Source organism: Sphingobium scionense, assembly GCF_014197035.1.
GTDB classification, from domain to species: domain Bacteria; phylum Pseudomonadota; class Alphaproteobacteria; order Sphingomonadales; family Sphingomonadaceae; genus Sphingobium; species Sphingobium scionense.
On record NZ_JACIEU010000019.1, the window covers coordinates 1 to 57,671 of the forward strand.

Annotated in this window: 47 protein-coding genes and 1 tRNA gene (1 of these 48 running past the window's edge); 22 read left to right on the top strand and 26 right to left on the bottom strand. The window is 64.4% G+C overall.

The features are described 5' to 3' along the window. The first annotated feature begins 116 nt into the window (after positions 1–116). Positions 117–572 carry a beta/alpha barrel domain-containing protein gene (locus tag GGQ90_RS20025; RefSeq protein WP_343053938.1) on the top strand — a complete coding sequence of 152 codons (456 nt, stop codon included), beginning with the start codon at positions 117–119 and terminating at the stop codon, positions 570–572. A 242-nt stretch (positions 573–814) separates the two neighbouring features. Here the strand turns inward: GGQ90_RS20025 and GGQ90_RS20030 are convergent, their stop codons facing one another. From GGQ90_RS20030 to GGQ90_RS20045, 4 genes are read right to left on the bottom strand one after another with little or no spacing between them, the layout of a single operon-like run. Further along, positions 815–1,408, bottom strand: a complete 594-nt coding sequence (locus tag GGQ90_RS20030; RefSeq protein WP_188083668.1) for a GlcG/HbpS family heme-binding protein — start codon at positions 1,406–1,408, stop codon at positions 815–817. A 5-nt stretch (positions 1,409–1,413) separates the two neighbouring features. Further along, complete coding sequence (locus GGQ90_RS20035) at positions 1,414–3,612, bottom strand: carboxylesterase family protein (RefSeq protein WP_188083669.1); 2,199 nt, start codon at positions 3,610–3,612, stop codon at positions 1,414–1,416. A gap of 10 nt (positions 3,613–3,622) precedes the next feature. Further along, positions 3,623–4,996, bottom strand: a complete 1,374-nt coding sequence (locus GGQ90_RS20040) for an alpha/beta hydrolase (RefSeq protein ID WP_223178366.1) — start codon at positions 4,994–4,996, stop codon at positions 3,623–3,625. A gap of 7 nt (positions 4,997–5,003) precedes the next feature. Then, positions 5,004–7,856 (bottom strand): TonB-dependent receptor plug domain-containing protein, encoded by a 2,853-nt coding sequence (locus GGQ90_RS20045; protein WP_188083670.1) that lies wholly within the window; start codon positions 7,854–7,856, stop codon positions 5,004–5,006. Between the two features lie 254 nt (positions 7,857–8,110). On the opposite strand from GGQ90_RS20045, the gene GGQ90_RS20050 reads away from it, so the two are divergent. Then, on the top strand, positions 8,111–9,253 hold the full coding sequence (locus GGQ90_RS20050; protein WP_188083671.1) for a lactonase family protein: 1,143 nt from the start codon (positions 8,111–8,113) through the stop codon (positions 9,251–9,253). Between the two features lie 72 nt (positions 9,254–9,325). Here the strand turns inward: GGQ90_RS20050 and GGQ90_RS20055 are convergent, their stop codons facing one another. Continuing rightward, positions 9,326–11,650: a TonB-dependent receptor gene (locus tag GGQ90_RS20055; protein WP_188083672.1), complete on the bottom strand. Its 2,325-nt coding sequence runs from the start codon at positions 11,648–11,650 to the stop codon at positions 9,326–9,328. Positions 11,651–11,937: 287 nt separating this feature from the next. Here GGQ90_RS20055 and GGQ90_RS20060 point away from each other — a divergent pair, with 287 nt between their 5' ends. After that, positions 11,938–13,788, top strand: a complete 1,851-nt coding sequence (locus tag GGQ90_RS20060) for a PD40 domain-containing protein (protein ID WP_188083673.1) — start codon at positions 11,938–11,940, stop codon at positions 13,786–13,788. 59 nt (positions 13,789–13,847) lie between these two features. On the opposite strand, the gene GGQ90_RS20065 is transcribed toward GGQ90_RS20060, so the two are convergent. Both GGQ90_RS20065 and GGQ90_RS20070 read right to left on the bottom strand, forming a co-directional pair. Beyond that, on the bottom strand, positions 13,848–14,603 hold the full coding sequence (locus tag GGQ90_RS20065; RefSeq protein ID WP_188083674.1) for a dienelactone hydrolase family protein: 756 nt from the start codon (positions 14,601–14,603) through the stop codon (positions 13,848–13,850). Between the two features lie 94 nt (positions 14,604–14,697). Further along, a complete protein-coding gene (locus tag GGQ90_RS20070) occupies positions 14,698–15,930 on the bottom strand; it encodes a LysR family transcriptional regulator (protein ID WP_188083675.1) in 1,233 nt (410 codons plus the stop codon). Positions 15,931–16,408: 478 nt separating this feature from the next. On the opposite strand from GGQ90_RS20070, the gene GGQ90_RS20075 reads away from it, so the two are divergent. The 9 genes from GGQ90_RS20075 to GGQ90_RS20115 all read left to right on the top strand — a co-directional run bounded on the left by GGQ90_RS20075 (position 16,409) and on the right by GGQ90_RS20115 (position 26,447). After that, the gene (locus GGQ90_RS20075) at positions 16,409–17,401 is read left to right on the top strand and encodes a PhnD/SsuA/transferrin family substrate-binding protein (RefSeq protein ID WP_188083676.1); all 993 of its coding nucleotides are present in this window, start codon (positions 16,409–16,411) and stop codon (positions 17,399–17,401) included. Between the two features lie 25 nt (positions 17,402–17,426). Beyond that, positions 17,427–18,452 (top strand): amidohydrolase family protein, encoded by a 1,026-nt coding sequence (locus GGQ90_RS20080; protein ID WP_188083677.1) that lies wholly within the window; start codon positions 17,427–17,429, stop codon positions 18,450–18,452. Between the two features lie 132 nt (positions 18,453–18,584). Continuing rightward, entirely contained in the window at positions 18,585–19,439 is an 855-nt protein-coding gene (locus GGQ90_RS20085) for an amidohydrolase family protein (protein WP_188083728.1), read from the top strand. 33 nt (positions 19,440–19,472) lie between these two features. After that, a complete protein-coding gene (locus GGQ90_RS20090) occupies positions 19,473–20,780 on the top strand; it encodes an MFS transporter (protein WP_188083678.1) in 1,308 nt (435 codons plus the stop codon). A gap of 67 nt (positions 20,781–20,847) precedes the next feature. Next, entirely contained in the window at positions 20,848–21,840 is a 993-nt protein-coding gene (locus GGQ90_RS20095) for a DODA-type extradiol aromatic ring-opening family dioxygenase (protein WP_188083679.1), read from the top strand. 75 nt (positions 21,841–21,915) lie between these two features. After that, positions 21,916–22,773, top strand: coding sequence for an HpcH/HpaI aldolase family protein (locus GGQ90_RS20100; protein ID WP_188083680.1), 858 nt, complete (start codon positions 21,916–21,918; stop codon positions 22,771–22,773). A 375-nt stretch (positions 22,774–23,148) separates the two neighbouring features. Next, the gene (locus GGQ90_RS20105) at positions 23,149–24,696 is read left to right on the top strand and encodes an acetolactate synthase large subunit (protein WP_188083681.1); all 1,548 of its coding nucleotides are present in this window, start codon (positions 23,149–23,151) and stop codon (positions 24,694–24,696) included. Positions 24,697–24,706: 10 nt separating this feature from the next. Further along, on the top strand, positions 24,707–25,600 hold the full coding sequence (locus GGQ90_RS20110; protein ID WP_188083682.1) for a substrate-binding domain-containing protein: 894 nt from the start codon (positions 24,707–24,709) through the stop codon (positions 25,598–25,600). A gap of 10 nt (positions 25,601–25,610) precedes the next feature. Next, complete coding sequence (locus GGQ90_RS20115) at positions 25,611–26,447, top strand: oxidoreductase (RefSeq protein WP_188083683.1); 837 nt, start codon at positions 25,611–25,613, stop codon at positions 26,445–26,447. Positions 26,448–26,983: 536 nt separating this feature from the next. Here GGQ90_RS20115 and GGQ90_RS20120 read toward each other — a convergent pair. From GGQ90_RS20120 to GGQ90_RS20135, 4 genes are all read right to left on the bottom strand, one after another. Beyond that, positions 26,984–28,675, bottom strand: coding sequence for a thiamine pyrophosphate-dependent enzyme (locus tag GGQ90_RS20120; RefSeq protein ID WP_188083684.1), 1,692 nt, complete (start codon positions 28,673–28,675; stop codon positions 26,984–26,986). A gap of 93 nt (positions 28,676–28,768) precedes the next feature. Further along, positions 28,769–30,010, bottom strand: a complete 1,242-nt coding sequence (locus GGQ90_RS20125) for an MFS transporter (RefSeq protein ID WP_188083685.1) — start codon at positions 30,008–30,010, stop codon at positions 28,769–28,771. A 3-nt stretch (positions 30,011–30,013) separates the two neighbouring features. Beyond that, positions 30,014–31,099: an autotransporter domain-containing protein gene (locus GGQ90_RS20130; RefSeq protein ID WP_223178367.1), complete on the bottom strand. Its 1,086-nt coding sequence runs from the start codon at positions 31,097–31,099 to the stop codon at positions 30,014–30,016. Positions 31,100–31,610: 511 nt separating this feature from the next. After that, positions 31,611–31,684, bottom strand: a tRNA-Cys gene (locus tag GGQ90_RS20135). Between the two features lie 190 nt (positions 31,685–31,874). On the opposite strand from GGQ90_RS20135, the gene GGQ90_RS20140 reads away from it, so the two are divergent. From GGQ90_RS20140 to GGQ90_RS20175, 8 genes are all read left to right on the top strand, one after another. Continuing rightward, positions 31,875–32,507, top strand: coding sequence for a protein-L-isoaspartate O-methyltransferase (locus GGQ90_RS20140; protein WP_188083687.1), 633 nt, complete (start codon positions 31,875–31,877; stop codon positions 32,505–32,507). Positions 32,508–32,517: 10 nt separating this feature from the next. Next, the gene (locus GGQ90_RS20145; protein WP_188083688.1) at positions 32,518–33,960 is read left to right on the top strand and encodes a TolC family outer membrane protein; all 1,443 of its coding nucleotides are present in this window, start codon (positions 32,518–32,520) and stop codon (positions 33,958–33,960) included. 69 nt (positions 33,961–34,029) lie between these two features. Next, the gene (locus GGQ90_RS20150; protein WP_188083689.1) at positions 34,030–34,518 is read left to right on the top strand and encodes a DUF2497 domain-containing protein; all 489 of its coding nucleotides are present in this window, start codon (positions 34,030–34,032) and stop codon (positions 34,516–34,518) included. Positions 34,519–34,659: 141 nt separating this feature from the next. Then, positions 34,660–36,732 (top strand): alpha/beta hydrolase family protein, encoded by a 2,073-nt coding sequence (locus GGQ90_RS20155; protein WP_188083690.1) that lies wholly within the window; start codon positions 34,660–34,662, stop codon positions 36,730–36,732. A 51-nt stretch (positions 36,733–36,783) separates the two neighbouring features. Next, on the top strand, positions 36,784–36,987 hold the full coding sequence (locus GGQ90_RS20160) for a hypothetical protein (RefSeq protein ID WP_188083691.1): 204 nt from the start codon (positions 36,784–36,786) through the stop codon (positions 36,985–36,987). Continuing rightward, positions 36,941–37,594 (top strand): ATPase, encoded by a 654-nt coding sequence (locus tag GGQ90_RS20165; protein WP_246428337.1) that lies wholly within the window; start codon positions 36,941–36,943, stop codon positions 37,592–37,594. Before GGQ90_RS20160 ends, GGQ90_RS20165 begins: the two co-directional genes overlap by 47 nt. Before the next feature lie 44 nt (positions 37,595–37,638). Beyond that, a complete protein-coding gene (locus tag GGQ90_RS20170; protein WP_188083692.1) occupies positions 37,639–40,338 on the top strand; it encodes a valine--tRNA ligase in 2,700 nt (899 codons plus the stop codon). A 44-nt stretch (positions 40,339–40,382) separates the two neighbouring features. Continuing rightward, positions 40,383–41,834: an MATE family efflux transporter gene (locus GGQ90_RS20175; RefSeq protein ID WP_188083693.1), complete on the top strand. Its 1,452-nt coding sequence runs from the start codon at positions 40,383–40,385 to the stop codon at positions 41,832–41,834. Between the two features lie 14 nt (positions 41,835–41,848). Here GGQ90_RS20175 and GGQ90_RS20180 read toward each other — a convergent pair whose 3' ends face one another. Further along, positions 41,849–43,513 carry an ATP-binding protein gene (locus tag GGQ90_RS20180; protein WP_188083694.1) on the bottom strand — a complete coding sequence of 555 codons (1,665 nt, stop codon included), beginning with the start codon at positions 43,511–43,513 and terminating at the stop codon, positions 41,849–41,851. A 184-nt stretch (positions 43,514–43,697) separates the two neighbouring features. Between GGQ90_RS20180 and GGQ90_RS20185 the strand changes: the two genes are divergently transcribed. Next, a complete protein-coding gene (locus tag GGQ90_RS20185; RefSeq protein WP_188083695.1) occupies positions 43,698–44,780 on the top strand; it encodes an acyltransferase family protein in 1,083 nt (360 codons plus the stop codon). A 4-nt stretch (positions 44,781–44,784) separates the two neighbouring features. On the opposite strand, the gene GGQ90_RS20190 is transcribed toward GGQ90_RS20185, so the two are convergent. The 11 genes from GGQ90_RS20190 to GGQ90_RS20240 all read right to left on the bottom strand — a co-directional run bounded on the left by GGQ90_RS20190 (position 44,785) and on the right by GGQ90_RS20240 (position 55,184). After that, complete coding sequence (locus GGQ90_RS20190; protein ID WP_188083730.1) at positions 44,785–45,789, bottom strand: LLM class flavin-dependent oxidoreductase; 1,005 nt, start codon at positions 45,787–45,789, stop codon at positions 44,785–44,787. Between the two features lie 45 nt (positions 45,790–45,834). Beyond that, positions 45,835–46,266, bottom strand: a complete 432-nt coding sequence (locus GGQ90_RS20195; RefSeq protein WP_004210730.1) for an Hpt domain-containing protein — start codon at positions 46,264–46,266, stop codon at positions 45,835–45,837. A gap of 55 nt (positions 46,267–46,321) precedes the next feature. Continuing rightward, positions 46,322–46,558 (bottom strand): sulfurtransferase TusA family protein, encoded by a 237-nt coding sequence (locus GGQ90_RS20200; protein ID WP_188083696.1) that lies wholly within the window; start codon positions 46,556–46,558, stop codon positions 46,322–46,324. Next, complete coding sequence (gene der / locus GGQ90_RS20205) at positions 46,548–47,912, bottom strand: ribosome biogenesis GTPase Der (RefSeq protein ID WP_188083697.1); 1,365 nt, start codon at positions 47,910–47,912, stop codon at positions 46,548–46,550. Before der ends, GGQ90_RS20200 begins: the two co-directional genes overlap by 11 nt. Before the next feature lie 32 nt (positions 47,913–47,944). Next, complete coding sequence (locus GGQ90_RS20210) at positions 47,945–49,294, bottom strand: PQQ-binding-like beta-propeller repeat protein (protein ID WP_188083698.1); 1,350 nt, start codon at positions 49,292–49,294, stop codon at positions 47,945–47,947. An 8-nt stretch (positions 49,295–49,302) separates the two neighbouring features. Further along, a complete protein-coding gene (locus tag GGQ90_RS20215) occupies positions 49,303–50,001 on the bottom strand; it encodes a tetratricopeptide repeat protein (RefSeq protein WP_188083699.1) in 699 nt (232 codons plus the stop codon). Between the two features lie 74 nt (positions 50,002–50,075). Continuing rightward, complete coding sequence (gene panB, locus GGQ90_RS20220; RefSeq protein WP_004210735.1) at positions 50,076–50,948, bottom strand: 3-methyl-2-oxobutanoate hydroxymethyltransferase; 873 nt, start codon at positions 50,946–50,948, stop codon at positions 50,076–50,078. Between the two features lie 101 nt (positions 50,949–51,049). Further along, complete coding sequence (locus GGQ90_RS20225; RefSeq protein WP_188083700.1) at positions 51,050–53,509, bottom strand: TonB-dependent receptor; 2,460 nt, start codon at positions 53,507–53,509, stop codon at positions 51,050–51,052. A 169-nt stretch (positions 53,510–53,678) separates the two neighbouring features. Continuing rightward, positions 53,679–53,867 (bottom strand): YezD family protein, encoded by a 189-nt coding sequence (locus tag GGQ90_RS20230; protein ID WP_188083701.1) that lies wholly within the window; start codon positions 53,865–53,867, stop codon positions 53,679–53,681. Positions 53,868–53,978: 111 nt separating this feature from the next. Then, positions 53,979–54,647, bottom strand: coding sequence for an RBBP9/YdeN family alpha/beta hydrolase (locus GGQ90_RS20235; protein ID WP_188083702.1), 669 nt, complete (start codon positions 54,645–54,647; stop codon positions 53,979–53,981). Positions 54,648–54,818: 171 nt separating this feature from the next. Next, entirely contained in the window at positions 54,819–55,184 is a 366-nt protein-coding gene (locus GGQ90_RS20240; RefSeq protein WP_188083703.1) for a PRC-barrel domain-containing protein, read from the bottom strand. Positions 55,185–55,270: 86 nt separating this feature from the next. Here GGQ90_RS20240 and GGQ90_RS20245 point away from each other — a divergent pair, with 86 nt between their 5' ends. Then, entirely contained in the window at positions 55,271–55,702 is a 432-nt protein-coding gene (locus tag GGQ90_RS20245) for an OsmC family protein (protein ID WP_010338567.1), read from the top strand. Here the strand turns inward: GGQ90_RS20245 and GGQ90_RS20250 are convergent. The 3 genes from GGQ90_RS20250 to GGQ90_RS20260 all read right to left on the bottom strand — a co-directional run. Further along, positions 55,699–56,604, bottom strand: a complete 906-nt coding sequence (locus GGQ90_RS20250) for an EamA family transporter (RefSeq protein WP_188083704.1) — start codon at positions 56,602–56,604, stop codon at positions 55,699–55,701. The genes GGQ90_RS20245 and GGQ90_RS20250 overlap by 4 nt on opposite strands. A 53-nt stretch (positions 56,605–56,657) precedes the next feature. Next, on the bottom strand, positions 56,658–57,464 hold the full coding sequence (locus GGQ90_RS20255; protein ID WP_188083705.1) for a class I SAM-dependent methyltransferase: 807 nt from the start codon (positions 57,462–57,464) through the stop codon (positions 56,658–56,660). An 87-nt stretch (positions 57,465–57,551) separates the two neighbouring features. Further along, a protein-coding gene (locus GGQ90_RS20260; RefSeq protein ID WP_188083706.1) for an anti-sigma factor family protein crosses the window boundary here: on the bottom strand, positions 57,552–57,671 show its final stretch. It continues 606 nt past the right edge of the window; the window shows 120 of its 726 coding nt (coding positions 607–726); its start codon lies off the right edge, out of view — the gene reads right to left on this strand; its stop codon occupies positions 57,552–57,554.

The window sequence follows — 57,671 nt, forward strand, 5'->3', positions numbered from 1 at the left end:
AAAATCCAGCCGGCTGCTTAAACCATCGAAATGAGGGGTCCCTTTTAGACGCCGATCACCCCGCTAACGGGGTTCTTTTTGCACGCCGATCCACAACGCTGGAGGAGATCCGCAAGGTGTGGCCGGAGCATCTACCGCTGACTGCGCGCTTCGGCGTCATCGAGTTCGACGGCGGCGATGAGGAGTCGCTGGTGGAATCGATCGCGCTGGTGAACGAATTCAAGGCCCGCGGGCTCGACATGCTTAACGTCAGCATCGGCTGCTCGACGATCGAGGGCAAGACGCCATGGGCAGAAGGCTTCATGGCGCCCTATGCCGGCCGCCTGCGGCAGGAAACCGGCCTGCCGGTCGCAACCGCCTGGTGCATCGACGGGCCCGAGGTCGCCAATGCGGCGGTCGAAAAGGGCGAACTCGATCTCGTCATGATCGCGCGTGCGCACTTGGCCGATCCGCATTATCCCTATGTCGCTGCGCAGGCACTTGGCGACAAGAAGCCGGCCTGGGTGCTTCCCGCACCTTATGCCCACTGGCTGTCGCGCTATCGCGGCATTGGCAAGGCGGCTGCGCAATAATCTGACCGCCGGGGAGGTCGAGGTTCGCGCGGATCGCAGCGACTGCGCGCCAAGTCTCCCCTTGCGGACAATGTCCGACAGTTTCGAGCGCGGTGAGCCACCTCGGGTTACAGAGCGTGCATAGGGATGTATTTGCCCTAAACCGAGATATTGCTCCCGTTACACATGGACATGCCGCTTCGGATCATCTGCGACGCCTTTTTGACGCACGTCACTATCAGGCGCGCGCGCCTCGTATCTACTCAGCGCCGCAGCAGTCGGGTCACTGCGGTCTGAGCGCATGCTTCGTCCAAACCCTGGACGCCGCTCAGGGCGCCGCCGGACACCGCGACGATGGCCAGGATCTTGCCGTCCCGCGACACGGGAAAGCCGCCGCCGCGCAAGACGCCGATCTCCGGGTCTGCTGCCGCTTCCGCTATCAACTGCGGATTGCTCTTCGATTGCCTTTCCACCTCACCCGAGGCCATCGCGTAGCGGGCGACGATCCGCGCCTTGGTGCGCGCGATCAGTTGCGATCTTACGCCTGCGCCATCGCCCGATAACAGGACCACAGGCGCACCAACGTTATCGGCGATCAGCACGCTGACAGGGACATGCCGGGCAGCACAGTCTTGTTGCGCCGCTTGCGCCGCGGCAAGTGCCTCGTCGAGGGATGGCCCCGGTGCGCGCGGCAGATTTTTCGGCATGGCGGCGATTGTCGCGGCGAGCGAAGGTGCAGTCTGGACCGGGGCACCGTGCTCCTGTGCCGATATATGACCGGCGAGGCTGACAGTTGCGGCCAGCAGCAAGAGGCCGTTGCGATATGCATGGGTCATGATGGGGGCTTTCTTCGCCATTGCGATCACCAGGCTGGCTGGGTCGCGTAGAAGCGCTGCCAGAAGGCGATCTTGTCCGGTGATGCGACCGGGATGGCGCCGAAATGATCCCCCAGTTCCATCACCTGCGCACGGTGCGGGTCATAGGCCGGCCAGGTCGGCAGGCCCGGTCCATTGGGATTGCCGGTCTGGATGATGTTCGCCCAATAGCTGGACATGATGTCCGCGATGCGATGATCCTCCGCCGTCCACGGCACATCGGGCATCGCGTCGAGGCTGTTGAAGGCATAGGGGATTTCCGAGCCATGAAAGGCGCCGCGCAGGTCGTGCTGCGGGCCGGGCATAGCATGGGTCCAGAAATAGGTGTGGAGCGGCTGCTGGTTGCCCTTGCGCCACAGCGTGCCCCACAGCCAAGTCGAGATGCGGCTATTGTCGCGCGCCGATGCATTATTCTGCAGCGCAGCTTCATCGTCGGTCCGGGCGGGGTAGAGCTTCAGGAAATCATCCGCCAATCCGCCGAACTTGCGCCGGGCCGCCGCCTGGAACTGGGCGACGGTGACGCTGGTCTGCGGCATGCCGGCGCGGGGCGGCGTGGTGCTGGCGCGCAACGTGGCAAAGGCGGTTTCGGGCACCGCGCCGGTCTCGTCCTTGTTGTTGCCCGCGACATAGGCGACCGGCTGCTGGCTGCCGGCCTGATAGCTGTCCCAATAATTGCGGGGCAGCACCCAGCCATCCACCACCGGGCGGAACAGCGGCGGCTTGCCGTCGCTGCCGGTCTCGACGCTGGCGTCGATCGTCGCGCTGCCTTCGATCAGCTTCTGCCAGGGCATGGCGCGCAGATCCGCGAGGCTGGTCGCGCCATGCGCCTGCGCATAATCCTGTCCCGCCGCCTCCGCGCTCTTGAGCGGCCGCCAGGAAACGGAGAGATAGCGCAGTTCCGTGTCGCGCGGATAACGGGCATGGCTCTGGGCTATGCCCGCGCGGAACAGCCCCTTGGCGAGCGGCGACAAAGTGAGGAAACCGACCGAGCCGGCCCCGGCCGACTGGCCGCCGATCGTCACCTTGCTCGGATCGCCGCCAAAGGCCGCGATATTCCGCTGCACCCATTGCAGCGCGGCGATATCGTCGAGCAGGCCATAATTGCCCGATGCGTCATGGCCCGATTCCCTGCTAAGTTCTGGCGTGGCGAGGAAGCCCAGCACGCCGACGCGATAGTTGAAGGTGACGACGACCACGCCCTTGCGCGCCAGCGCTTCGCCATCGAATTGCGGGCTGGCGCCGGTGCCGCCGATGAAGCCGCCGCCATAGATCCAGACATAGACCGGGCGTTTTTCGCCGTCGCCCGGCTTGGCGCCGGTCCAGATGTTGAGGCTCAAACAATCCTCGCTCTGCTCCAGCCCCTTGGCCATTTCGCCGCCCGGTTGCGGGCAAGCGGGGCCGAAGCGATCGGCATTGCGCACGCCGTTCCAGGCAAGGGGCGCGGCGGGCGCGCGCCAGCGCAGCGGGCCGACCGGCGGGGCGGCATAGGGAATGCCCCTGAACACCGAAATCGACGGATCGCGGCCGACCGCGCCGGTCAGCAGGCCGGTCTCGACCCTGATCGGTCCCGGTGCGGACGCCGGTTTGCGACTGTAGCCGACCAGATCGCCCGACGCGAGGACATGGCCCTGCATGGCCTGTTTGAGCGCGTCGAAGCTGGGCGGGATATCGAAGGTCAGAACGGTGTCCAGCGCGAAGACCTGCACATGATAGGCGTGCCGATCGGTGTCATGGGCGTGGGGGCCGGCATAGGGCGCGGCGGCGCCATGGACATTGGGCCCATAATGGCTGCCCGCCGGCGGCGCGGCCATGGCTTGCGGCAATGATAGGGTGTTTGCCGGGACATTGTAGAGCGTCAGTTGGATGCTGGTGCCGGCCTGCGGATCGGCCGGGTTCAACTGGCCCTGCATGACGATGGCATAGCTGCGCGTCCCCCTTGGACCGGCGCTCCATATCAGGCCCGGAAAGCGATTGTCGCCATATTGGGTGTTGGCGATCGGTATGCCGCTTCCGGTGGTGAAGGACGGGCTGGTCACCTGCAAATGCTGGCCCGCGCCGATCGCCGCAATCAGCAATTGCCGGTCATGGCCGATGCTGGTGGGCATCGGCTGGGCCGTGGCGGCCACGATGCTCAGCGTCATCGCGGCTAGGCTCACCAGTGCGATGCGAGAATGTGCCAATGTCATGCCGTTTCCCTCACTGCGCCGTCGGCGCAAAGCGGCCGGGCTTGGCCAGCCAGCCGTCAATATGGTCATAGGTGGTCTTGAGCGTGTCGCCATAGGCGCCCGGCACCGGCTCGCACTTGGTGCAGGTCGTATACATGTGGGTCGCCCCCTCGACGAAGGCGATCGACTTGTCCTTGCTGCGGGCGAGATTGTAGATCGTCTCGGCCGCCAGATATTCCCAATGGCCGGTCATGCCCATCACCAGCAGCGGCGCGCCGATGCCCTGCACATTGCCCGGCGGGCTGGCATAGGTCGACGTCCATTCCACGCCATGCACGCCGGTCGCGTCATAGCCAAAATCCGGGCCGGTGCGGATCGCATAATTGTTGAGATAGTTGCGCACCGTGGTCTTGAGCGCCCCGCGCATCAGCGATGGCGTCATGCTGCGGATATTTTCCGGCACGCGCACGGTCGGGACGACGCCCGTCGTCACCCGGCCATCGGCGTGGAGCAGGGGCCAGACCTGCCGCGTATGCGCCATCAGCCGGACATCCTGTGAGAAGAGCTTGTTGTTGCTGCCCAGCAGGATCGCGCCGGGCACCACATAGGGGGCATCGTCGGCGAAGGGGCCTTTGCCCGCCTCAATATCGGCCAGCATCGCCTGCGCGCGGGCGAGCAGCGCGTTGTTGCGGCGCCCCTCTGCCTGGAGGAAGGCGCGGGTGAAGGCCGCCGAATAGGCGGAGCCGGTCGGCCGGAAGCCATTGGCAGGATCATACATGTCGAGTGCAGGATCGATCGCCATGCCGCCGGCCTCGTCCCGCACGGCGGGATCGATGCTGAACAAGGTCATCGCGGCCAGGCCCCAGTTGGAATCGACCAGCATCAGCCCGTCCGCCGCCGGCAGGCCGGCCAGCGTGTCGGGGCATTTCCAGATCCGGTCGGCCGACTGGCAGGCCTTCACGCCCTGTTCGGCGATCATCTGATAGGCGCTCATGATCGTGCCGCCGCCGCTATGGCCCAGCAGCACGACTTGCTCGACGCCGGGCTGCTGGCGTAGCCAGGCGACCCCGGCCTTGATCTCCAGCACTATCTGGTCGAGCACGCCATCATTGGAGACGCCCGACTTGCTGGTGGAATTATTGGCGCACAGCACCCGATAGCCACGCTGCGCCAGTTCGGTGCAGCCTGAAAAGCTCAGATAATCGGCGGAGGAGTGCATGATGAGCACGGCCGTACCGGCCTTGGCGCTGGGCGCGGTCGGTTCATAATAGGCACCCGGCACGCCCGGTGCCAGATGGACGAAGCTGGTGCGGATGGCCGGGGCCTGCTGCGCCTGTGCCGGCTGGCCCCCGGTAAGGGCCAGCGCGGACAGCAGGGCAAGGGCGGTTGCCTTGATCGGGCGCATGGTCGGATCAGCCCTTGATGCGGAAGCCGATCATGAAGGCACGGCCGGTCGGGTCATCGGAAAATTCATAGGAGGCTCCGGCCGATGTCGTGCCGCTATAATAGCCGCTCAGCGGTGGCTTGGCGTCGAACAGGTTGGTGACGCTGAAATAGAGCGCGCTGTCCGCCATCTTCCAGCTCGCCCCGGTGTTGAGCGTGACCGTCAGGTTGGTGGTGGCGAAATCCTTCACATATTCCTGGCCGTCGGCGAAGACATGGGACGCGACGCCGCTGCGGCGGAATTTGTTGCGATAGCGCTCGAACAGATCGATCGAGACAGTGTCGTTCGGCTTGAAGTTGATGAAGCCGGCCAGCGTCACGCTGGGGCTGGGCATCAGACCGTTGAGGCCCCAGCCGGCACCGCCCTGGTCGATGGTCGGGATGCCGGGCTGCTCATAATAGATATGCGGCTGATAATTGACCATCAGGCGCAGGTTGAGCGGATGGCTGCCGATATGAGTGGCATAGTCGGCCTCGCCGTCGATGCCCCAGGTCTTCACCTTCGCGATATTATAGGGCTGGATATAATAGGCCGTCGCATTGCCCGATGCATCGCGCTGGATCAGCGAGCAGTAGATCGACGATCCGCCGCTGTCGACGCAGCCCTTCTGCACGGCCGCGTTGAAGCCCTGGATCACCGAAATCGCGTTGCTGACGACGGTGTGGTAATAATCGGCGGTCAGCGTCAGCCCCGGCACGAAGTCGGGTTTCAGCACGATGCCGGCGGTATAGGTCTTGCCCACTTCCGCCGTCAGGTTCGGATTGCCCATGTTGATCGAGGGCAGATAGGCGGTGACGTTCGGTGTCTTGGTCGTGTCGGTATAATTGCCATAGACCGTCGTGACCGGCTGGAAGAGGTCATAGAGGGTGGGCGCGCGGATATCGCGGGAGGCTGTGCCGCGCAGCTTGATCTGGTCATTCACTTCCCACACGCCGCCGACCTTCCAGGTCGTGTAATGGCCGCTGGTGCTATAGTCGGTATAGCGTGCCGCGCCGTTCAGCGTCAGCGACTTGGCGAAGGCGACATCCTTCAGCAGCGGGATTTCGACCTCGATCGCGGCTTCCTTCACGCTCTGCGATACGGTGTCGCTGTTGGGGAAGGTGGTCGGGTAGAGCACGGTGGCGCTGGTGCAGTTGTAGCGCAGGCCGGTGCAGTCGGCGAGGTCGGTCGGCAGCACGCTGCTCGCCGCATTGAAGCGCTGCTTGCGCCATTCGCCCGACAGCGCGACATTGACCGGCCCGGCCCAGGTATCGAACACCGGGCCGCTGATCGACACGTCAGCCGAATCCTGGATCGTGTGGGTGATGAAGACCGCCTTGCCCAGCACATAGTCGAGCGCTGCCGAACTGGCGGAGTTCGCACCGAACAGATTGAGCGGGACGCAGTCGCCATAGGCGGACGGGTTGGTCAGCGATGCCTGGCAGACGATCTGCCCGGTCGTCGGGCTGACCACCGCATCCAGCGCGGCCGCCAGCTTCTGGTTGTTGGGCATATTGTCGACCGTGGTCTGTAGCCGCGAATAGCCATGGGTGTAGGTGGCGTTCCACTTGAAGTCCGCCAGCGACCCTTCGATGCCGACATTGCCATAATATTGGTTGGTCTTTGACGACGCCTCGATGCGCGGCGCGCCGCTCAATATCTCGTTCATGGTGAAGGTGCCGGCGCCGGCCAGCGCCGCCTGCGCGGCAGGCGACAGGAAGGCGTTGCTGCTGCTGAAGGTCAGGCCGGTCAGCTGGTTCCAGCCGGTATAGCTGGTGTTCTTCTTGATGTTGGCCGCGCCCTGGACATAGACATGGATGTCGTCGGTCAGATCATAGTCGAACCGGGCAAAGGCCTGGGTGCCGCGCGAGGGCGAGGACATGGAGCTGTTCTGATAGGCGCCGTCGCCGCCGATCTGGCAGCAGGAGGAACCCGATGCGGTGCCGGCGACGAAGGGCACAATGCTGCCATTGTCATCGAACCTTTTGCCGCGCTGGGCGCCGTTGGTGATGTAACCGCCGAATGTGTAGGTCGCCAGGCGCACGTCGGTCGCCAGATAATAGGGGTTGGCGGCCGTGCCGGCGCCCTGCATCGCGGCCAGATTGTCCCAGCTGCGGTCATAGGCGCGGTTGAGGATGCCGTCATATTCGCGATGCTGGACGCTCGCCTCGAAATGGCCGCGCTCGCCGACCTTGAAGCCGAAGGCGCCGCCAATGTCGCGGGTCGCGGCGTCGCCGCGCTGCGAGATGCCGGCCTCGGCATGGGCGCGGAAGCCGTCGAAATTGCGGTTGAGGACATAGTTGACCACGCCCGACACCGCGTCCGAACCATAGACGGCGGACACGCCGCCAGTGACGACGTCAACGCGGCTGACCAGCTCCTGCGGGATCAGGTCGACATCGACCGTGGAATTGTAGAGCGTCGGCGGAATGCGGTGGCCGTCGAACAGAACCAGCGTGCGATAGGAACCCAGGTTGCGCAGGTTCAGCACATTGGCCGCGCCATTGCCGCCCTGCACGCCGGTGGCGTTGGAACCGGGATTGCTGAACTGGTTGCGCGATCCTGAAAAGACCGGAAGATTGTTGAGCGCGTCGGAAATGGTGCCAGCGGGGGCGGCGGCCGACAGCGTCTCGGTCGACACGGTGGTCAGCGGCGTCGGGCTGGCCGATCCATTGCGGATGATGCGCGATCCGGTGACGACGATATCGGCCGAACTGACATCCTTGGCAGCGTTGTCTTGCGCCGGCGCAGTCGGCGCTTCCTCTTGCGCCATGGCTGTCCCAGCCAGGCCCAGCAGGCTCGCGCTCGCCAGCAGTCGGCAAAAACTGAGATGCGATCTCATGACAATCCTCTCCTGAAATTTCCCTGTCGAGGATGACCGGAACAGTCATCAAAGCGGGATTCGACATGATCCTGATGCCATGATGGGACTGAGCCGAGGGTATATCTTCCTTGCCCGGCGAAATAAGTTTTGGGGCGCCCATGACGCTACGGATTCCATTCATGGGCCGATACCAATGCCAATTATCGCCCTTTCGATCGCCCTCGCCCGGACGCGCACGCTAGGCTAGGCGATTGCATCGGAAAGGGAGACGGATGGACCGGCGTCATTTCATCATCATGGGACTGGCAACCCTGCTGTCGCGGCCCGTCGCGACGGCGACGACCGGCAAAGCGCGCGATCCGATGCGGCTTTATATCGGCACGCAGGGCAGTGGACCGGGGCAGGGGATATGGACCGCCCACTTCGATTCCGCGAGCGGCACCCTCAGCGACCTGCATCTGGCGGCCGAGGTCGAGCGCCCCACCTGGCTGGTGGGCGATCCGAACCGGCCATTGCTCTATGCCGTCAGCGAGACCGGCAATGACGGACAGACACAAGGCGGCGTGCTGGGCTTTGCCATCTATCCGGCCAGTGGTGCGCTGACGCCGCTGGGGCGTGTCGATTCCGGGGGCAGCGGCGCGACGCATCTGTCGCTCGATCCGGCGTCACGCACGTTGTTCGTGGCCAATTACGGCTCAGGACAGGTGGCGGCGATCGCCCTGAAGCCCGACCGTTCGCCCGATGCCGTACAATCGCTCCAGACCCATGCCGGGTCGGGGCCGCACCGGCGCCAGAAGGGGCCGCATGCCCATGCGGCGGTGATCGACCCCAGCGGCCGCTATCTCCTCTCGCCCGATCTGGGGGCGGACCGGCTGTTCCTCTCCCGTTTCGATTCCAAGACGCGCGCGCTGACGGCGCTTGCGCCGATCGTCTTCCCGCCCGGATCGGGGCCGCGCCATCTGGTCTTCTCGCCCGATGGCCGCTTCGCCTTCCTCAACACCGAACTGACCGGGGAGGTCTATGCCTATCGCTGGGATGCGCGGCGCGGCGTCCTGACGCAGACGGCGCGGGTCGCGCTCGACGCGCCCGACTTTGCCGGCACGCGCAGCGCGTCGGAACTGGCGGTGTCGGCCGATGGCCGCTTCCTCTATGTCGCCAATCGCGGCGCCAACCTGCTCCACCTCTTCGCCATCGACCGCCGGAGCGGCGCGCTCACCGAACAGCAGCGGATCGATTGCGGCGGGCGCGGGCCGTGGAGCTTCGGTCTCGACCCCACCGGCCGCTGGCTGATCGTCGCCAACCAGGCCTCGGGCAATCTCTCGATCTTCGCGGTCGATCGCGCGACCGGCAAGCTCAGCCTCACGGCCAACAGCCTGGCCGTCGACAAGCCGGTGGCGATCGCCTTCTTCCCCTGATCCAGCGCGCGAAAAAAAGGGGCCGCGCCATCCCGTCGGATGGCGCGGCCCCTTTTCATGGGTCCACAGGGATCAGAAGTCGAATCCGGCGGTCAGGCCATAGGTGCGCGGCGCCGCATTGGTGCCGTTGTCGCCGCTGTTCGTGCCGCCGATCTGGGTATGATAATCGGCGTCTGTCAGGTTCTTGCCCCACAGGCGGACGAACAGATGATCGTCCTTGCTCCACCAGGTGAGCGAGGCATCGACGGTCTGATAGGCCTTCTGCTTCACCCGCTCGTCCGGCGTGCCGACGAAGCCGCTATTATGATAGAAATTGCCCGCCAGCGTGAACTTGCCGAAGTCGGTCGGGATATCGAGCGACCCACCGACACTGGCGGTGAAGGTTGGTGTGTTCTGCAACTTGTTGCCCGATGCATCGCCGATATAGAGGCAATTGCCACCCAAGGTCGTGTTGAGCGGGCTCAGCGTCCCCTGGCACGCCTGCGGCACCGTCTGCCCCGGCGCGATGATCTGGTTGAAGGTCGGGTTGGTCGCCGGGTTCTTCACCAGCGTGAAGTCCGAAGACAGCGGGAAGGGCTGGCTCAGGATCGCGTTGGTGAAGCCGGTATAGCGCGCATGGGTGTAGTTGAACCCGCCGAACAGGCGGAAATTCTGGGTCACGCGCCAGGTGAAGTCGGCATCAATGCCATAGATATGGGCACCGTCGGCATTATAGGCGCTGTTGACGCCGGAAATGACCTGTTGAACCTGGATATTCTGCTCGTCATAATAATAGCCGGCGATGTTCAGCCGTACCTTGCGGTCGAACAGGTCGGACTTGATACCGATTTCATAGGCATCTACGACATCGGGCTGCAGCAGCACGATCGGTGTCGCCTGCGGGATGTATGCGCCGCTGCGGAAGCCGCGATTATAGCTGGCATAGGCCAGAAGCTCGGGCGAGAAACGATGGTCGAGTGACAGGCGCCAGGTCAGCTTGTTGAAGGTCTCGCTTTCCTCCACCGTGGGTGAAGTCGTCGTCACCTTCGTATTGCCGTTATAGGATACGGTATAGGCGTTGAGTTCGCGCTTGTCGCTGGTGTAGCGCAGGCCGGCGGTCAGGTTGGTGCTGGCGCCGAAGCTGTAAGTACCCTCGGCAAAGCCGGCGAAGCTGTCGAGCGTCTGGTAATTGATATTGTCGCTATAGCCATTGCCGCCGAAGGTGAAGAGGCCAGTGGTGCGGGCCGGGTCATTGCCCGCCTTGCCATGCATGTAGAAGCCGCCCAGCACCCATTTGAACGGGCCGCCCGCTTCCGACACCAGGTTCAGTTCCTGGGTGAACTGCTTGTCGAACTGGCTGTTGTCGATGACGATGCGTTTTTGCGTCGTGCCATCGGGATCGAAATAATAGTCGAAGGTCGACTTGCGATAGGCGGTGATGCTTTTCAGCGAGACGCCGCCGAAATCCTGCTCGACCGTCAGGCTGGAACCCCAGGCGCGGGTCTGCATGTGCGGATCGACATCGGAATAAATGTCATGGTCGGGATCGCCGCCCAGATCGACGATCTGCTGCGTCACATTCTGGCCCAGCGCATTGCGGTCGAAATTGCGGAAGGCCGGCTCGCTGGCATTGCGGCCATTGGCGTCGGCGGCCAGCGTCACCTTGGTATCTTCGGTCGGCTCCCACCGCAGCTTGCCGCGCACGCCCCAGTTCCTGCCGGCCTGCACATCGTTGCCGGTCAGCAGATTCTTGCCATAGCCGGTCTGGCGGTTCTCATATTGGCCCGCCAGGCTGAAGGCGATCTTGTCGGTCAGGCCCGACGAGACATAGCCTGCCGCGTGGATCGTGTCGTAATTGTCGTAACCGATCTCCGCCTTGCCGGTCAGGTCGTAGCTTGGCCCCATGGTGGTGATCTGGATCAGGCCGCCGGTCGCGTTGCGGCCGAACAGCGTGCCCTGCGGCCCCTTCAGCACCGCCACCTGCTCGGTATCGAACATCGACTGGAGGATGCCGAAGGAGGCGCCATAATAGACCCCGTCGACATAGACGGCGACCGGGTTCTCGATGCCCGGCCCCTGGCCGGTGGCGCCGATGCCGCGGATGCGCGGCAGGCCGATGCCGCCGGTCGCGGTGGTGACGTTGAGCGCGGGCACGGTCGACTTGAGGTCCGCCGTGCTGGAAACGCCCGCCGCGCTCAGTTGGCTATTGTCGAGCGCGGTGATCGCGATCGGCACATTCTGGGCATTTTCCGAGCGCTTCTGCGCGGTGACGATGATGTCGCTGATCGCGCCGTTGGTGACGGAGCCTTGTGGCGCGCTGTCCTGCGCGATGGCCGACCCGCAGGTCAGGATGAAAATTCCAGTGCTTGCCAGCAGAGCCAGACGGCGGGCTCCGGCGGTTGTGCCGCTCTTGCGCATATATCCTCCTCCCAATTGTCATGCTGCGCGGCAGGCGGCTGCACAATGATTTGTTGCAGCCTGTTCCATCGCGTCGCCCTTTGGTGATTGAGCGGATTAATCAAGCTGCGGCGCGATGGGTTATAGGCAGTCGACAGCGCCCGATAATTTCTGCGATCCGCCGCATGCGTACGCCCGTCGCTTCGACTAACAGGACGATATCGGCCAGATGGGGCGCGCCGCTGCACAGCGATAAGAGGCGCGCGCACCGGCATTCTTGGGAGAGAGAAGTGAACCGTCGAGAGTTTATGGCAGCCGTTCCTGCGAGCGTCCTGCTCAGCCAGGTCGGGATTGCGAAGGCCGCGCCGGGCAAGAAGGGCGTGCTGCTGATGAACCGCATCGCCCCGTCCCAATCCGCGCTCTACACCGCTGGCGCCGATGGTGTCGGCGAGCGCAAGCTGCTGGCGGATGCGGCCTATGATTACAACGTGACCCTGTCGCCCAGGGGCGATCGCATCATCTTTACCTCCGAACGCAATGGCGACGGCCAGTCGGACCTGTTCATCGCCCTGCCGGACGGCAGCGGCATTCGCCAACTGGCGCAGGGATCGTCGATGGACGATGCGGGCGTGCTGTCGCCCGATGGGCGCGCGCTCGCCTTCGTGTCGACGCGCAACGGCTATCGCGCCAATATCTGGGTGATGGACGTCAAGTCCGGGGCGATGAAGCAGTTGACCGGCATCGGCGATGTGCGCGGCAAGGCCGACAGCCCCGACTGCTATTTCCGCCCCGCCTGGTCGCCCGACGGCAAGTGGATCGCCTTTTCCAGCGATCGCGACACCAGCTGGCGCGGCCATGATGACGGGCGCGGCTGGGAACATACGCAGGAACTGAGCATCTATGTGATCCGCGCCGACGGCACCGGCTTTCGCCAGGTCGCCAGCCGCAAGGGCTGGTGCCTGGGCTCGCCGGCCTGGTCGCCGGATGGCAAGCGGATCGCCTTCTATGAACTCACCACCGAAGCGACGTGGGGCGCGCGCCGCCCCGAATGGATCGGCCGGGTGGAATCGCAGATCGTCTCGGTCGACGTCGCCAGCGGCGCGCGGATCGAACATACCAATAGCGCCGGGCTGAAGGTTGCGCCGCATTTCCTGTCCAATGACGAGATCGGCTATCTGGTGAAGGGAGGGCCGGAAGAGGGTATCGCCTATACGTCGGGCCGCCCCGGCTTCAAGCGGGCCGGCCTGCGCTCGCCGCGCTGGTCGGCCGACGGCAAGTCGGTCTTCTACGAAGTCGTCGCCTTCCGTCCGGTCCGGCCTTTGCTCAAGCCGCTTTATGGCTGGGACGCAGACTATGAATATCGCCATATGGACGTGTTCCCCATCCTCTCGCGCCAGGGCATGCTGGCCTTCACCGAAAAGCAGCTCGGCAACAGCTCGATCGTCTCGATGAAGCCCGACGGCAGCGGCCGCCGCGTCGTCTTCGATGCATCCAACAAGGGCCTGAACCCGGAAATGGTGAAGAAGGGGCTGTCGGGCGCCTTCCAGCCGGCCTGGTCGCCCGATGGCGAATGGATCGCCTTCGGCATGGGCACCTGGTTCGCCGAACGCTCCTATGCGAAGGCTACGCTGATGCGGGTCAAGGCCGATGGCAGCAGCTATGAGGCGCTGACCGATGGCCGCGTCCATTCCGGCTTTCCCAGCTACTCGGCCGACGGCAAGGAAATCGTCTTCCGCGTCTGGGGCGATGATGAAAAGGGGCTGCGCGTCCTCAATCTCGACACCGGCAAGACGCGCGTGCTGACCACCGAGCTGGACAATCTTCCCGGCTGGTCGCCCGACGGCAAGCGCATCGTCTTCACCCGGAAAGTGAATGGCACCACCTTCCAGATCTGCACCATCGCGCCCGACGGGTCTGACCTGCAGCAACTGACCCACGGGCTGGAAAGCGATGGTCATGCGGTCTGGTCGCCGGACAGCCGGATCATGTGGAGCGGGTCGGCGCACGGCTTCCGCGACGAGGCCGCGCTCTACGACAATACGTTCCAGCAATATGGCCAGATTTACGTGATGAACGCCGACGGCAGCGACAAGAAGATGCTGACCGACAGCAAGTGGGAGGATTCCATGCCGCTGTTCATCGACAACAAATATCTCTGAACCTTCTCCGGGGGGCGGGGACGGGGGAGCGGACCGCCGGTTCGCTCCCCTTTTTCGTGTCAGCCGACCTTCAGCACGCCGTCGAACAGCGGGACCAGCGTCTGCCAATGATGCTCGGCCTCGACCGGATCATGGACCGCCGTGTCGCGCGGCACCCAGCCATGGCGCGCGGGATAGGTCTCGACCCGGTGATCGACCTCCGCCTGCGTCAGCGCCTCTTCCAGCCGCGCCTTCATCTCGTCGGGGAAATTCGCGTCCTCGATCGCGCCGGCGACATAGATTTTTGCCCTCATCTGCGGCGCCAGCAGATGCGGGCTGGACGGAGTGTCATTGGCCAGACCCCCGCCATGATAGGATGCGGCGACGGCGATCCGGTCGGGGAAGGTGCCGGCCGCGATCAGCGCCAGCCGCCCGCCCATGCAATAGCCGACCACGCCGACCGCGCCGGGCATTATGTCGATCTGGTCCGCCAGCGCATCGAGCAGCGCCTGCGTATCCTTCATCACGTTTTTCGGCGTCGCGGTGGCCATATAGGTGTCGCGATGGGCCGTGCGCAGGTCCGGGTCGGTGAAGATGATCTTGGGATCGACCGGCGGATAGGGGCCGGCGCGATAGAATAGGTCGGGCAGGGCGACGACATAGCCGGCCGCCGCCAGTCGCGCGGCCATCTCCTGCACCGCCGGGCGGATGCCGGGGCCGTCCATATAGAGGATGGCGAGCGGCCATGCGCCGTCGCCGGCGGGCCGGTGCAGATGGACCGGGCAGATGCCGTCGGGCGTCGTTACCGCGACCTGCTGCTGGATCGTTTCAACCATATGATGTCACCTCCGATGGAATGGATTCCATCCTCTGTGACGATTGCTGCGCGCGGGCGGCGATCGAACCTGCCCGGCGTCTGATCGAAATGCGTCAGCCGACGTCGCGCAGATGCGGCCGGGGGGCGCTGACATGGGCGCGGATGAGGTCGATGAAATCCTGGTGCATCCGCGTCGGCAGCCAACTCGCGCGCATGGTGATGCCGAGCGAGGGCACCGGCGTGATCGGATCATAAAGCACGGCGCGCAGGCTGTCCTCATGCTCCAGCTCATAGCTGGTCATCAGGGTCAGCCGGTCGCTGCGCTTGAGCAAATGGCGGATCACCGGCAGGGCGCAGGTGGCAAGCGACGTCTGCGGCGCCGGTCCATCGGCGAAGATCCGCTCGAAACAGGCGCGCCGGCTCGACCCGTCCGTCCCCGTCACCCAGTCATAGGCGCGCAGATCCTCGATCGACACCTTGCCGAGGCGCGTCAGTGGATGGCCGCGTCGCGCGACCACCGAATAAGGGGTCCGGGCCAGCGGTTCGCGCACCACTTCGCCCGATTCCAGTTCGGGCAGCAGGCCGATCACAAAATCGACATCGCCCGCGCGCAGGCATTTGGCCATTTCGGCCGCACTCTCGTTCATGATGCGAATGTCGGCCCGCGGATGAAGCCGCAGGAAATCATCCAACACCGACGCGAGCAGCACGCTGCCGCCAAAGGGCATGGCGCCGATCACCATCTGACGGGTCGCCCCGCCTTGCGCGGCCTCCAGTTCCTCGATCCCCCATTCGATTTCCTGCAGCGCCAGCTTCATGTGGCGGCCGAACTGGCTGCCGAGCGGGCTGACCAGCACGCCGGCGGCGGTGCGGTAGAAGAGAGGGACGCCCAGATTGCTTTCCAGGTCGCGGGCCGCGCGCTGTAGCGAGGCGGAGGAGATGCCGACGGACTCGGACGCGCGGTCGAACGATCCATGCTCGATCGCGCCGACCACGGTGCGGATCTGCGACCGGGTGAAGCGGTTCATGATGGCCCGCGCCGCGACCTTGGTGTCGGCGGCGCCCGCTTCCATGATCGCCTGTTCGGCCTGTTCGAAGAAACGGCGGATGCGGGCATGGAACAGGTCGCCCAACTCATTGAGATAGCTGCCGCTGGCGCGCCGGTCGACCAGCACGGACCCGATCTGCTCCTCCAGCTTGGCGAGCGCCTGGGTCACGGCGGGCTGGGACAGGCTGCACTCTTCCGAAGCGCGCCGGACGCTCTTCAGATCGCCGATCGCGGCGAACAGGCGCAACTGCCGGAAACTGATCGCTGCCGCTCGGGCGGCACTATCCTGCTTGCTCATTTCTTATCCTCTCACCCTCGATTTCTATCCGAAGATTTATTGGCGAGGCAATGGCGGTCACCGGTGAATCAAAGGCTCGTTCGGTCGGTCGAGGCGTGTCGCCATGATCCCGTAGGCATCATGATTTGTCAGAAAAAATACATGAATATCATAAGGATAAATATCCGTGTTTCTCGAATGATAACGTTGTCTACGGCCGGGGTGGCGACTGTATGTCGGCATGAAATCAATCGCGCACGACGCAAAACCTATCGCCATGAAGCAGGAAACTGATCGCCATATAAGCAGATGTCAGCGCAAAACTTATCACTGGTGGGGCGGGCGGTGCGTGCCAGACCTATAAGTTGTGCGCCGCGCCCATTTGGTTCCCGGATGGGTGCGTTGACTAATCGACCGGCGAACAGCCTTTTGCGGCCGAACAGGCGGACCGGGCTCGATGGGCACTGGTTCGCGGACCAGGCCGACAGGAGAGTGAAGAGTGGGCAACAAACTGCATCTGAAGATTGCCATTGCGGAGCATCCGCATACCTCGGCGATCCGCGACGGATCGATCGAGATCGAGGGGGTGGATGCCGAATTCGTGACGGTGAAGCCGCAGATCGGCGCCTTTCGTCGGATGGTGCGCGAACTGGAATTCGATGTCTGCGAAATCGCGCCGACCACCTACATCATCGCCCGCGCCTATGGAAAGAAGTTCAAGGCGCTGCCGATATTCGTCGTGCGCCGCTTCCACCATTCGGGCCTGCTGGTGCGCCCCGATGCGGGCATCGTCAGTCCCAAGGATCTGGAAGGAAAGCCCTGCGGCGTGCGCGCCTATTCGGTGACCACCGGCGTCTGGACGCGCCAGGTGCTGATCGACGAATTCGGCGTCGACAATAACAAGATCATCTGGTGGGTCGATGATGAGGAGCATGTGCAGGAATTGCAGCTGCCCGCCAATGTCCGCCATGTCGCCGCCAGCGACAGCCTGGCCGACATGATGGCGCGCGGTGACATCATTGCCGGCTTCGACGCGGCGGCGGGCATCGGCCGCACCGGCGCGCCGACCGGCGGCTGGCAGGAGGTCGAGGCCAATTATCCCGACCTCTTCCCCAATGCGGCGGAACTGGAGGCGGACTATTATGCCCGCACCAAAGTCTATCCGATGCACGGCACCATCGTCGTCAAGGATGCGGTACTGGAGCAGCATCCCTGGGTCGCCCGCTCGCTGAACGACGCCTTCACCCGCGCCAAGGATGACTGGGTCGCCAAGCTCAATGCGGGCGAAGCTACCGGGGCAGGCGCCGACAAATATCGCGCACTCCAGCAGATCGTCGGTGCCGACCCGCTACCCTATGGCATCAAGGCCAACCGCGCGACGATCGAGGCGCTGGAAAAGACCGCCTTCGACCAGGGGCTGACGCCGCGCCGCATGACGATGGACGAACTGTTCGTCGATCCCGAAACGGCCCCGGCCTTCCAGCCCGCCTGACCTTCATCGCACAGAGAGCGACATCATGATCATCGATTGCCACGGGCATTTCACCACCGTCCCCAAGTCGTTCCGCGACTGGCGCGCCAAGCAGGTCGACTATGCCAATGACCCCGTCAACGCGCCCAAGCCGGAAGAAGGCGCGATCCTGACCGACGACCAGATCCGCGAGGGGATCGAGGGCGGCCAATTGAAGCTGCAGCAGGAACGCGGCAGCGACCTCACCCTCTTCTCGCCGATCGCCGGCCTGATGAGCCATCATCTGGGCAATGAACGCACCAGCCTGGAATGGGCGCGGGTGTCGAACGACAATGTGAAGCGGGTGACGGAACTCTATCCCGACAATTTCGTGCCGGTCTGCCAGTTGCCGCAGTCGCCAGGCGCGCCGCCGGCCAACAGCATCCCCGAACTGCGTCGCTGCGTCGAGGAATTGGGTTTTGTCGGCGTCAATGTGAACCCGGACCCGACCGGCGGCTACTGGACCGGCAAGCCCTTTACCGACCGCGAATGGTATCCGCTGTTCGAGGCGATGTGCGACCTCGACGTGCCGGGCATGGTGCATGTCGCTGCCTCCTGCAATCCCAATTTCCACGGCACCGGCGCCCATTATCTCAACGCCGACACCTCGGTCTTCATGCAGATATTGCAGTCCGACCTGTTCAAGGATTTCCCGACCCTGCGCCTGGTCATTCCGCATGGCGGCGGCGCGGTGCCCTATCATTGGGGGCGCTATCGCGGCATGAGCCTGGAGATGGTCGATCGTCCGCTCGAAGGGCTGCTCGACAATATCTTCTTCGACACCTGCGTCTATCATCTGCCCGGCGTGGAATTGCTGACCAAGGTGATCCCCACCGACAATGTCCTGTTCGGATCGGAAATGATCGGCGCGGTGCGTGGACGCGATCCCAACACCGGCGAATATTTCGACGACACCAAGAAATATGTCGATGCGCTGCCGCTGGACGCCGCCGACAAGGCAAAGATCTTCGAGGGCAATGCCCGCCGCGTCTATCCGCGCCTCGACGCGCTGCTGAAGAGCAGGGCCCTCTGAGACACGGAAATTATGGCCTGCGGCGGACTATCGACTGTTCGCCGCAGGCCCGCCCGGCACAATCGGGCAGGCAACTGACAAAGCAGACAACAAGATGGCGATGATCCTCGCCGGAGAGAAAGCGTGAAGCCGATGGCATCCAACTATGTCGACATCCACCCCCATGTCATTTCGGACGATGAAGGGCGCTACCCGCCCGCGCCCCTGTTCGGCAAGCGCTCCGACTGGTCGCAGGAACGGCCGAGCACGGTCGACACGCTGATCGCGCAGATGGATGCGGCCGGCGTCGACAAGGCGGCGGTGGTCCATTCCTCGACCACCTATGGGTTCGACAACAGCTATGTCGTCGATGCGTGCAACGCCTATTCCGACCGGCTGATCGCGGTCGGATCGGTCGATGTGCTGGCGCCCGACGCGGTGACGACCATCCGCCAGTGGGTGGACCGGGGCCTCGCTGGCCTGCGCGTCTTCACCGGCGGCAGCACCAAGGAATTCGACCCCAGCGAACTGGACGATGTCCGCGCCTATCCGGCCTGGGATCTGCTTGGCGAACTGGGGCTCACCATGTGCATTCAGACCGGCCCGGTGGGGCTGCCCGCCGTGGTTGCGCTGGCCAGGCGCTTCCCCAATGTACCGATCATCCTCGACCATCTCGGCCGGCCCGACGTCACCGACGGCGCGCCCTATGCTGCCGCGCAGAGCCTGTTCGACATTGCGCCGGTCGAATCCATCTATCTCAAGCTGACCCCGCGCATCATGGGCGACGTGAAGAAGGGCGGGGCCAGCCCGGAAAGCTTCTTTCCCAAGCTTGTGGATATCTTCGGCGCGCAGCGTCTCGCCTGGGGTTCCAACTATCCGACGTCCGAAGGGACGTTGGCAGAAATCAAGGCGACGGCGCAGGATCGGCTGTCCTGCCTGTCGGAAGAGGATCTCAGTTGGATCTTCGCGAAGACGGCGCAGTCGCTCTATCCCCGACTGGCCGACTGACCGGGTCGCAACGAAAAGAACAGGAGAGGCGGGATGGCCATGTCAAATATCGTCGAGGGTCAGACCAGTATCGAAACCCCTGCCAAACCGGTCCGCGCGTCGCCCAGCAACTGGGCGATCCTGGCGCTGCTGGCGATCGGCGCGCTGATCGCCTTCGTCGATCGCACCAGCATATCCTCGGCGCTGGCCGTGCCCTCGTTCAAGGCGCATTTCCAGCTGACCGACGTCGATCGCGGCTGGGTCAATTCCGCCTTCTTCTGGTCCTATGCGCTGCTGCAGATCCCGATGGGCTGGATTGTCGACCGCTATGGCGTGAAGACGCCCTATACGATCTGCTTCATATTGTGGTGCGCGGCATCGGCGGCAACCGGTCTGGTGACGACGCTCGCCGGTCTCATCATCATGCGCCTCATCGTCGGCGCGGCCGAAGCCGTCGTGGTGCCGGCCAGCTATCGCTGGATCCGCAATAATTTCAAGGAAGGGCAGAGCGGCACCGCCGTCGGCCTCTATATGCTGGGCAACAAGTTCGGCCCGGCGATCGGCGCCCCGGTCGCGGCCTGGCTGATCCTGGCGTTCGACTGGCGGGCGATGTTCGTCATCACTGGGCTCGCCGGCGCGATCTGGCTGTTGCCCTGGATGCTCATGGTGAAGAATGACCTGCCCAAGGCAGGCGATATGGTTGAGGTGAAGCGCAAGGCATCGGCCGTGTCCTTCGGCACGATCATGGCCAGCCCGCTCGTCTGGGGCACGCTGATCGTCAACTTCTGCTACAATTATTTCACCTTCTACTGCATGACCTGGATGCCCGCCTATCTGGTCGAGCAGCGCGGCCTCAGCCTTGAGAAGATGGGCCTCTATTCCTTCTTCAGCTTCGCCGGCATCGCGATCGTCGCTTTGGTCGCGGGCTGGAGCGCGGACCGGCTGATCGCGCGCGGCGGCGATCCGGTGTTCGTGCGCAAGGCGTTCGTCATTTCCGGCTTCGTCCTCGCCTGCACCGTCTTGCTGGGCGCGCAGACCCAGTCGCTGCAATGGGCGCTGTTCTGGAACGTCGCCTCCTTGTCGGGCCTCGGCCTTGCCACCGCAAACAATCTCGCGCTCTGTCGCCTGACGCTGATCCCGGCGCCGGCCGTCGGTCTGGTGACCGGTGTGCAGCAGGTCGCGACCAGCCTCGCCGGCATCGTCGCGCCGATCCTGTCGGGCTGGTTGCTCCATGTCAGTGGCGGCTACGCCCTGCCGATGCAGGTCATCTTCGTCTTCCTCGTGATCGGCGCGTTGACCACCTGGCTGCTGCTCCGCCCGCAATGGGCGCCCAAGATCCCGGAGGCGGCCCCGGCCGCCTGAACCCACCCATCGACTTGCCCGGCCGCACAGGCCGGCACGACCATCGCCCGCAGGGCAGGAGGAATATATGGCTGAAATCGTATTCGGCATGTGCGTGCCGCACAGCGGCATGCTGGGCCAGGCGCCCGAGGACTGGCTGACCAATGGCGAGCGGGACCGCAACAATCCCAAGCTCTGGTATCGCAACCGCACCTGGACCTATCCCGAGCTGGAGGCCGAGCGGAAGGATGAAGGGTTCGAGGCGCTGCTGACGATTGAGGAGCGCACCGCCCGTTCCAAGCGCTGCACCGCCGCGCTGGCCGAAATGAAGGCCGCCTATGACCGCGCCAATGTCGATGTCGTCATCATCATGGGCAAGGACCAGAAGGAGATCTTCGTCGAGATGACGCCGTCGATCGCCATCTATTCGGGTGCGGAAATCTACAATGGCCCGCCCCAGCGCGCGGTCTATGCTCCCGATCATGACGTGACCTATCCGGGCCATCCCGAACTGGCGCAGCATCTGCTGGTCAGCCTCCAGGCCGACGGCTTCGACCTCACCGACCTCATGACTTGGCCCGACAATGTGTGGATGAAGCCGCTGCCCGAAAAGCCGGTCGTGCCGCACGCTTATGGCTTCGTCTATCGCCAGATCATGGGCGACGCTGTGCCGCCCAACGTGCCGATCCTGATGAACACCTTCTACGAGCCGACCCAGCCCTCGATGAAGCGCAGCCTGCACTTCGGCAAGGCGCTGGTCGATGCGGTGAAGGCGTGGAAGAGCGATGCGCGCGTCGCCATCATCGCCTCGGGCGGGCTGACCCATTTCGTCTGCGACCCCGACCTCGACAAGGTCTTCATCGACGCGTTGGGCAGCTATGATTTCGACACGCTGGAGGGGATCGACAACCGCTCCTACCAGTCGGGCACGTCGGAGGTGAAGCTCTACTGCTCGGTGCTGGTCGCGATGCAGGAGTCCAACACCCAGATGACGCTGGTCGATTATGTCCCCTGCCTGCGCACGGCGGCGGGCACCGGCGAGGGCATGGGTTTCATGTATTGGAGCCCGGCGGGCGCCTGATCCTTGGCGCCTGATCCTGAAAATCCGCGTTATGATCGCCCGGCCGCATCGGCGGGCATGAAGGAATGATCTGAGATGACCGACAATCGCCTCAACGGCGTGATCCGCGCCTGGGAACAGGGCAAGCCCGCCTTCGCCGCCTTTTCCAAGGTGGACAAGCTGACCGCGCAGGAAATGACCGACGCCCCCTATGACGGCATCGTGTTCGAGATGGAGCATAACCCCTATGATGTCGGGGGCCTGGGCGACGCGCTCCAATATATGCTCAACCGCAAGAAGATCGCCGAGAGCGGATCGGTCGCGCCCTCGGTCACGCCGCTGGCGCGCATTCCTGCCAACGGCGCGGAGATGAACCAGTTTCAGGCCAAGCAAGTGCTGGACCGGGGCGTCTATGGCGTCATCACGCCGCATGTCTCGACCGTCGAACAGGCGTGGAACGCGGTCGCCTCCTGCCGCTATGCCAAGCCCAAGGGCGCTGCCCTCTACGAGCCCAAGGGTATTCGCGGCGACGGACCGGCGACGGCGGCGCGCTATTGGGGCCTGTCGCAGCCGGACTATTATGCGAAGGCCGACGTCTGGCCGCTCGCTCCGCATGGCGAATTGCTGGTCGGCATGATGTGCGAAAGCCCCGAGGCGATCGACAATCTGGACGATATCCTGTCCGACGTGCCGGGCATCGGCCTGGTGCTGATCGGCGAGGGCGACCTTAGCCAGGCGCTTGGCTATCCGCGCCAGTACGAGCATCCCGAAGTTCTGGATGCGATGCGCAGGATCGTCGAGACCTGCCACAAGCACAAGGTGGCGGTCGGCAACCCGCACACCAATGCCAAGAATGTCGAGCGCTTGCTGGGCGAAGGCTACAAGTTCCTGATGTCCGCGCCCAGCCGCAGCTATGGCGTGGTCGGTCAGGGCCGCGAGCTGGCGGGCTACTAAGCAGGTGGACAAATTTGGACGGTCCGCAAGTGACCAGCAATTGCCCTATACATCATCGTCACCCTGAACTTGTTTCAGGGTCCATTCCTCCCAGCGGACCATCGGCCTGTTGGGCATAATGGATGCTGAAACAAGTTCAGCATGACGCTGGAGAGGGGCAGAATCCCCTCTCCACGCCATTTGGCAGTTTCGGCCTAAATCCAATCTTCGACACCGTGAGACACACCAACCCCGGCGCAAGGCGCGCCGGGGAAGGCGATCGGCTGCCCGCTATCGGTGGGCGCCGAAGCTATCGCCGCAGACGGCTTTCCGATTGGCGGGCGCGCGCGGCGGAATGGAAAGCTCCCCCAAAGATCATGAGAATGGGATAGGTAGATGAACGGCGCAGAGAGCCTGGTGACGACCCTGATCGACCAAGGCGTGGATATTTGTTTCGCCAACCCCGGCACGTCGGAAATGCATTTCCTGTCAGCGCTGGAAAATCCGCGGATGAAGAGCGTGCTCTGCCTGTATGAGGGCGTCTGCACCGGCGCGGCCGACGGCTGGTACCGGATGAAGGACAAGCCGGCCTCGACCCTGCTGCACCTTGGCCCCGGCCTCGCCAATGGCCTGTCCAACATCCACAATGCCAAGCGCGCCAGCTCGGCGATGGTCAATATCGTCGGCGAACATTCGGCCAGCCACCTCAAATATGATCCGCCGCTGACCTCGGATATCGAGGGGCTGGCCCGGCCCTTGAGCCATTGGGTGCGCCGCGCCGAATCCTCCACCTCGATCGCCTGGGACACGGTGACGGCGGTGGCCAAGGCGTCGGAACATCCCGGGCAGATCGCGACCCTGATCCTGCCGGGCGACACCGCCTGGAAGGATGCGGGCCAGGCGATCACCCCTGCGCCGACAACGCCTGTGCGCAAGGCGCCCGACGGCGCGCGGATCGATGCGATCGCGCAGGTGCTGCGCTCGGGCGAACCGGCGCTCATCATCCTCGCCAACAAGGGCACGCGTGGCCGCGCGCTCGAACTGGCGGGGCAGGTCGCGGCCGGCACCGGCTGTCGCCTCGGCACCCAATTCTTCACCGCCCGGATCGAGCGTGGCGCTGGCCGCGTACCGCTGGAACGCATCCCCTATGCCGTCGCGCAGGGCGCCGCCTTCCTCCAGGGTTTCAAGCATCTGATCACGGTCGAGACGAAGGAACCGGTCGCCTTCTTCAGCTATCCCGACAAGCCCAGCCTACTGAAGGCGCCGGGCACGATCGTCCATGAACTCTGCGCCGCGGACGAGGACAGCACGATCGCGTTCGAGATGCTGGTCGATGCGCTGGGGCTGGGCGCGACCGCGCCGATCCTGCAGCAGCGGTTCGAGACGGCTCCGCCCAGCGGGGCGCTCAATCCGCAGAGCATCGCCTATGCGCTCGCCGCCGCCTTGCCCGATCATGCCATCCTGGTCGATGAATCGCTCACCACCGGGCGCGAGACGATGGGCTATACCATGGGTGCGCGGCCCCATGACCTCATCAACAATATGGGCGGTTCCATCGGATACGGCACGCCGGTCGCCACCGGCGCCGCGCTCGCCTGTCCCGATCGCCGCACCGTCTGCATGGTCGGCGACGGCAGCGCCATGTACACGATCCAGTCGCTCTGGACCCAGGCGCGCGAGGGCCTGCCGGTCACCACCATCATCTTCGCCAACAACCAATATGCCATCCTCAAGGCCGAATATGCCAATATGGGCGCCGGCACGCCGGGGCCGCAGGCGATGGCGATGATCGATATCGACCGACCGACGATCGACTGGGTGGCGATGGCCAAATCCATGGGCGTGCCGGGCGTGCAGGTCGACAGTGCCGAGGGCCTCTATCAAGCCATGGTCCGCAGCGCGCAGGAGCCCGGACCCTCCCTCATCGAAGTAAAGCTCTATTAGGAGAGAGATAATGGCGACCACCGCCACCACCACGCTCAGGACCAACCTGGCCGACTATCCCGTGACCGCCGCGATGCGCGACGGCCGGGTCTCGTCCGATCTCGTCACGCTCGATTTTTGCGGGCCACCGCAGGCGCATAATGGCTTCAAGGCGATGCTGCGCGAAAACGCCTATGATTGCGGCGAACTGGCGATCGTCACGCTGCTTCAGGCCAAGGCTTTCGGCAAGCCCTGGGTTGCGCTGCCGATCCCGGTCAATGGCCGCTTCCAGCATCATTGCGCCGGTTACAATCGCAATTTCGGCGTGCTCCATCCCAAGGATATCGAGGGCAAGCGGGTCGGCGTGCGCAGCTATACCCAGACCACGGGGCTGTGGATCCGCGGCATATTGCAGCATGAATATGGCGTCGATCTCGACAAGGTGACCTGGTGTACCGTCAATGACGGCCATCTGCTGGAATATAGCGACCCGGCCAATTGCGAACGTCTGCCCAAGGGCTCCGACATCGGCCAGATGATGCTCGACGGCGAACTGGCGGCGACCCTGCAGGGCGTCGACCTGCCCAAGGATCCGCGCGTCGAATATCTCGTCCCCGAACCGTTCGAGGCGGCGAAGGAGTGGTTTTCCCGCACCGGCGCGGTGTGCATCAACCATATGTTCGTCGTGCATGAGGAACTGACCCGGACCCGGCCGGACGCGGTGCGCGAAATCTATCGCATGCTGGTGGAAAGCCGGGCGCTGGTCGAGGCGGACCTGCCCGCCAGCTATCCGCCGGTCGGGCTGGAGGCCAATCGCAAGAATATCCAGCTCGCGATCGACTGGGCCTATGAGCAGAAGTTCATCGCCGAGAAAATGTCGGTCGACAGCCTGTTCAACGACATGACCGCTTCGCTCGGCGCCTGAGGGGCAGGGCATGAGCGAAGAGGCGGGCGGCCGGACGCTGCTGATCACAGGGGTCGGGTCGGGGCTGGGGGCGGCCTTCGCCCGCGCGGCGCTGGCGGCGGGGCATCAAGTCGTGGGCACGGTGCGCAGCGAGGCCGGTGCAGCGGCCTTCACCGCCGCCACCGGCGCGCCCGCCCTTGTCCTCGACCTCAATGATGTCGCCGCCATGCCGGGCATCGTGGCGCAGGCGGAGGCGCTGGCCGGGCCGATCGATATACTCATCAACAATGCCGGCTTCGGCCATGAAGGATCGCTGGAGGAATCGCCGCTTGACGCGTTGCGCCGCCAGCTCGACGTCAATGTCGTCGGGCCGGTGGCGCTGATGCAGGCGGTGCTGCACGGTATGCGCGCGCGCCAGCGCGGTCATATCGTCAACATCACCTCGATGGCGGGCAGCACCGGCCTCACCGGTGTCTCCTTCTATTGCGGCGCGAAATTCGCGCTGGAGGGGATATCGGAGGCGCTGGGCAAGGAAGTGCGGCCGCTCGGCATCATGGTCACCGCCTTCGCGCCGGGCCAGTTCCGCACCGACTGGGCCGGCCGCTCGCTGGAGCGCTCGCCGCGCACGATCGCCGATTACGACCCGATCATGGACCCGCAGCGCGCCTTCCGCCTGGCCAGAAGCGGCAAGCAGCCGGGCGACCCAGACAAGGCGGCGGCGCTGCTGATGCAGCTCATCGCCACCGCCAATCCCCCCAGCCGCGTCTTTGCAGGCCCCGACGCCCTGGCCCTCGCCAGCCAGAAACTGAAGCGCGTCCAGGCCGAAATCAGCGCCTGGGAGGAAGCCGGCCGGGCCACGGATTTCTAGGGGGAGTAGTGGATGGCGGCGTTGAGTGATTTCCCGCCATTCCCCTCCCGTAAACGGGAGGGGCAGCGAGACTTGCGCGCGAAGCGCGTTAGTCGCAGCGGGGTGGGCTTGCGCAACGTCTAGCCCACCCCCTAGCCCCCTCCCGTTTACGGGAGGGGGAACATGTCTGCTCTTGGTCGTTAGTCGCCCCTACTCAAATCCGTCATGCCGGGCTTGACCCGGCATCCCGCTTTCCTACTCGGCTGTTTCCTGATCCAACTTAAGGAATGAATCTCCCGCCGATTCCGCCCCAGCCACTGGCGCATGCCAGGCGCGTCTCTGTCGCTTCGGTGTCGCGTCGCCGGTGCGTCTCGAGCGCGGATCAGGCGCGCCGGTTTCCCCGGTCGAGACGCGGCACAGGGGCGGGGCAGGGGCGTCATGGGCGCGCGACGGGCGCAAAGGCGGTGCAATCGCCCCACGACACTGTGAACTTCGATGGGAAATCCCCCTGTCGCGTCGCCGTTACCCGACAAAGGGCTTGCTACGCACCAGCAGCCTCATCCCATCCAGCGGCTCACCGGCACGGCCGATTCCTCCAGCGGTTGGGCGATCACGTCGACCAGGCTGGGGCCGTCATGGGCGATGGCGGCGGCCATCACGGCGTCCAGATCGGCCGGGTCATGGACCGTCCAGCTCTTGAGGCCGAAGGCGTCGGCGATACGGGCATGGTCGGATCGGGTAAAGTCGACCGAGAAATAGCGCGCGTCATAGCCGCTCTTCTGGCTTGCCTTGATCCAGCCATAGGCGGCGTTGGAGAAGACGACGAAGGTGATCGGCAGGTTGAGCCGCTTCACCGTCTCCAGCTCGCCCACGGCAAAGCCGAAGCTGCCGTCGCCCATCACCGCCACCACCTTGGCATCGGGCGCGCCATGGGCAGCGCCGATTGCGGCCGGCAGCGAGAAGCCGAGCGCGCCATGCGCCCGGTTGGTGATGAAGCGGCGGCCGCTGCTGTTGAAATCGAAATAGCCCGAAAAATAGGGGCAGGGCGTACCCGGATCGGCAACGACGATGCCCTCGCGCGGCAAGGCCTTCTGGATTGCGGCCAGCACCCGTTCGGGGCGGATCGGCCGATCGGTCGAGGCCGCTAGCGCCGCGAAGTTGGCCCGCTTGGCTTGGCGCATGGCGGCCAGCCGCACGGCCATGTCGCTGCTGCGGGCACGGCCCTCCAGCCGCGCGACGATGGCGCGGTGAAGCGCGACGAGGCACAGGCGCGCATCGCCGACCATGCCGGCGACGATCGGATAATTGGCGCCGACCACCATCGGGTCGATGTCGATATGGACGATCGGTACGCCGCGCGACGGGGTCGTGCCATGTTCAGTCGTGGTCGATCCGGCTCGACAGCCCAAGAATATGACGAGGTCGGCCGTCGCGATCACATTGCGCGTCGCGTCGGTGCCACCATTGGCGCCGACCACCCCCACGGCCAGCGGATGATCGTCGGCGATCACGCCATGGCCGCTGACGGTCGAGGCGACGGGCGCGTTGAGCAACTGCGCGAGCGCCGCCAGTTCGGCGCAGGCGCCCGAAATGACGACCCCGCCGCCGCAGATGAAGGCGGGCCGCCGGGCCGCCAGGATCGCCTCGGCGCAGGCCTCCACCGCGTCGGGATCGGGTCCGGTGCGAAAGGCGGGAAAATGGCCATGGGCGCCGTTCGCCCACAGGTCGGCGGCGTCGAGGTTCTGCTTCTGCAAATCATAGGGCAGGCCGATATGGGTGGCGCCTGGCCGCCCAGTGGTTGCCGCGCGAAAGGCGGTGCGCAGCAGCATCGGGATCTGCGACACATGGTCCGTCACCGCATTCCATTTGGTGAGCGGCGCGAACAGCGCCTTCTGGTCGAGCGCGGTCAGCGGATATCGGCCGCGCGCCGTCACCGGCACGTCGGAGGTGATGGAGAGCAGGGCGACGGAGGATTCGTTCGCCTCCACCACGCCGGGCAATATATAGGTGGCGCCGCCGCCGCTCGGCCCCTCGCACACGCCCACGCGCCCCGTCACCCGCGCATAGGCGTCGGCCATATAGGCGGCGCTGCGCTCGTCGCGGGTCAGCACATGGGTCATGCCATGGTCCAGCCGGGCGAGCGCGTCATAGAAGGGCAGGCTGGTGTCGCCGCACAGGCCGAATATGTGGCGCACATCGTGCAACTGGAGCATCCGCACGGCGGCTTCGGCGCCGGTTACCTCTGTCACGTCACTCTCTCCTCGATCGATCAGATGGGGCTAGCATCCGGCGGGACGCGGGGAGAGCGAGCGCGCGCGAAACCGATCGGCCCGGCGCGAAATCTATGGCAGCGTGTCGAACCGCTGGGTGCGCGGCAATTCGGGGAAGAGCCGCGCCCACAGCAGTGCGAGGCCGATCGCGCCTGCGCCGCCGACGATCACAGCCATCACCGGCCCCAGCAGCGCAGCGGCGACGCCTGATTCCATCTCGCCCAGTTCGTTGGAGCCGGCAACGAACAGGCTGGAAATAGCACCCACCCGGCCACGCTTGTCGTCCGGCGTTGCCAGTTGGACCAGCGACTGGCGGATATAGACCGACACCATGTCCGCCGCCCCGGCGAGCGCCAGGCACGCCAGCGACAGCGCCATGCTGCGCGACAGGCCAAAGCCGATGGTCGCCCCGCCGAACAATCCGACCGACCACAGCATCCGGGCGCCCACATCGCTGCGGACCGGCCGCCAGGACAGGAAAGCCGCCGTGCCCAGCGCGCCGATCGAGGAGGCCGCGCGCAGCAGCCCAAGCCCCTCCGGCCCGCTATGGAGCACGTCGCGCGCGAAGATCGGCAGCAGTGCCGTCGTGCCGCCCAGCAGCACGGCAAACATGTCGAGGCTGATGGCGCCGAGCAGCAGCCGGTTGGTCATGACATAATGGAAGCCGTCGAGCATCTGGGCCAGCGGGCCGCGCGTGTCGACCAGCGGCTTCTGCACGATCGGTCGGATGCACAGATGCAGGCCGATCGCCACCGCCAGTAGCGCGGCGCTGAGCGCAAAGGCCCAGCCCTGGCCGATCGCATAGGCAACGCCGCCTAGCATCGGCCCGGATATCGCGCCGATCCGCCCGGCAATGGCCGTGACGGCGATCGCCTGCGGCAGCGCGGCGGGCGGCACCAGTGCCGGGGGCAGGGCGTTCATCGCCGGCTGGTAGAAGGCCCGTGCCCCGGCAAACAGCGCGGCGGCCAGATAGAGGGCGTAGAGATTGGCGCCGGGGCCAAAGGCGAGCAGGGTCAGCACCGCCGGGCAGGCCCATTGGCCCAGCAGTGCGGCCCGCACCACGACGCGCCGGTCGAACCGGTCCGCTGTCAGCCCGGTGACCGGGCTCAGCGCCAGGATCGGCAGGAACTGGACCAGGCCGATCAGCCCCAGCCGCAACGCGGCGGCACGAATGCCCATCGACAGCCGCGCCTCGTCATAGACCGCCCAGCCCAGCGTCACCACCAGTCCGCTATGCGCCAGCATCGCACAGATGCGCGCGGCCCAGAAATAGCGGAAGTCGCGATAGCGGAACGGATGGCCGGGCGCGTCCATCGATCAGAAGGCCATGGACAGCAGCAGATTGACCGTGGTCGACTGGAAACTGCCCTTCAGGCTGTCGCGCCGCGCGACATAGAGGTCGAGCCGTCCCTTGCCGCCCATGTTCATCGCGCCGCCCGCCTTCAGGTAGAGATTGGTGGGGTCATCCTCCGTCTCGGTCAGCGTACTGCGCAATTCATGCTCCATGCCCGCCTCGGTATAGGGGATCGGCTTCCACGGGCGGAAGCCATCCTTTTCCAGCCGCAGCGTGGCGATGCCAAGCTGATAATCCTCGCGGCGCCCGGCCACGGCGGCGTTCAGGCTGTTGGTCGTCGCCTTGAACCGGCTGTCCTGCCAGACGAAGGCGAGGGACGGGCGCAGCACCCAGCCCTTTGGCACGAAACCCGCTTGCGCATGGCGATAGGTGCCGACCAGCGCCGCCTCGCTATAAATGCGGCGGAAATCCTGCCGGCTGCTCATCACGCCATAACGGGCGTTGGGGATGGTCGTGTCGGCGTCGCCGTTCAGCCGCGACACCCGCAGTGACGCACCCCAGTGCGAGGCAAAGCGATAGAGCATGTCGAAACGTATGCCCTTGCCCTGGCTGGCGATGTCGCCGCCATTATGGCGCAGGCTGACGTCGGATGTCTCGTGGATCACCCCGGCGCCAACCAGCGCATCGTCGCCGATCAGCCAGACCAACTGGGCCATGCCCACCTGGCTGTCATTGTCGATCCGCGTCGGGCTGCCGCTGCCGCCGCGCGAGAGGATATTGGTGTAGCCGACCTTTGCGAACAGGCGCTGGCTGAGCATGGGCAGGGGGATGATGGCGTTGACCGGGGTCACCACCGATGTGACATTGTCATCGAAATCATAGGATTGGCCGGTCGCCGCGATCAGCGCATCATGCGCGTTGTATAGGCCGACTCGCGCCTGCACCGCGCCATATTGTTCGCTGCTGTTGAACCGCGCCATCAGGCCGGTGTCGCCGAAACTGCCGCTGATCGTCGGGCGGACGACCGGCGCGTCCGTCTCCTGTGCGGACACCGGGGAGGCGCCGAGGCAGACACCTATCAGGCTGCCCCAGAGTGCGAGTCGCCGCATGCAGGGAGATGGGATGTTGTGGCGCCCTTCTTGGGACGATGCCGACACATATCCGGCATATCCTCTTATTTTCCTATCCATCCGGCGGCTATCGGCGATCCCCATGGCGCAGCGCCAATTGCATTGCCGCGCCGATCGATAAGAAAGCAGGCCAAGAGGAAGAGCATATTTTTCGTATCGGAATTGTTAAAAATTCCGTGTCCCCCTGCCTGTCGACCACATCATAATGCGATGAGAAAATGGTCGATGATGGCTATCATCGAGGGTGAGCGTTCGGGGGCATGGCTATGGAACGTTGGAAACTTGGTCCAAACGGATCGGGTGCGAATCGGACGCTGGCTGGCCAAGTCGATGCCCTGTTGGGCTCAATAGGGAATTGAGCGCCGTAAAAGTTGCTGGCGAAGTGACATCATGGGGAAAAGATAATTCTCCCAGGACGTGCCGCTCAAGGCTTTCGCCTGCAATTGCGGTCCCTAAAAATTTGAAAATTCATCGCAACACATGCGTGATTTGGAGGCCCGAGCCGGAATCGAACCGGCGTGCAAGGATTTGCAGTCCTCTGCGTCACCACTCCGCCATCGGGCCTTCCGTGCGGTGGAGGCGGCAAATGTCCGCCTTTGATCGCAAAGTCAAGCGCGGGAAGGGGAACAATCCCAAGAATCTCGCTCTCCATCGCGCAAAGCCGCTTGGCGCGGGGGAAATGCTGATTTAGAGGTCCGGTTATCCCTTCACTGTATTGCATTGCCAATACAGTTGTGCCAAGCGAGGAACTATCGTGACCGAGCAGAACTATTCTTCGATGCGGGCCGCCATGGTCGAGAGCCAGCTGCGCACCAGCGCAGTGGACGACCAGCGCGTCATCGCCGTGATGGCCAAGGTGCCGCGCGAGGACTATGTGCCCGCCGAGCGCCGGGCCATGACCTATATCGATCGCCCGATCCCGCTGGATGGCGACCGTGCGCTGAACCCGCCGCTGGTGACTGGCCGCCTGCTCAAGGAAGCCGATGTCCAGGCCGGCGAGAAGGTGCTGCTGATCGGCGCTGCGACTGGGTACAGCGCGGCGCTGCTCGCAGAGCTGGGGGCGCAGGTGACGGCGGTTGAGGTCGAGGGCGGTGCGGAGATCGCGGTGCCCGGCGTGACCGTGGTGCGCGGCCCGCTGGCGGCCGGTGCGTCGGCCGGTGCGCCCTATGACGTTCTTTTCATTGACGGCGCGGTGGAGGAAGTCCCCGCCGCGCTCGTCCAGCAGCTAGTCGATGGGGGACGGGTGGTGACGGGCGTCGTGGAACGCGGTGTCGCTCGCCTGTGCAGCGGCCGCGCGGTGGCGGGCGTACTGGGTCTGTCCAGCCTTACCGACATGGAAATGGTCGTGCTTCCCGGCTTCGCCGCGCCGGAGCGGTTCGTTTTTTGAGACAGGATAGATGACAGCAAAGCGTATGACCCTTCGGCGCCAAGCCGCTACAGCTTTGCTGTTGCTATCCTCTTCCATGGCAGGGGTGGCGCATGCCGAAACCCTGCAAGGCGCGTTGGCCAAGGCTTATCGCACCAACCCGACCCTGACCGGCGCGCGCGCCGGTCAGCGGGCGACGGACGAGAATGTCCCGATCCAGAAGGCGGCGGGACGGCCCACGGCCAATTCGCAGATCCAGTTTCAGGAACTGGTGGTGCGCCCGTCGAACAGCTTCCTGGCGCCGCATCGTTCGGCCAACGCCAGCGCCAGTATCGACGTCCCCATCTATTCCGGCGGCACCGTGCGCAACAGCGTGAAGGCGGCGGAAACGCGCGTCGAATCGGGGCAGGCGAATCTGCGCGGGACCGAGGCGAGCGTATTCTCGCAGACGGTCGCCGCCTATATGGATGTGATTCGCGACAGCGCGCTGGTGTCGCTCAATGCGGCGAACGTGAAGGTGCTGGAGGTCAATCTCCAGGCGACCAATGACCGGTTCGAGGTCGGCGATGTCACGCGCACCGACGTCGCCCAGTCCGAATCGCGTCTGGAACTGGCGCGGTCCGACCTGCAGCGCGCCGAATCCAACCTGATCACCAGCCGCGAAAATTATATCGCGATGGTCGGTGAGGCGCCGGTCGATCTGGAATCTCCGCCGACCTTGCCGGGTCTGCCGGCCGATCCGGATGCCGCCGTGCGCGTGGCGCTGGCTGATAATCCCGATATCCTCGCCGCGCAGAAGTCGCGTGAGGCGGCGCGTTATGACGTGAAGGCGGCCAAGGGCGCCACGCTGCCGACCCTGAGCGGTTTCAGCCAGGGCAGCTATACCGACTATATGGACAAGGACATCGCGGCCAACAAGCAGGCGGCCGTCGGTGCGACCCTGACCATTCCCTTCTATCAGGGCGGTCGCCCCGCGGCGCAGGTGCGCCAGAGCCAGGCGCTCGAATCGCAGTCGATCGAACGGCAGATCGAGGTCGAGCGGGGCGTGATTTCGCAGGCCCGCGCCGCCTATGCCGCGTTACAGGCGTCGCTGCGCACGATCCAGTCGAGCCAGAAGGCGGTCGATGCCGCCGACCTGTCGCTGGAAGGCGTGCGGGCGGAAAATTCGGTCGGCAGCCGCACCATCCTCGACATCCTCAATGCTGAGCAGGAAGCCTTGAACGCCAAGGTCGAACTGGTGACGGCCCGCCGTAATGCCTATGTCGCCGGCTTCACCCTGCTGGCAGCCATGGGCCATGCCGAGGCCGATGATCTGGGCCTGGAGAGTGGCACGCTCTATGACCCGATGGTCAATTATGATCGGGTCGAGGGCAAGTGGTTCGACTGGGATTATGACGGCAAGCCGCAGGCGGTTTCGACGCGTACCGTTGACACGCCGGCTCAAAACGCCAAAGTCGATGTCGTGCAGCCTTAACCGCTTGTTAACCTGAACAGGTAATCATGGCGGAATAGGTGCGGAATGAAATTTGGACGGGAACTATCCATGGGTGACATGACCAAGGAACCCTCGATGGAAGAGATACTCTCGTCCATCAAGCGGATCATCGCCGAAGAGGGCGAGGACGCCGTTCAGGCCGCGCCGCAGCGCCGCCAGAAGACCCCGATCGACCTGAGTGCCGCGCCCCATGCGGTGATGTCGGCCGAGGTCGAGGAAGTGCTGGAACTGACCGACGAGATTCCGGTGGAGGAAGTGATGCCCGCGCCCAAGCCGACCCGCGCCGTGAAGGCTGTTGCCCAGTCTGAATCGGACGGCGACTCGATCCTGTCGGTGGAAAGCGAAGTGGCCGCGCGCCATTCGCTCTCGGCCCTGTCCACCATGCTTGTCAGCCCGCGCGAGGGCGAGGACAATACGCTTGAAGCTCTGGTCCGCTCGATGCTGCGACCGATGCTCAAGGAATGGCTCGACGCGCGCCTGCCCGCGCTGGTCGAGGACATGGTCGCCAAGGAAATTTCCCGCATCACCGGCCGCTGAGGCCGGGAGGCCGGCGAACGCGCTCCGGCCTCTTGCCGGGAACGTTAGCCGCGCCTAGACCACGGATCATCTCATCGACGCGCCCGGCCGTGCATCGCATGCGCCGGCACGCCGTGTTTTCGATCCGAGGGTGATTTTTTCATGAAACATATCCTGCTTGCCGGCCTTGGCGCACTGGCCCTGTCGCCGATGCTGTCGTCTGCGCTGGTGGCGCCGGCGGCTGCCCGTCCCTTCACGCCCAATGACATGGTGTCGCTGGACCGGGTGTCGTCGCCGACCGTGTCGCCGGACGGCAAGTGGATGGCCTATCAGCTGCGCAGCACCGATCTGGCCAATAATCGCGGGCGCACTGACCTCTATCTGCTCGCCATCGACACGGCGGGGCAGGCGCCCCGGCTGATCGCGTCGGTGCCCGACAAGAATGAGGCGTCGCCGGTCTTTTCGGCTGACGGCAGCGCGCTTTATTATGTCTCCAACGCCAGCGGGGACGACCAGTTGTGGCGCGCGCCGATCGCCGGCGGTCAGCCGGTGCAGATCAGCAAGGCGCCTGGCGGCATTTCCGGTTTCCTGCTGAGCCCCCAGGGTGACAAGGTGGCGCTGTGGGCCGACCGTCCGGTAGGCGCGCGCACGATCGACGATGTCAAGGCGCCGGCCCCGCCGAGCGCGGGCAGCGGCCGGGTCTATGACCAGCTGTTCGTGCGCCACTGGGATACGTGGAGCGACGGCCAGCGCTCGCAGATCTTCGTCATGCCGGTCGCGGGTGGCAAGGCGGTGTCGGTGATGGGCGGCCTGGTCGGCGACAGTCCGTCCAAGCCCTTTGGCGGAGCGGAGGAACTGGCCTGGAGCGTGGATGGCAAGACGCTGTTCTTCACCCTGCGCGAGGCCGGGCGGATTGAACCGCTGTCGACCAACCTCGACATCTTCAGCGTGCCGGCCGACGGCAATACCAAGCCGGTCAACCTGACCGACGCCAATGACGCGACCGACACGATGCCGGTGGTGTCGCCGGACGGCAAATGGCTGGCCTATGCCGCGATGAAGCGACCCGGCTATGAAGCGGATCGGCTTGTGCTGATGCTGCGTAATATCGCGACTGGCGAGACGCGGGCGCTGACCGAGGGCTGGGACAGGTCGGTTGGGTCGATCGCGTGGGAGGCGAATGGCAAGGGGCTGCTGGTCACCGCCAATGATGTGCTCGACAATCCGGTGTTCCGGGTGGATGCCGCATCGGGCAAGGTGACGCGGCTCACCGAAAAGGGCCATGCCGGCAGCGTCGTGCCGCTGCCCGATGGCGGCTTCGTCTATGCGCTCGACAGCATCCAGTCGCCGGCCGATTTCTGGAAGATGCCAGCTGCGAAGGGCAAGGGGGGCAAGCCGGTGCGCCTGACGAATGTCAACGCGCAGAAGCTGGCCGGGGTGGATGATGTCTCGGTCCAGCGCTTCAGCTTCAAGGGCGCCAATGGCGACACCGTCTGGGGGCAGATCGTCAAGCCCATGGCTGCCAAGGGCAAGCTGCCGGTCGCCTTCCTGGTGCATGGCGGGCCGCAGGGCAGCTTCAACGACAGCTGGTCCTATCGCTGGAATCCCAAGGCGTTCGCCGCCCATGGCTATGCCGCGGTGATCGTCGATTTCCATGGCTCGACCGGCTATGGCCAGGCCTTCACCGATGCCATCAATCAGGATTGGGGCGGCAAGCCGCTGGAGGATCTGAAGCTGGGCTTGGCGGCTGCTGCGGCGAAGGACGCCAATGTCGACGCGGGCAATGCCTGCGCGCTCGGCGCCAGCTATGGCGGCTATATGATGAACTGGATCGAGGGGCAGTGGGCCGACGGCTTCAAATGCATCGTCCAGCATGACGGCGTGTTCGACGCCCGCGCCATGGCCTATGAGACCGAGGAACTGTGGTTCGACGAATGGGAGCATGGCGGCCCCTATTATGAGAAGCCCGAAGAGTTCGAGAAATGGAACCCGGTCAATCATGTCGCCCAGTGGAAGACGCCGATGCTGGTCGTGACCGGCGAGAAGGATTTCCGCATTCCCTATACCCAGGGGCTGGCTGCCTTCACTGCGTTGCAGCGGCGCGAGATTCCGTCGCGGCTGGTCGTCTTCCCGGACGAGAATCACTGGGTGTTGAAGCCCAAGAACTCGCTGCAATGGTATGATGAGGCGCTGGGCTGGCTGGACCAGTGGACCGGCACGGCGAAGGGGAAATGAGCCTTTAAGGGCGTAGCCCGGCCTGCTATATTGATGGGGAAGGAAGGCGATATGACCCGCAAGAATGTTCGACCCAGTGATCTGAAAACGAAGATCGTCCATGCGCCTGACGGGACGCCGGTGCGATTGAAGGTGGTGAACGCCGACAGTCAGACTCTGGGCGAGGATCTGTTGGCAGCCTTCCGCTCCAATGTGCGCCGGGTTGTGGATGAGCGACGCAAGCGCGGTCATGCCCAAGACGCCGCGCAAGCCTGAACGCCCGGTTCTCTGGATTATTGCCGGCCCCAATGGGAGCGGCAAGAGTACCTTTTACAATCGCACGGATATCGAGGGCTGGGGCGGCTCGGTCTGGATCATCAATCCGGACCTGCTGACCCAGCATATCGTCACCGAGGAAAAGTTGCCGCTGGAGCGTGCCAATCTGGAGGCGGTACAGCGGATTGAATCCTGGTTGAACCATTCGCTCGACGTGTATCAGACGATCGGTGTGGAGACGGTTCTGTCTTCGCCCAAATATCGCAAGCTGGTCGATCGGGCTCATGAGCGCGGTTTTCGGGTCCGCATGATCTATGTGCTACTGGCATCGGCCGAACTGCAGGCTGCGCGTATTCGCGTGCGTGTGGTCGAGGGCGGCCATGATGTGCCGGCGGACAAGGTCATGGCGCGGCGGGCACGCTCCTTTGAGCAACTGGCTTGGTTCGTCCAGCATGTCGATGACTGCTATATTTACGACAATTCTACCGGCGAACCGGCCCTGTTGGCGCAAAAAGCAGAGGGTGGCGTCTGGTTGTGGGACAAGCTGCCGCCCGATCTGGAAGAAATATTCCTCTCTGCGGCCGTTCCGATGGGCGGCTTGAGCTAGCGAAACATTGGAAAAAGTCGGCAGACATGGTTATGGGCGCGATCATGACCGAGCTGCCGAAAACATTCGACCCCGCCGCCATCGAGACCCGCTGGTATCAGCATTGGGAAACCAATGGCCTGTTCCGTCCGGATCGTCCGGGCGCCGAACCCTTCACCATCGTCAATCCGCCGCCGAACGTGACCGGCAGCCTGCATGTCGGCCATGCGCTCGACAATACGCTGCAGGACATTGTCGTGCGCTATGAGCGGCTGCGCGGCAAGGATGCACTGTGGGTGGTCGGCACCGACCATGCCGGCATCGCGACGCAGATGGTGGTCGAGCGGCAGCTGAACGCGGCCGGGCAGAAGCGCATCGATTTCAGCCGCGACGATTTCGTCGCCAAGGTGTGGGACTGGAAGGCGGAAAGCGGTGGCGCGATCACCAGCCAGTTGCGGCGTCTGGGCTGTTCGATGGACTGGGCCAATGAGCGCTTCACCATGGATGAGGGCTTTTCCAGGGCCGTCATCAAGGTTTTCGTGGAACTGCACCAGCGCGGCCTGCTCTATCGCGACAAGCGGCTGGTCAATTGGGATCCGCATTTCCGCTCGGCCATTTCCGACCTGGAGGTCGAGACGACCGAAACCAAGGGTGGCTTCTGGCGCTTCCGCTATCCGCTGGCCGACGGCGTCACCCTGGCCGATGGCAGCGACCATATTGTCGTCGCCACCACCCGCCCGGAAACCATGCTGGCCGACATGGCGGTCGCGGTGAATGCACAGGATCCGCGCTATCAGGCGGTCATCGGCAAGGAAATTCTCCAGCCGATCACCGGTCGCCGCTTCAAGATCGTCGCCGACGAACATGCCGATCCGGAATTGGGTTCGGGCGCGGTCAAGATCACGCCGGGCCATGACTTCAACGATTTCGAAGTCGGCAAGCGCGCGGGCATGAAGGCGGCGGACATGCTGAACATGTTCGATGCCGACGCCAATGTCGTGCAGACCGCCGACGGCCTGATCCCCGATCGCTTCCTGGGGCTGCACCGCTTCAAGAAGGATGGCGTGGACGGCGCACGCGAGCTGGTGGTGGCAGAGATGAAGGCGCTGGGCCTGCTGGAGCCGCACCTCACCAAGAACAAGGAAGGCGAGGAAGTCGCCGCCGATTTCGAGCCGCGCACGATCCAGACCCCCTATGGCGACCGTTCGGGCGTAGTGATCGAGCCCTGGCTGACCGACCAATGGTATGTCGATGCCGGCAAGCTGGCGGTGGCGCCGATGCAGGCGGTGCGCGACGGCCGTATCGAGATTGTCCCCAAGAGCTGGGAAAAGACCTTCTTCAACTGGATGGAGAATATCCAGCCCTGGTGCGTGTCGCGCCAGCTGTGGTGGGGCCATCAGATCCCGGCCTGGTTCGATGACGAAGGCAATGCCTATGTCGCCGAAACCGAGGAAGAGGCGCAGTTGCAGGCCGGCAACAAGAAGCTGGTGCGCGATCCCGACGTGCTCGACACCTGGTTCTCGTCCGCTTTGTGGCCGTTCGGCACGCTGGGCTGGCCGGAACAGAGCGATACGCTCAGCCGCCATTATCCCAATGACCTGCTGATCTCCGGCTTCGACATCCTGTTCTTCTGGGATGCCCGCATGGCGATGCAGGGCATGGAATTCATGGGCGATGTGCCGTGGAAGAAGCTCTATCTCCATGGCCTGGTGCGCGCAGCCGACGGCCAGAAAATGTCCAAGTCCAAGGGCAATGTGGTCGATCCGCTGGGCCTGATCGACAAGTTCGGCGCGGACGCGCTGCGTTTCTTCATGGCGGCGATGGAAAGCCAGGGCCGCGACGTGAAGATGGATGAGAAGCGGGTCGAGGGCTATCGCAACTTCGCGACCAAGCTGTGGAACGCGGCGCGCTTCCTGCAGGCCAATGGCGTCACCGCCTCGACCAGCCGCGAAGCGCCGCATGCGACGCTGCCGGTCAACCGCTGGATCGTCGCTGAAACGGTGGCGACGGTGCAGGCGATCGACACCGCCATGGCCGAACTGCGCTTCGACGCGGGCGCCAACGCCATCTATCACTTCGTCTGGGACCAGTTTTGCGACTGGTATATCGAACTCACCAAGGGTTCGATGGATGATGAGACGAAGGCGGTCGCGGGCTGGGCATTCGACCAGATCCTGGTCATGCTGCACCCGTTCATGCCCTTCATCACCGAAGAGCTGTGGCAACTGACTGGGCAGCGCGCGCAGGAGCTGATCGTGGCTGAGTGGCCGGTCGCCCTTTATGAGGTCGACACCGATGCACAGGGCGAGATCGACTGGTTGATCCGGCTGGTGAGCGCGATCCGCACCGCGCGGACCGAACTCAACGTGCCGCCGGGCGCCAAGCTGCGCATGGTCGTGCGCGATGCGTCGGAAACGACGCGCGGTCGTTTGGATCGCCAGGGTGCGGCGCTGGCGCGCCTGGGCCGGATCGAGAGCCTGGCCTTTGGCGAGGATGTCGCCGGCGGCGCGGCGCAGATCGTTGTCGACGAGGCGATCTTCATCCTGCCGCTGGAAGGCGTGATCGACATCGCGGCGGAAAAGACCCGCCTCGAAAAGGCGCTGGCGTCGGCGGCCAAGGAGCGGGATTCGCTGGGCGGCCGCCTGTCCAACCCGGCCTTTGTCGAGAAGGCCAAGCCCGAGGCCGTGGCCAAGGCGCGCGAGGACCATGCCGAAAAGACCGCTGAGGCGGAAAGGCTGAAGGCGGCACTGGACCGGCTGGGCTGAGCCGCCTAGCCTGCGCCGCAATCGGGGATAAGGGGTAAGGGCGAATGACAGCAGGGGCACAAGGGGCGCGGGACCTGACGCAGGGGCCGATCGCCTCCACCTTGCTGACATTCGCCATCCCGACGCTGGCGTCCAATATCCTCCAGTCGCTGAACGGATCGATCAACGCGATCTGGGTCGGCCGTTTCCTGGGGCCTCAGGCGCTCGCCGCGACGGCGAATGCCAATATCATCATGTTCCTGATGTTTTCCGTCGTGTTCGGCTTTGGCATGGCATCGACGGTAATGATCGCGCAGGCGGTCGGCGCGCGCGATATGGACGCGGCACGGCGCGCCTTCGGTTCGGCAGTCGGCTTCTGCTTCCTGCTGGCCATGGGCGTTGCCGTGGCGGGCTGGTTCGGCGGGCCGGCGCTGCTGCGCCTGCTGGCGACGCCGCCTGAGGCGTTCGACATGGCTCTGACCTATTTGCGGGTGATCTTCGTCGCCATGCCGGCCGGGCTGCTGAGCGTCATGATGATGATGGGCCTGCGCGGGACCGGCGACGCGCGCACCCCGCTGATCTTCATGATCCTGTCGGTGGCGATCGACCTGGTGCTCAATCCTGTGCTGATCCTGGGGCTGGGGCCGATCCCGGCAATGGGCATCGGCGGATCGGCGGCGGCGACGGCGGCGGCCGGCTTCATCAGCCTGATCGCCCTCATCATCTATTGCTATGCCAAGGATCTGCCGCTGCGGCTGCGCGGCGCGGAACTGGGCTACCTCAGGCCCGCGATGGACGAGATGCGGGTATTGGGTGCCAAGGGGCTGCCGATGGGTTTGCAGATGATCGTCATGTCGGTGTCGGGGCTGGTCATGATCGGCCTCGTCAACCGCGAAGGGTTTCTGGTGACGGCCGCCTATGGCGCGGCGCAGCAGATCTGGACCTATCTGCAGATGCCGGCCATGGCGATGGGCGCGGCGGTCAGCGCGATGGCGGCGCAGAATATCGGTGCGGGCCGCTGGGATCGGATCAGCAGGATCACGGGCTATGGGGTTTCCTATCTGCTGGCGATCACCGGCGCGATGGTGGTCGTCATCCTGATCTTCCACGAAGCGCTGCTGGCGCTGTTCCTGAGCCATAACCAGGCGGTGATCGACGCAGCCTGGAACATGCAGTTGCTGGCAAGCTGGAGCTTCATGCTGTTTGGCTGCACCATGATCCTGTTCGGGGTGATGCGCGCCAATGGCGTGGTGGTGGCGCCGCTGCTGATCCTGGTTTTCACCCTCTTCGCGGTGCGGCTGGGCTTCTATTATCTCGCCTATCCCCGGATCGGCGCGGATGCGCTGTGGCTGAGCTTCCCGGTGGGTTCGGCGGTTTCGCTGACGCTTGCGACCCTGCTCTACCTGCAGGGCGGCTGGCGCAAGGCCAGGCTGATGGTGCCGATTCACGAGGAGGAATGTCGTGAAGCGGTGCATAGCGAGACCGAGCCGGCGGGGCGGATCGCACCGACCGGCTGAGGCAGGGCGCGCGTTCAGCGTCCCTGGTTGCGCCAGCGGGTGATGGTGCGGGTGAGGATATCGTCTTCGCCGCCGGCCTGGCGCCAGAGCTGGGTGAAGCTGGGATCGCCCGACGCGGGACGCCGCTGTTCTTCCAGATTGTCGAGCGCGACGCGGATCGGCACGGCGACGCCTTCGCCGCAGATGATCGCCTCCCGGTTACGCAGGGCGGGAATCGAATCGAGGAAGCCGCGCGCACCTTCGGGCATGGCGGCCTTCACGAAGGCCTGGTCGCGATCATTGTTGAGGCGCATCGAGATGATCGTGCCGCATTGCGACAGTACGCCTTCGGCCAGGTCCGACGGGCGCTGGGTGATGAGGCCCAGCGAGACGCCATATTTACGGCCTTCCTTGGCGATCCGCTCCAGGATGCGGCGGACTGCCTGACCACTGCCGCTGGTGCTTGCAGGGATGTAGCGATGGGCTTCCTCGCAGACCAGCAGGATCGGGCGCTGCGGTTCGTCGCGCGCCCATAGCGCATAGTCGAACACCAGTCGCGACAGCACGGAGACGACCACCGAGGTGATATCGGAGGGCATGGAGGACACGTCGATGATCGAGATCGGCTTGCCGCCCGAGGGCAGGCGGAAGATCTTGGCCAGGAAGGCCTGCATCGAATCGGCCACCAGCATGCCGGAGAACATGAAGGAGTAGCGTGGGTCGCCCTTGATCTCGTCGACCTTGGACTTGAGCCGGATATAGGGGAGCGAACCGGTTCCCTTTTCCAGCTTGCCCATCTCATTCTGCAGGATCGCGGTCAGGTCAGACAGGAGATAGGGGACCGGTGAATCCACCGTCAGGCGGCCGATGCTTTCGGCGAGGCGGTTCTTCATCCGCGCGGCGAGCAGGCATTTGGCGAGAATGTCACAATCCTGCGTTCGTTCGGCGCCTTCCGAAGTGACGAACACCTCGCAATGCTCCTCGAAGTTCATCAGCCAATAGGGCAGGGCAAGGTTGTTCACGTCGAACACGGCGCCATTCTGCTGAAAGGCCGCGCCATATTCGCCATGGGGATCGATCATGACGATATGCCCCTGCGGCGACAGGTCGCAGATGCGGTGCAGGATCAGGGCCGCGCTGGTCGACTTGCCGGTGCCGGTCGAACCCAGCAGCGCGAAATGCTTGCCCAGCATCGCGTCGACATAGAGGGCGGCGCGTGTGTCCGTGGTGGGATAGACGGTGCCGATTTGCACATGCGGCCGATCATCGGCGGCATAGATCTGCTGCATGTCATAGCTGGACACCGGATAGATGTCGGTGCCGGGCGTGGGGTAACGGGTGACGCCGCGCCGGAAACCGTAGATCCGGCCGGTAAGCTTTTCCTCGTCGCCTTCGCCCAGAAAGTCGATGTCGGCAATGATTGCGCCGCCATTGCTGCGATCGAGCACGAGCGAGCGGATATTGGCGATGAGCCAGCGATCGCCAACGCGCATCTTGACCTGGCTGCCGACCTGGCCGGCCATGGCAAGGCAGGCGTCCTGGTCATGGGAAAAGGCGGCGAGGCTGTTCGGGTCGACCAGAACCTTGGAACTTGATCCGGCGATCTGGAACACCATACCCAGCGCCTGATGCAAGCCGGGGGACGATGAGGCAGAGGCCGTGTCGTGCGAAAATTGCTGTGCGCCCGGCATCTGGGTCATGAGCCTTTATGTTCCCCCCTGCCGGAAGCTCCGACAATCGAACAGCTTAGTATCCGTGGGAGGTAAATATTGGATTACCCAGCCGAGCGTCGCATGGCCCCGCTCGGGGCTCGTTCCATCGCGCAAGGCAGGGAACAGTGGGGCGTTTGAGGCATTAGAGACTTGCCACAAACAGGATTTTTGCTTGCCCGATATCGTCTTGGCCGATGCAACGCGCCGATCGGATGCGATTGCGATTGCGCGTGTGATCTGCATTCTGGGTGTCGTCTATGTCCATGCCTGGACCGGGCGTAACGGCCAGGATCTGGAGATGCTGCGTGGGTCCACGCAGGAGGGACTGCGCTGGGTGTTGATGGAGATTTTCGGCCGCAGCGCGGTGCCGCTGCTGGGCCTGATTTCCGGCTGGCTTGTCGGCGGGTCGGCGCGCACCCGCAATTGGTTCGATCATGTCGGGCGGAAGGCGCGGACGATATTGCTGCCGATGCTGCTGTGGAACGCCGTCGCCATCCTGCTGGTGTCGGGTGCTGCCTGGCTGCTGGGCCTGTCGGCGCCGCTCCCGCAATCGGGTGGCTGGATCGCCGAGGAATTGTTCATCATCAACCGCAATCCGGACATCAATGTCCAGATGCCGTTCCTGCGTGATCTGTTCCTGTGCATGGTCGCGGCGCCGCTGCTGGTACGGCTGCCCAACTGGATGTTGATGGCGGTCGCGCTGGTGGCGCTGTCGTGCCAGGTTGCGGGGCTTGGGCCGCCGGTGCTGATGCGGCCATCGATCCTGTTCTTCTTTACCATCGGCATATTGGCGCGGCGCGAGGGCTGGGCGGATCGGGCGGCTGCGGTGCCACTGCTCGCGGCTTTATTGCCCTTTGGTCTGTTGATGAGTGCGCAACTCTATGTCTCGCTCAAGGCCGGGGCGGGGCTCGCGCCGTTGATGCTGGCGAGCCTAGACATGGCGGTGCGTATCGCGGCGTCGCTTTGCTTCTGGCGGCTGGCCTGGGCGCTGGCGGAAAGTCCTGCGCGCGGCCTGCTGATGCGGGTCGAGCCCTACGCCTTCTTCCTCTTCTGTGCCCATCTGATCCTGATCTGGCTGGGCGGTCCCGTGCTGGGCGCCCTGTTCGGGCCGCTGGGATCGCCGCTCTATCCGCTCTATCTGATCGCCCAGCCCCTCCTGGTGCTGGCGGTGGTGATCCTGATCGGAAATCTGATGCAGCGCCTGTCGCCTACTCTCGCCGGGCTGCTAAGCGGCGGCCGGCTGGCCGCCACCTGACGCATCAGGCCAGTTCGCGGGCGCTGATCGCCTGCGCCGCCGCCATGGCGATTTCATAGCTGCGCTTGCGCGCCGCCGGATCGAAGATCTGGGCGGCGATGATGACCTCGTCCACGCCGGTACGTTTGATGAAGGCCGCCAGATCGCGCTCGACATCCGCCTGGATGCCGATGCTGGAGGCGTTGAGGACATCGGACAGCATTGCCCGCGCCTGCATCGGCAGGCTCTCATAATAGCCCGCTACCGGCGGTTGCAGCTTGCCGGGCTGGCCGGTGCGCAGGCGCACGAAGGCCTGTTGCATCGAACTGGCGACCAGTTCGGCCTCAGCTGCGTTGTCGGCGGCGAAGATATTATAGCCCGCCATGGCATAGGGGCGGTCAAGTTGGGCCGAAGGACGGAAGTCGCGGCGATAGATGGCCAGTGCCTCGTCCAGCGCGGCCGGCGCGAAATGAGAGGCAAAGGCGTAGGGCAGGCCGAGTGCGGCTGCCAGTTGCGCGCCGTAGAGGCTGGAGCCGAGAATCCAGAGTGGGACATTGGCGCCTTCGCCGGGTGTGGCCTGAATGCCCAGCCGATCGTCGCCGGCGAAATAGGCCTGGAGTTCGAGCACGTCGCGGGGGAACTGGTCGGCTCCGCCGCTGAGGTTGCGACGGATGGCCTGCGATACTTTCTGGTCCGAGCCGGGCGCGCGGCCAAGGCCCAGGTCGATGCGGCCGGGGAACAGCGCGTCGAGCGTGCCGAACTGCTCCGCAATCAGCAGCGGGGCGTGATTGGGCAGCATGATGCCGCCGGCGCCGATGCGGATGGATGAGGTCGCCTGGCCGATATGGGCAAGCACCACGGCCGTGGCCGCCGATGCGATGCCGGCCATGCCATGATGTTCGGCCACCCAGAGGCGGTGATAGCCCAGTGCTTCGACATGGGCAGCCAGGTCGGCGGCATCGGCAAGGGCAGCGGATATGTCACTGCCTTCACGGACAGGGACGAGGTCTAGGACGGAAAAGCGGGTCATGGCTGCCATATGGGGCCATGGTCGGTTTTATTTCAATACTGAATTTCAGCCGGCGCGACCAAAGCCCTGCGGTTCGACGCGACGGCCGAAGGTGGGACGGCGGGCGACCAAGGGATTGGCATCCCGGTCGAGCAGCGCCATGGTCTCGGTAAAGCAGGGGCGCAGGGCCACTACGGTCTCGATCAGTTCGTCCGGGCTCTCGCGAAATTCGACGCAGCGGCGTGCGACCATCTCGATCTCTTCGGCCATGGCGCTGAGCCGATGGGCACCGAACTGGGCCGATTCGCCCTTCAGCGTATGGGCCGGGCGGACGAGGGAGACGGCATCGCGGTCGCGAAAGGCCTGCTCGATGGTGCCGATCGCCTTTTCACCATCTTCGCGAAAATAGCCCAGAATGCGCATGAAGGCCGTACCCAACTCCGTGCGGGTTCGAGCAAAATCGTTCCAGTCCACCAGTTCGGTAGCGTGTTCGGGCACCTGCGCACTCCTTTCCTGACGCTCGCGAGATTAGCGGGCGGGCGTAAACAGCCGGTTAAGCCGGCGCCTTGCTGAGCGCGAAACGCTGCGGGGAAAGGGCGGAAAATTGCCATCCATGCTGCTGCGCCAATGCCGCCAGTTCGCCAGACGCGATAGCATCGTCAGCATCGATCGTCACATGATCGGTATCGCGCATCGCCCGCGCGGCACGCAGGACGGGCCAGGGACATTTCATGCCCCTGGCGTCGACGTGAAAGGGGGCGGCATCGATGCCGCCCGCCTCATTTGGCATAAGGGTTCTTGGCGCTGCGCAGGGTCAGGCGGACCGGCACGGCGCCAAAGCCCAGTTCCTTGCGGATGCCGTTCACCAGATAGCGGCGATAGCTCTCCGGCAGTTCGTCGAGCCGCGTGCCGAACAGCACGAACGTCGGCGGCCGCGTCTTGTTCTGGGTGATGTAGCGCAGCTTGATCCGCTTGCCGCCCGGGGCTGGCGGCGGATTGGCCTCCAGCGCGACCTCGAACCAGCGGTTGAGCACGCCGGTCGAAATACGCTGCGACCAAGCGGTGCGGGTTTCGAAGGCGACCTTGATGAGGTCGTCCAAACCCTTTCCGGTGGCGGCCGACACGGTCATGATCGGCACGCCGCGCACCTGCGCCAGCCCGTCGAACAGCGCCTGCTTGATGCCCTGATAGAGCGCCGAGCCATGCTCGACCGTGTCCCATTTGTTGAGCGCGACGACGAGCGCGCGGCCTTCTTCCAGCACCTTGTCGGCGATGCGCAGATCCTGCGCTTCAAGCCCACGGGTGGCATCGAGCAGCAGTACCACGACCTCGGCGAAGTTCACGGCGTTCAGGCCATCGGACACGGCCAGCTTTTCCAGCTTGTCCTGCACCTTGGCGCGCTTGCGCATGCCGGCGGTGTCGATCAGCCGGACCGGGCGTTCCTCGCCCTCATCATTGGTCCACATCCAGTCGACGGCGATGCTGTCACGGGTGATGCCCGCTTCCGGACCAGTGAGCAGGCGGTTCTCGCCAAGCAGCCGGTTGATGAGGGTCGATTTGCCAGCATTGGGACGGCCGACGATGGCGAGCTTGAGCGGGGCGCTCTCCTCGTCCTCGTAAAATTCCTTCTCATGCTCCTCGCCATCCTCGCGTTCGAGATGGGGAAGCAGAGCCTGGAACAGGTCGGCCAGGCCCTGGCCATGTTCGGCGGAGAAGGGAATGGGTTCACCCAGGCCCAGCACGAAGGCTTCCATGACGCCGGCTTCGGTCGATTTGCCCTCGGCCTTGTTGGCGACCAGGATCACCGGGGCGTCGCCCTCGCGCAGCCAGCGGGCGATTTCCTCGTCCAGCGGCGTGATGCCGGCGCGTGCATCGACCATGAACAGGGCGACGTCGCAATTTTCGACGGCGGCCTGGGTCTGCATCCGCATGCGGCCGGGCAGGCTGTGGGGATCTTCGTCCTCATAGCCTGCCGTGTCGATGATGGTGAATTCGAGGCCCAGAAGATGAGCCTCGCCCTCACGCCGGTCACGGGTAACGCCGGGCTGGTCATCGACCAGAGCCAGCTTTTTCCCGACTAGGCGGTTGAACAGGGTGGACTTGCCCACATTGGGCCGCCCGACAATAGCAACTGTGGGCAGCATGATGAAGGCCCGTTTCCTTTCTATCGCTGCCCTTAACGCAGCGCCGTCAGCTTGCCGTCATCGGCAAGGATGTAGAGCATGTTGTTAGCGACGACGGGCGACAGAGACATGGATTTCTTCATGTTCACGTCCTGCTGGACGGTGCCAGTCGCCGGGTCGACATAGTTCATGTCGCCATGCGTGGATACCAGAATCAGGCGACCGCCCGCAAGCACCGGGCCGGTCCAGCGAATCGCCTTGTCCTTCTTCTTTTCTTTCTGCCAGCGGCGCAGCTGGCTGATCCAGCGAATCTTACCCGTGGCGCGGGCCACGCAGAGCAATTTGGCGTCGCTGGTGACGGCAAACACCCATTCACCCGCGATCCACGGGGTGGAGATGCCGGCAATGTTGATTTCCCACAGGCGCTGGCCGCTGGTAAGTTCATAGGAGGCCATGCGGCCACCCTGGCCGATCGCGAAGACGCGGCCACGATCGATTACCGGATTGGCGTCGATATCGGTCAGCGAAGCGACGGCGGTGGAGATGCTGGTGCGCGAAAGCGCATCGCCCCACAGGGTGCGGCCATTTTCATAGCGATAGGCGTTGATTTCGCCCGAGCTGTAGCCCGCGATCACGGTGCCTTGCGCAGCGGCAGGCGCCGCCACGCCGAAGATGCCTGTGACCTGCAACGTACCGCTGTCGGTCCACTGGGTCGCGCCGTCGCTCTGGTTTAGGGCGAAGATCTGATTGTCCTGGCCCATCACATAGACATGGCCATTTTCCAGCGTCGGGGCGCCGCGCAGCGGGCCGCCGGGATGAACCTTCCACCCGATCGAACCGTCGGCGACGTTCATCGATACGACGTCGCCCACGCCGGTGCTGGCGAACAGCTTGTCGCCCAGGACGCTGACGCCGCCGCCGAAGAGGGCACGGCCATTGCCTTCGGCCGGAAGGCTGGTCTGCCACAATTTCTGGCCGGTGTTGGCGTCGAGCGCGATGACATGGGCGCCCGCGTCGATCACGAACAGCTTGCCACCGGCGATGACCGGCGAGGAGGCAAGACGCGCCTGCGGCGTGCTGCCCTCGATCGAACCGGTCCAAACCTGTTGCGGCGATGCGCCCAGCGCCAGATGGCCCATCGCCTTGGACGGATCGCCGCCCGGCTGCGACCATTGGTCATTGGCATAGGATTCGGGCAGGGTAACGGGCACGTCGGCCAGGGTCGGATCGACCTCGATCCCCTGCTCGTTCGACAGGATCGAGGTGCGGTTGCCGACCACCGGGGTCTTGGGGCCGCCCTTCTTGCCGCCGACCACGCCGCAGCCCGCAAGCATCGCTACCAGGGCGACGGTGGTCAGGGTACGGCCCATCCGGCCGAATTTGGTGATGCTGTGCTTAGCCATGCGCTTGCTTATCCCTGTACCGGTTCGGCGGGCGTTTCGACCGCATCAATGCCCAATAGACCCGCCATCTGTCGCGCACGTGAACGGATCGACTGGGGCACATTCTCGTCCTTGGCCATGGCCGCGAACATCGGGCCGGCGAGTTCGGGCTTGCGCATCTTCATATAGGCGATGGCAACCAGTTCGCCGGCGCTGCCGAACCAGGGCGCGCCCTCGACCGCAAGCGGCTTGAGGCGATCGACCACCTGCTGCGGCTTGAGCGCGTCGAATTCGATCGTGGTCTGACGGATCAGGGCCAGGTCGCGATAGGGCTGGTCGAGCGAACTGTCCGCCGCCATCGCTTTATAGGCTTCGATCGCGGCCTTGTTGTCGCCCTTGCGCGCCGCAAGGCCGGCCTTCACCAGCAGGGCGGAGGCGCGGTAGCCGGGCTGGCCGGCCTTGGCCAGCGCATCGATTTCCTTGGCGTCGGGCGTACCACCACCCGCGGCGGTGGTCAGCACCTTATCCATCTGCTCGGACACGGCTTGCGACTGGGTCTTGCTGTAATGCTGCCAGTAGAGCCAGCCACCGAAGGCGGCGAGGCCGACGATCAGCAGGACGGCCAGGGCACGGCCATAACGCTGCCAGAAGGTCAGGAGCTGGTCCTGGCGGACGGCGTCATCGACCTCGCGCATGAAGGCTTCGCTGTTTTGCGGCGTCAGGGCCACGGGAATCTCCGAAAAATGGTCATTAGGGGCAGCCGGAAGGCGGGATCATTAGCGGCGTGGCAGAGACACGCAAATCACTTTTTCGGGCGATAGACCTGATCATCGCCCGGAAAGCTGCGATTGCGCACCTCTGCGGCATAGCTTTCCGCCGCCTGGCTGATCGTTTCCGCGAGGTTGGCATAGCGTTTCACAAAGCGGGCGGTGCGTTCGAACATGCCCAGCATGTCCTCCGCCACCAGCACCTGACCGTCGCAACGGGCCGAGGCGCCGATGCCGATCACGGGTATGTCGACGCTGGTCGTGATGATGTCGGCCAGTTCCTCCATCACCCCTTCGACCACCATGCCGAAGGCGCCGGCGGCCGCCACGGCCTTGGCATCGCCCAGGATCTTGGCATGTTCCTCCTGGCTCTTGCCACGTGCGCCATAGCCGCCCAGCGCGTTCACCGCCTGTGGCGTCAGGCCGATATGGGCCATCACCGGAATGCCGCGCTGGGTCAGGAAGCGGATCGTCTCGGCCATCGCCTCGCCGCCTTCCAGCTTGACGCCGGCGCAGCCGGTTTCGGCCATGACGCGGCTGGCGCTGGCAAAGGCCTGCTGGGGCGAAGCCTCGTAGGAGCCGAAGGGCATGTCGACCAGCACGACGCTGTGATAGCTGCCGCGCACCACGGCGGCGCCATGGGCGATCATCATGTCGAGCGTGACCGGCAAGGTGGACGGCAGGCCATAGATGACCTGCGCCAGCGAATCGCCGACCAGCAGCATGTCGCAATGCGGGTCGAGCAACTGCGCCTGACGCGCGGTATAGGCAGTCAGCATCACCAGCGGCTCGTCGGTCTTGCCCTCAAACTTGCGGCGCTGGATCTGCGGCACGGTCAGCCGCTTCATCGGCGCGGGCGTGGGGTTGGCGCGGCTGGTCGCGGTGTCGAGCGTGAAGGTCGTGGACATGGCCGCGCTCTACCGCAGCCCGGCGCGGCGTGCAAATGCCGGACCGGCCGAAGCGGCATGATGTGCGCTCCGGCCGGTTTTGCTCTCTGCTCCCGATGCGATCAGAAGGAGAATTTGATCGTGCCGCCCCAGGTCTGGGGATCGCCGACCTGGCCGGCGATCAGGCCGGTATTGCCCGGTGCGACCTGGAGGTTTTCGATATAGTTGACGTCGAAGGCATTGCGCACCCAGCCGAACACGTCGAAGCCGTCACCCCGGAAACCGGCACGGAAGTTGGTCAGGGCATAGCCCTTCACTTCGGTGTAGATCGACGGCGAGGCGTTGGAATTCCAGTGCGATCGATAATTGCCGTCTACGCCCAGATAGAGCTGACCGTCCTTCGCCAGCAGATTGACCGGAATGTTATATTCCGCGCCGTAGGAGAAGGCCCATTTCGACACGCCGGGCAGATCCTGACCCGAAATGTCGCACTGACGTGGGCTGAGGGCGCCGGGAACACCAGCCTGCGAATAGTCGGCCGCTTGTCCAGCCGGCTGCAACGTGCCGCCGGACAGTTCGGGCGGGCAGGGGGCGTTGGTGAACTTCTTGTACTTGGCGTCGGTATAGGCGCCATTGGCATAGGCGGTGAACCGGTCGCTGGCGACGATCTTGAAATCCGCCTCGATGCCCTGCGAGCGGACCTTTTCGGCGTTGGCAAGATAGCCGCGCACGGTGCCGAACTGGCCGCCATTCACCGTCGCCTGGAAATTCTTGATCTCCGTGCGGAAGGCGGTGAGGTTGAAGGTCGCACGGCGATCCCAGAACTGGGTCTTGAGGCCGACTTCATAATGATTGACCGATTCCGGCTTCACCGTGCTGGCGTCGTAATTGACCGTATTGTCTGCATTGAGCGGCAGGCCATTCTGGTTGATGCCCAGCGTCTTGAAGCTCTTCGCATAGGTCGCATAGGCCAGCACATCGCGGGCGACCTTGTAATTGACGTTGAAGTCGTAGGTGAAGTTCCAGGCGCTGTCGGACGGCGAGCTGACCTGCGGCTGGTAGACGCCGCACTGCTGGGTCGTGCCCTTGATGGTGCCAGGTTCCGCAACCGTGGTGCAACTGATGGCCTGGCCCTGCGCGTTGGTGACGACACGCTGGTAGAAGCCGGACTTCTTGTCATAGTTGAGGCGCACGCCGGGCTGGATGGTCAGGGCATCCGTAACCTTCCAGCTGAGCTGGCCGAACAGGGCTGCGCTGTCGGCCTTGAGGTACTGGGTGTTGCTGGCGGTCAGGCCCGATAGCGTCGCCGGGATATTGGCAGGGTTGGTCGGATCGGTCGATGGCGCAAGGCTCCATTGAGCCGCGTCGTCGCCCTGCTGCTCGGTGCCCTGGGTGTCGATCCGCTGCTTGAAGCCGAACAGGCCGACGACGAAGTCGACGTCCTTGCTCTCGTAATTATAGCGGAATTCCTGGCTATACTGGTCCTGCTGCGACGGGTTCTGCGATTTGGACACGATCGACAAGCCAGTGAAGTCGCGGTCATTTTCCGGCTTCCAGTCCCAGAAACGCCAGGCGGTGACGGAGGTCAGCGTGCCGGGGCCGATGTCCCATTTGATCTTGGCCGATGCGCCGCCAATCTTGTTGCCGGCGTTGAGGTTGGAATCGAGGTCGGTCAGCCGGTCATAGGGATTGCGGCTGGGCACGACATAGCCCTGCGCAGCGGCCAGCGCGTCATATTGGCGGTTGAGCGGGCGCTGGGTCTTGCCGACGCGCACGAAGGTCGTGCCGCAGCATTCGGGGTCCTGCTTGCTGTAATCGCCCGACAGGGTGATGCTGAAATCGTCATTGGGCTTGAACAGCAACTGGCCGCGAATGCCCAGATTATCCTGTTCGTTGATCCAGCGCTGGCTGGTCACATTGTAGAGCGTGCCGCGACGGCTGGTCGCGGCCACCGCGACGCGCGCGGCGATCGTGTCGGTCAGCGGGCCGGAAATGGCGGCTTTGGCCTGCTTGTAGTTCAAATTGCCGACGGTCAGCTCGGCGCGGCCCTCGAAATCGAAGGTCGGCTGGTTGGTCGTGATGTTGATCGCGCCGGCGGTGGTGTTCTTGCCATAGAGCGTGCCCTGGGGGCCGCGCAGCACTTCTACCTGGTTGACGTCGAGAAAGTCGAAGGTCGCGGCGGCGACGCGGCTGTTATAGACATCGTCGACATAGATGCCGACGCCCTGTTCGAAGCCGTCGCTGGTGAGGCCGAAGGGCACGCCAAGGCCGCGGATATTGACCGAGGTGTTGCGCGGATTGGTGGTATAGACCTGCAGCGTCGGCGCGAGCTGCTGCAGCTTCACGATGTTGAAGTTGCCGGTCGCCTCGATGCTGTCGCCCTTCACCACGGAAATGGCCAAGGGCACTTCCTGCGCGGTTTCCTGGCGGCGGCGGGCGGTGACGACGATCACGTCGCCGCGTGGGCTGCTGGCCTGCTGATCGCCATCAACGGCGGGTTGGGCGGCTTCGGCCGCAAAGACGGCAGGCGTGACAAAAGAAGCGCTCGCCACGCTGGCGAGCAACAGAAAACGCGCAATCATGTTCTTCCCCTTGGTTCCGGAGGTCCGGTGATGTTTTGATCGCGGCGTTTCCGGTGGTCCGGTCAAAGCCGTGCTGGGGTCGTCCCTGGTGATGCGGCGTCCCCAGTGCCGCATCGGCATGCCATCCCCGACATGCCCTGATTCTTGCGCTTGTCCTCCCGTTGATTGGTCAGGCGGTCAGGCGCGTCTTTTCTGTAACGTCGATCTGCACGACGCGGGCGTCGTGGACGGTCAGCGTGATGGAGCCAAAGCGCAGTCCTTCCAGCACGTCGCGCACCTTGTCGATGCTGGCGATGATGTCGGGACGCTGCCCTTCAGGGCGGCTGTGGCGAAGTTCGATGGTTCGGTGTTCGGTCATGTAAAATCCCTCTTGCCGCTTCTTAACTCAACCGCATCAGTAGACAAAAAAGCAAATATAAGGGGCGCGCAAGATTCTCTTGTCGCGCCCCGGCGATGTCTGAGGCCGCTATCAACTCGTCATGTGCAGACTGTTTGATTGGCGATCGAGCCGGGCCATCGGCATGGCCGGGCGCATCTGGCGCACGGCGGACGCCTGTTCCTGCGCATTATCGATCAGCCGTTCGAGCAGCGCCTGGCCAAAGCCCCAGGCACCCAGCCCCGAATCCGCGTTGATATGGCCGCTATGGCCGGCATCGACGAACTGGCTGCCCCAGTTCTTGCCGACGCTGTGGGCGCGTTCGAAGAAGATATAGGGATCGTTGCGACTGGCGACGAGGATGGACGGGAAGGGCAGGGGCGTGCGCGGCGTCGGGCCGAAGCCGCCGATCGTCTCGGGCGTTTCCATCCGGTCGCAATCGGGCGGGGCCACCAGCAGCGCGCCGGTCACCGGCCAGCCATAAGCCTGGCTTTGCAGGGCACCCCACCAGGCAACGGCCAGGCAACCCAGGCTGTGCGCGGCGAGGATGACCGGACCGTCGGCCTGACGAATGGCGGCGTCGAGCCGCGTGACCCAGGCATTGCGATTGGGGCTGGCCCAACTGCCCAGGTCGACTCGCTGGCAATCGCCGCGTCCATTTTCCCACAATGTCTGCCAATGATCGGGGCCGCTATTGTTGAGGCCAGGGATGGTCAATACAACCGGCTGGCGCGCGTCACCCGCATGTCCGAATCGCTCCATGATGAGATCCTCGTCCTATATTCTGAGCCTCTCAAGATAATACTATTCATATAGTAGACAATGGGCGAGCGTCGAAATGTGTCAGAATCTGGGCAACCTGAATGGCAGATAAACGGGCGCACCCGATCGTGGGATACGCGCCCGCATCAAGTCTATGATCCGGCGGGAAAATTACCAAGGATAGATCAGCCCATAATATTGGTAGACGTTGCGACCATAGGCATCGTCGAAGGCGGGACGGTCCTCGTCAAGATAATGGGGGGCCTGTTCCAGCACTTCCCTGGCCAGTTCGATCACGTAGCCGCCCTTATCCGTGTCGTAGGCCAGCATCGACCAGGGTAGCGGATAATGTACATGGCCCATGCCCAGAAAGCCGCCGAAAGACAGCAGCGCATAGCGAACCTGGCCGCTACGCTTATCGACCATGAAATGGGATATCTTGCCCAGCTTGTCGCCCTGGCGATTGTAGACGACCGTGCCCTCGACCCGGTCGGATGCGATCAGGTCATGGCGATATTCGCTCACTATGTCGGTCATTGTCACTCTCCTGCAAAAACATTCTATTCTGGTGCAACCATGGGGAACCGGTGGGGTTCCTCCGCTTCACAGCAAGGAGCATCGGCATGAAGATCAATCGTAGCGGTTCGGCAGCCTGGAGTGGTGGCCTGAAGGATGGCAAGGGCACGATCTCGACCCAGAGCGGGGCGCTCGACGCCTATCCCTATGGCTTCGCCACCCGGTTCGAGGGCGTGCCCGGCAGCAATCCGGAAGAACTGATCGCGGCGGCCCATGCCTCCTGCTTCACCATGGCATTGTCGCTGATCCTGGGCGAAGCCGGGCTGACGGCGGAGAAGATGGAGACGAGCGCGGTCGTCACGCTGGAGCAGCAGGAGGGTGGATTTGCCATCACCGCGAGCAAGCTGACGCTGAAGGCCAAGATTCCCGGCGCCGACGATGCGACCTTCCAGGAACTGGCGGCGAAGGCGAAGGCCGGATGCCCGGTATCGAAACTGCTGAAGGCCGATATCAGCCTGGACGCGGAACTGCTGGCCTAACCTGCCGCGATACGCCTGGCGTGGCGATGTTCACGCCAGGCGATATAGAGGCCGCTGGCGATGATCAGCGCCGCGCCGACCCAGGTGGTCCACATCGGCCAGTCGCCCCAGATCGCCCAGCCCAGCAGGGTGGTCCACAGGATCGAGCTATAATCCATCGGCAGCACCACCGACACCGGCGCCCAGCGCAGCGCTGCGGTGAGGCAGAGCTGCGCAATGCCGCCGAACAGGCCGATCATCAGCAACAGGCCCCAGGTCTGCGCGTCGTGCGGTTGGCCATAGAAGAGCATGCCTATGCCGAGCGGCGGCACGGACAGGGCGGTGAACCAGAAGACGACGACTCCCGCGCTCTCGGTGCGGCCCAGTTCCCGCAGCACCAGGCTGACGCTGGCTGTCACCAGCGCGGCGGTGATGGCAACGGCAACGCCCATGGGCGGAAAATGGCCGCCTTCGGGCCGGACCATGATGAGTACGCCCAGAAAGCCGATCAGGACGGCGGCCCAGCGGTGGATGCCGGTCGGTTCGCGCAGGATCAGCGCCGACAGGATCGTGCCGAAGATCGGCATGGTGAAGCCGATCGTCGTCGCCTCGGCCGGCGGCAGCAGGATGTAGGACAGGAAGTTGAGCGCCATGCCGGTGAGGCCGATGACCATGCGGGTCGCATGGACACTGATCCGCCGGGTGCGGATGGCGCCGATGCCGCTGCTCATCGCGAGCCAGGCGAAGACCACGGGCAGGGCAAGCGCTTGACGGTAGAAGAGGGTTTCGACCAGATGGACGCCATGGGCGTCGGCGACCCGGCCGGTCACGAACATCACCGCCAGGCAGACCACCGCGATCAGGCGCAGGCCGATGGCGAAGAGCGGGCGATGCGGGCGGGACGGGGCGGCGGCGCTGGACACGCCGCTTCCTTAACCCGGTTACGCGATGGCGCAACCGGGCTGGACGGGGTTTCTTACTTGAGCGGCTTGCGGAATTTCAGCGTCATGCGGTCGCTTTCGCCGATCGCGAGATATTTCGCCCTGTCAACTTCGCCGTTACGCAGCGTGGGCGGCAGGGTCCAGACGCCCTTTTCCCAGTCGGCCGTGTCCTTGGGATTGGCGTTCACTTCCGATGCGCCGACATATTCGAAGCCCGCGCCTTCCGCGATGCGGCGGATGGTCGAGACCTTGAGATAGCCGCTGCTCTTTTCCAGCGCCGTGTCGCGATCCTCGGGCAGGCGATGGTCGACGATGCCCAGCGTGCCGCCGGGCTTGAGCATGGCGAAGAAGGCCTTGAAGGTCGCGTCCTCGCTGCCGCCCATGACCATGTTGTGGACATTGCGGAAGGTCAGCACAGTGTCGACGCTGTCGGCCGGGATGCCGGCGGCTTCCTCGGGATAGGCGACCAGCTTCACCTTGTCATAGGCCTGCGGCTTTTCGGCCAGGAACTTCTTGTAGCCGTCAAGATAGCGGCCGGTCGGCTGGAGCGCGTAGAAGCTGCCCTTGTCGCGCAGCAGCGGCGCCAGGATTTCGGTATACCAGCCGCCGCTCGGCGCCCATTCCACCACGGTCTGGCTCGGCGTCACGCCGAAGAAGGCGAGCGTTTCCTGCGGATGGCGATATTTGTCGCGGGCGACATTGGCCGGGGTACGGCTGGACGCGCCGATGGCGGCTGCCACCGGATCGGCACCATGGCCGGCATGCTGGGCGACGGCCGCGCCCAGCGGCAGGAGGGCGAGGGCAGCGGCAAGCGCGATCGATCGGCGGGGAAAAGCGGACATGGGCAACCTCTCAACGGATCTGGAGCGCAGGGTGTGCCGTGCCCGCATCGCACTGGCAAGGAAATCCGGTGCTTAGGGGATGGCCGATCAGGACCAACTGCCGGCTATCGATTCCGCGGTGGCGTCGATGGCGGCCGGCTCATCCTCGCCGGTCAGCGCATAGGACATGTCGCCGCGCCGCCAATAGGCCACCGACTGGGCGCCCTC

Coding starts and splice junctions, on each gene's coding strand:
- GGQ90_RS20090 (WP_188083678.1), top strand. CDS start 19,473: ATGGCCATGTCAAATATCGTCGAGGGTCAGACCAGTATCGAAACCCCT.
- GGQ90_RS20050 (WP_188083671.1), top strand. CDS start 8,111: ATGGACCGGCGTCATTTCATCATCATGGGACTGGCAACCCTGCTGTCG.
- GGQ90_RS20110 (WP_188083682.1), top strand. CDS start 24,707: ATGGCGACCACCGCCACCACCACGCTCAGGACCAACCTGGCCGACTAT.
- GGQ90_RS20180 (WP_188083694.1), bottom strand. CDS start 43,513: ATGACCCAGATGCCGGGCGCACAGCAATTTTCGCACGACACGGCCTCT.
- GGQ90_RS20055 (WP_188083672.1), bottom strand. CDS start 11,650: ATGCGCAAGAGCGGCACAACCGCCGGAGCCCGCCGTCTGGCTCTGCTG.
- GGQ90_RS20165 (WP_246428337.1), top strand. CDS start 36,941: ATGAGCGACGCAAGCGCGGTCATGCCCAAGACGCCGCGCAAGCCTGAA.
- GGQ90_RS20150 (WP_188083689.1), top strand. CDS start 34,030: ATGGGTGACATGACCAAGGAACCCTCGATGGAAGAGATACTCTCGTCC.
- GGQ90_RS20040 (WP_223178366.1), bottom strand. CDS start 4,996: ATGCGCCCGATCAAGGCAACCGCCCTTGCCCTGCTGTCCGCGCTGGCC.
- GGQ90_RS20030 (WP_188083668.1), bottom strand. CDS start 1,408: ATGGCGAAGAAAGCCCCCATCATGACCCATGCATATCGCAACGGCCTC.
- GGQ90_RS20200 (WP_188083696.1), bottom strand. CDS start 46,558: ATGCCAAATGAGGCGGGCGGCATCGATGCCGCCCCCTTTCACGTCGAC.
- GGQ90_RS20210 (WP_188083698.1), bottom strand. CDS start 49,294: ATGGCTAAGCACAGCATCACCAAATTCGGCCGGATGGGCCGTACCCTG.
- GGQ90_RS20240 (WP_188083703.1), bottom strand. CDS start 55,184: ATGACCGACATAGTGAGCGAATATCGCCATGACCTGATCGCATCCGAC.
- GGQ90_RS20225 (WP_188083700.1), bottom strand. CDS start 53,509: ATGATTGCGCGTTTTCTGTTGCTCGCCAGCGTGGCGAGCGCTTCTTTT.
- GGQ90_RS20115 (WP_188083683.1), top strand. CDS start 25,611: ATGAGCGAAGAGGCGGGCGGCCGGACGCTGCTGATCACAGGGGTCGGG.
- GGQ90_RS20080 (WP_188083677.1), top strand. CDS start 17,427: ATGATCATCGATTGCCACGGGCATTTCACCACCGTCCCCAAGTCGTTC.
- GGQ90_RS20095 (WP_188083679.1), top strand. CDS start 20,848: ATGGCTGAAATCGTATTCGGCATGTGCGTGCCGCACAGCGGCATGCTG.
- GGQ90_RS20190 (WP_188083730.1), bottom strand. CDS start 45,789: ATGACCCGCTTTTCCGTCCTAGACCTCGTCCCTGTCCGTGAAGGCAGT.
- GGQ90_RS20100 (WP_188083680.1), top strand. CDS start 21,916: ATGACCGACAATCGCCTCAACGGCGTGATCCGCGCCTGGGAACAGGGC.
- panB (WP_004210735.1), bottom strand. CDS start 50,948: ATGTCCACGACCTTCACGCTCGACACCGCGACCAGCCGCGCCAACCCC.
- der (WP_188083697.1), bottom strand. CDS start 47,912: ATGCTGCCCACAGTTGCTATTGTCGGGCGGCCCAATGTGGGCAAGTCC.
- GGQ90_RS20065 (WP_188083674.1), bottom strand. CDS start 14,603: ATGGTTGAAACGATCCAGCAGCAGGTCGCGGTAACGACGCCCGACGGC.
- GGQ90_RS20130 (WP_223178367.1), bottom strand. CDS start 31,099: ATGCGGCGACTCGCACTCTGGGGCAGCCTGATAGGTGTCTGCCTCGGC.
- GGQ90_RS20145 (WP_188083688.1), top strand. CDS start 32,518: ATGACAGCAAAGCGTATGACCCTTCGGCGCCAAGCCGCTACAGCTTTG.
- GGQ90_RS20105 (WP_188083681.1), top strand. CDS start 23,149: ATGAACGGCGCAGAGAGCCTGGTGACGACCCTGATCGACCAAGGCGTG.
- GGQ90_RS20230 (WP_188083701.1), bottom strand. CDS start 53,867: ATGACCGAACACCGAACCATCGAACTTCGCCACAGCCGCCCTGAAGGG.
- GGQ90_RS20070 (WP_188083675.1), bottom strand. CDS start 15,930: ATGAGCAAGCAGGATAGTGCCGCCCGAGCGGCAGCGATCAGTTTCCGG.
- GGQ90_RS20175 (WP_188083693.1), top strand. CDS start 40,383: ATGACAGCAGGGGCACAAGGGGCGCGGGACCTGACGCAGGGGCCGATC.
- GGQ90_RS20085 (WP_188083728.1), top strand. CDS start 18,585: ATGGCATCCAACTATGTCGACATCCACCCCCATGTCATTTCGGACGAT.
- GGQ90_RS20125 (WP_188083685.1), bottom strand. CDS start 30,010: ATGGACGCGCCCGGCCATCCGTTCCGCTATCGCGACTTCCGCTATTTC.
- GGQ90_RS20235 (WP_188083702.1), bottom strand. CDS start 54,647: ATGGAGCGATTCGGACATGCGGGTGACGCGCGCCAGCCGGTTGTATTG.
- GGQ90_RS20245 (WP_010338567.1), top strand. CDS start 55,271: ATGAAGATCAATCGTAGCGGTTCGGCAGCCTGGAGTGGTGGCCTGAAG.
- GGQ90_RS20060 (WP_188083673.1), top strand. CDS start 11,938: ATGGCAGCCGTTCCTGCGAGCGTCCTGCTCAGCCAGGTCGGGATTGCG.
- GGQ90_RS20045 (WP_188083670.1), bottom strand. CDS start 7,856: ATGAGATCGCATCTCAGTTTTTGCCGACTGCTGGCGAGCGCGAGCCTG.
- GGQ90_RS20035 (WP_188083669.1), bottom strand. CDS start 3,612: ATGACATTGGCACATTCTCGCATCGCACTGGTGAGCCTAGCCGCGATG.
- GGQ90_RS20255 (WP_188083705.1), bottom strand. CDS start 57,464: ATGTCCGCTTTTCCCCGCCGATCGATCGCGCTTGCCGCTGCCCTCGCC.
- GGQ90_RS20155 (WP_188083690.1), top strand. CDS start 34,660: ATGAAACATATCCTGCTTGCCGGCCTTGGCGCACTGGCCCTGTCGCCG.
- GGQ90_RS20160 (WP_188083691.1), top strand. CDS start 36,784: ATGACCCGCAAGAATGTTCGACCCAGTGATCTGAAAACGAAGATCGTC.
- GGQ90_RS20170 (WP_188083692.1), top strand. CDS start 37,639: ATGACCGAGCTGCCGAAAACATTCGACCCCGCCGCCATCGAGACCCGC.